Origin of the sequence: Streptomyces sp. NPDC059649 (assembly GCF_042734445.1) — a bacterium.
Taxonomy (GTDB): Bacteria; Actinomycetota; Actinomycetes; order Streptomycetales; family Streptomycetaceae; genus Streptomyces.
Genome location: NZ_JBHWDV010000003.1, coordinates 111,564 through 169,234, shown reverse-complemented (window position 1 = coordinate 169,234; position 57,671 = coordinate 111,564). Strand labels below are relative to the sequence as shown.

General features: G+C 69.7%; 46 protein-coding genes, 3 tRNA genes and 4 pseudogenes (1 of these 53 only partly in view). 27 read left to right on the top strand and 26 right to left on the bottom strand.

Going from position 1 to position 57,671, the window contains the following annotated elements; translation table 11 throughout:
• The 3 genes from ACFV1J_RS06605 to ACFV1J_RS06595 all read right to left on the bottom strand — a co-directional run.
• Positions 1-99, bottom strand: the beginning of a protein-coding gene (locus ACFV1J_RS06605; protein ID WP_385856135.1) for a DUF5926 family protein. 870 nt of this gene lie to the left of the window's left edge; 99 of the gene's 969 nt are visible here — the first part of the coding sequence; the start codon lies at positions 97-99; its stop codon lies beyond the left edge, outside the window.
• Between the two features lie 478 nt (positions 100-577).
• On the bottom strand, positions 578-1,198 hold the full coding sequence (locus ACFV1J_RS06600; RefSeq protein WP_385856134.1) for an ATP-binding protein: 621 nt from the start codon (positions 1,196-1,198) through the stop codon (positions 578-580).
• Between the two features lie 140 nt (positions 1,199-1,338).
• Entirely contained in the window at positions 1,339-2,235 is an 897-nt protein-coding gene (locus tag ACFV1J_RS06595) for a glycerophosphodiester phosphodiesterase (protein WP_385856133.1), read from the bottom strand.
• An 886-nt stretch (positions 2,236-3,121) separates the two neighbouring features.
• Between ACFV1J_RS06595 and ACFV1J_RS06590 the strand changes: the two genes are divergently transcribed.
• Together ACFV1J_RS06590 and ACFV1J_RS06585 are read left to right on the top strand one after the other, a co-directional pair.
• Positions 3,122-4,684, top strand: a complete 1,563-nt coding sequence (locus ACFV1J_RS06590; RefSeq protein WP_385856132.1) for a S1C family serine protease — start codon at positions 3,122-3,124, stop codon at positions 4,682-4,684.
• A 50-nt stretch (positions 4,685-4,734) separates the two neighbouring features.
• Positions 4,735-4,821, top strand: a tRNA-Ser gene (locus tag ACFV1J_RS06585).
• A gap of 157 nt (positions 4,822-4,978) precedes the next feature.
• Here ACFV1J_RS06585 and ACFV1J_RS06580 read toward each other — a convergent pair.
• The 13 genes from ACFV1J_RS06580 to ACFV1J_RS06520 form a co-directional block, all read right to left on the bottom strand.
• Entirely contained in the window at positions 4,979-6,361 is a 1,383-nt protein-coding gene (locus ACFV1J_RS06580) for a tyrosine-type recombinase/integrase (RefSeq protein ID WP_385856131.1), read from the bottom strand.
• A gap of 66 nt (positions 6,362-6,427) precedes the next feature.
• Positions 6,428-6,616, bottom strand: coding sequence for a helix-turn-helix transcriptional regulator (locus tag ACFV1J_RS06575; RefSeq protein WP_385856130.1), 189 nt, complete (start codon positions 6,614-6,616; stop codon positions 6,428-6,430).
• Between the two features lie 76 nt (positions 6,617-6,692).
• Positions 6,693-6,872, bottom strand: a complete 180-nt coding sequence (locus ACFV1J_RS06570; protein ID WP_385856129.1) for a hypothetical protein — start codon at positions 6,870-6,872, stop codon at positions 6,693-6,695.
• 18 nt (positions 6,873-6,890) lie between these two features.
• The gene (locus ACFV1J_RS06565) at positions 6,891-8,888 is read right to left on the bottom strand and encodes a DUF3987 domain-containing protein (RefSeq protein ID WP_385856128.1); all 1,998 of its coding nucleotides are present in this window, start codon (positions 8,886-8,888) and stop codon (positions 6,891-6,893) included.
• 220 nt (positions 8,889-9,108) lie between these two features.
• On the bottom strand, positions 9,109-9,252 hold the full coding sequence (locus ACFV1J_RS06560) for a hypothetical protein (protein WP_385856127.1): 144 nt from the start codon (positions 9,250-9,252) through the stop codon (positions 9,109-9,111).
• A 134-nt stretch (positions 9,253-9,386) separates the two neighbouring features.
• On the bottom strand, positions 9,387-10,301 hold the full coding sequence (locus tag ACFV1J_RS06555) for a hypothetical protein (protein WP_385856126.1): 915 nt from the start codon (positions 10,299-10,301) through the stop codon (positions 9,387-9,389).
• On the bottom strand, positions 10,298-10,804 hold the full coding sequence (locus ACFV1J_RS06550) for a hypothetical protein (RefSeq protein WP_385856125.1): 507 nt from the start codon (positions 10,802-10,804) through the stop codon (positions 10,298-10,300). Before ACFV1J_RS06550 ends, ACFV1J_RS06555 begins: the two co-directional genes overlap by 4 nt.
• Positions 10,801-11,526, bottom strand: a complete 726-nt coding sequence (locus ACFV1J_RS06545) for a hypothetical protein (RefSeq protein ID WP_385856124.1) — start codon at positions 11,524-11,526, stop codon at positions 10,801-10,803. Before ACFV1J_RS06545 ends, ACFV1J_RS06550 begins: the two co-directional genes overlap by 4 nt.
• Complete coding sequence (locus tag ACFV1J_RS06540) at positions 11,523-11,867, bottom strand: hypothetical protein (protein ID WP_385856123.1); 345 nt, start codon at positions 11,865-11,867, stop codon at positions 11,523-11,525. The genes ACFV1J_RS06545 and ACFV1J_RS06540 overlap by 4 nt, the downstream gene beginning before the upstream one ends.
• Before the next feature lie 234 nt (positions 11,868-12,101).
• A complete protein-coding gene (locus ACFV1J_RS06535; RefSeq protein ID WP_385856122.1) occupies positions 12,102-13,838 on the bottom strand; it encodes a hypothetical protein in 1,737 nt (578 codons plus the stop codon).
• The gene (locus ACFV1J_RS06530; protein WP_385856121.1) at positions 13,835-14,338 is read right to left on the bottom strand and encodes a hypothetical protein; all 504 of its coding nucleotides are present in this window, start codon (positions 14,336-14,338) and stop codon (positions 13,835-13,837) included. Before ACFV1J_RS06530 ends, ACFV1J_RS06535 begins: the two co-directional genes overlap by 4 nt.
• Complete coding sequence (locus tag ACFV1J_RS06525; protein WP_385856120.1) at positions 14,335-14,718, bottom strand: hypothetical protein; 384 nt, start codon at positions 14,716-14,718, stop codon at positions 14,335-14,337. Before ACFV1J_RS06525 ends, ACFV1J_RS06530 begins: the two co-directional genes overlap by 4 nt.
• The gene (locus ACFV1J_RS06520; protein WP_385856119.1) at positions 14,715-14,972 is read right to left on the bottom strand and encodes a DUF6284 family protein; all 258 of its coding nucleotides are present in this window, start codon (positions 14,970-14,972) and stop codon (positions 14,715-14,717) included. The genes ACFV1J_RS06525 and ACFV1J_RS06520 overlap by 4 nt, the downstream gene beginning before the upstream one ends.
• Before the next feature lie 773 nt (positions 14,973-15,745).
• Between ACFV1J_RS06520 and ACFV1J_RS06515 the strand changes: the two genes are divergently transcribed.
• From ACFV1J_RS06515 to ACFV1J_RS06495, 5 genes and pseudogenes are all read left to right on the top strand, one after another.
• Complete coding sequence (locus ACFV1J_RS06515) at positions 15,746-16,540, top strand: GntR family transcriptional regulator (RefSeq protein WP_385856118.1); 795 nt, start codon at positions 15,746-15,748, stop codon at positions 16,538-16,540.
• Positions 16,537-17,205, top strand: a complete 669-nt coding sequence (locus ACFV1J_RS06510; protein WP_385856117.1) for a YdcF family protein — start codon at positions 16,537-16,539, stop codon at positions 17,203-17,205. The genes ACFV1J_RS06515 and ACFV1J_RS06510 overlap by 4 nt, the downstream gene beginning before the upstream one ends.
• Positions 17,206-17,537: 332 nt before the next feature.
• Positions 17,538-18,026 carry a TIR domain-containing protein gene (locus ACFV1J_RS06505; RefSeq protein WP_385856116.1) on the top strand — a complete coding sequence of 163 codons (489 nt, stop codon included), beginning with the start codon at positions 17,538-17,540 and terminating at the stop codon, positions 18,024-18,026.
• Positions 17,972-18,334, top strand: a pseudogene (locus ACFV1J_RS06500) (HIT family protein); the annotation flags it as partial. The gene ACFV1J_RS06505 and the pseudogene ACFV1J_RS06500, both read left to right, overlap by 55 nt.
• A gap of 27 nt (positions 18,335-18,361) precedes the next feature.
• Positions 18,362-18,883: a hypothetical protein gene (locus tag ACFV1J_RS06495; protein WP_385856441.1), complete on the top strand. Its 522-nt coding sequence runs from the start codon at positions 18,362-18,364 to the stop codon at positions 18,881-18,883.
• Between the two features lie 351 nt (positions 18,884-19,234).
• Here the strand turns inward: ACFV1J_RS06495 and ACFV1J_RS06490 are convergent, their stop codons facing one another.
• Complete coding sequence (locus tag ACFV1J_RS06490; RefSeq protein WP_385856115.1) at positions 19,235-20,149, bottom strand: TIR domain-containing protein; 915 nt, start codon at positions 20,147-20,149, stop codon at positions 19,235-19,237.
• Positions 20,150-20,272: 123 nt separating this feature from the next.
• On the opposite strand from ACFV1J_RS06490, the pseudogene ACFV1J_RS06485 reads away from it, so the two are divergent.
• A pseudogene (locus ACFV1J_RS06485) lies at positions 20,273-20,429 on the top strand (transposase); the annotation flags it as partial.
• A 571-nt stretch (positions 20,430-21,000) separates the two neighbouring features.
• On the top strand, positions 21,001-21,174 hold the full coding sequence (locus ACFV1J_RS06480) for a hypothetical protein (protein WP_385856114.1): 174 nt from the start codon (positions 21,001-21,003) through the stop codon (positions 21,172-21,174).
• Between the two features lie 143 nt (positions 21,175-21,317).
• On the opposite strand, the pseudogene ACFV1J_RS06475 reads toward ACFV1J_RS06480, so the two are convergent.
• Positions 21,318-22,016, bottom strand: a pseudogene (locus ACFV1J_RS06475) (DUF6928 family protein).
• A gap of 1,191 nt (positions 22,017-23,207) precedes the next feature.
• Between ACFV1J_RS06475 and ACFV1J_RS06470 the strand changes: the two are divergent.
• From ACFV1J_RS06470 to ACFV1J_RS06455, 4 genes are all read left to right on the top strand, one after another.
• A complete protein-coding gene (locus ACFV1J_RS06470) occupies positions 23,208-23,591 on the top strand; it encodes a hypothetical protein (protein WP_385856113.1) in 384 nt (127 codons plus the stop codon).
• Positions 23,592-24,550: 959 nt separating this feature from the next.
• The gene (locus tag ACFV1J_RS06465) at positions 24,551-25,144 is read left to right on the top strand and encodes a hypothetical protein (RefSeq protein ID WP_385856112.1); all 594 of its coding nucleotides are present in this window, start codon (positions 24,551-24,553) and stop codon (positions 25,142-25,144) included.
• Complete coding sequence (locus ACFV1J_RS06460; RefSeq protein WP_385856111.1) at positions 25,144-25,962, top strand: hypothetical protein; 819 nt, start codon at positions 25,144-25,146, stop codon at positions 25,960-25,962. The genes ACFV1J_RS06465 and ACFV1J_RS06460 overlap by 1 nt, the downstream gene beginning before the upstream one ends.
• Before the next feature lie 570 nt (positions 25,963-26,532).
• On the top strand, positions 26,533-27,318 hold the full coding sequence (locus tag ACFV1J_RS06455; protein ID WP_385856110.1) for a class I SAM-dependent methyltransferase: 786 nt from the start codon (positions 26,533-26,535) through the stop codon (positions 27,316-27,318).
• Between the two features lie 131 nt (positions 27,319-27,449).
• Here ACFV1J_RS06455 and ACFV1J_RS06450 read toward each other — a convergent pair whose 3' ends face one another.
• Entirely contained in the window at positions 27,450-28,385 is a 936-nt protein-coding gene (locus ACFV1J_RS06450) for a bifunctional DNA primase/polymerase (RefSeq protein ID WP_385856425.1), read from the bottom strand.
• 842 nt (positions 28,386-29,227) lie between these two features.
• On the opposite strand from ACFV1J_RS06450, the gene ACFV1J_RS06445 reads away from it, so the two are divergent.
• The 7 genes and pseudogenes from ACFV1J_RS06445 (at position 29,228) to ACFV1J_RS06415 (ending at position 36,516) form a co-directional block, all read left to right on the top strand.
• Positions 29,228-29,536, top strand: a complete 309-nt coding sequence (locus ACFV1J_RS06445) for a hypothetical protein (RefSeq protein ID WP_385856109.1) — start codon at positions 29,228-29,230, stop codon at positions 29,534-29,536.
• A gap of 363 nt (positions 29,537-29,899) precedes the next feature.
• Entirely contained in the window at positions 29,900-31,246 is a 1,347-nt protein-coding gene (locus ACFV1J_RS06440; RefSeq protein ID WP_385856108.1) for an acyl-CoA dehydrogenase family protein, read from the top strand.
• Positions 31,247-31,389: 143 nt separating this feature from the next.
• Positions 31,390-32,586: a bifunctional MaoC family dehydratase N-terminal/OB-fold nucleic acid binding domain-containing protein gene (locus tag ACFV1J_RS06435; RefSeq protein ID WP_385856107.1), complete on the top strand. Its 1,197-nt coding sequence runs from the start codon at positions 31,390-31,392 to the stop codon at positions 32,584-32,586.
• On the top strand, positions 32,586-33,962 hold the full coding sequence (locus ACFV1J_RS06430) for an acyl-CoA dehydrogenase family protein (RefSeq protein WP_385856106.1): 1,377 nt from the start codon (positions 32,586-32,588) through the stop codon (positions 33,960-33,962). The genes ACFV1J_RS06435 and ACFV1J_RS06430 overlap by 1 nt, the downstream gene beginning before the upstream one ends.
• Positions 33,959-34,288, top strand: a pseudogene (locus tag ACFV1J_RS06425) (MaoC family dehydratase); the annotation flags it as partial. The gene ACFV1J_RS06430 and the pseudogene ACFV1J_RS06425, both read left to right, overlap by 4 nt.
• 248 nt (positions 34,289-34,536) lie before the next feature.
• Positions 34,537-35,856, top strand: coding sequence for a lipid-transfer protein (locus tag ACFV1J_RS06420; protein ID WP_385856105.1), 1,320 nt, complete (start codon positions 34,537-34,539; stop codon positions 35,854-35,856).
• 126 nt (positions 35,857-35,982) lie between these two features.
• Positions 35,983-36,516 carry a SigE family RNA polymerase sigma factor gene (locus ACFV1J_RS06415; RefSeq protein WP_385856104.1) on the top strand — a complete coding sequence of 178 codons (534 nt, stop codon included), beginning with the start codon at positions 35,983-35,985 and terminating at the stop codon, positions 36,514-36,516.
• A gap of 118 nt (positions 36,517-36,634) precedes the next feature.
• On the opposite strand, the gene ACFV1J_RS06410 is transcribed toward ACFV1J_RS06415, so the two are convergent.
• Both ACFV1J_RS06410 and ACFV1J_RS06405 read right to left on the bottom strand, forming a co-directional pair.
• Positions 36,635-37,477, bottom strand: coding sequence for a two-component system response regulator (locus tag ACFV1J_RS06410; RefSeq protein ID WP_385856103.1), 843 nt, complete (start codon positions 37,475-37,477; stop codon positions 36,635-36,637).
• Entirely contained in the window at positions 37,474-42,042 is a 4,569-nt protein-coding gene (locus ACFV1J_RS06405) for a HAMP domain-containing protein (protein ID WP_385856102.1), read from the bottom strand. Before ACFV1J_RS06405 ends, ACFV1J_RS06410 begins: the two co-directional genes overlap by 4 nt.
• Positions 42,043-42,167: 125 nt before the next feature.
• On the opposite strand from ACFV1J_RS06405, the gene ACFV1J_RS06400 reads away from it, so the two are divergent.
• Positions 42,168-44,027, top strand: a complete 1,860-nt coding sequence (locus ACFV1J_RS06400) for a SpoIIE family protein phosphatase (protein WP_385856101.1) — start codon at positions 42,168-42,170, stop codon at positions 44,025-44,027.
• Positions 44,028-44,276: 249 nt separating this feature from the next.
• Positions 44,277-45,926, top strand: coding sequence for a long-chain fatty acid--CoA ligase (locus tag ACFV1J_RS06395; protein WP_385856100.1), 1,650 nt, complete (start codon positions 44,277-44,279; stop codon positions 45,924-45,926).
• A gap of 73 nt (positions 45,927-45,999) precedes the next feature.
• Here the strand turns inward: ACFV1J_RS06395 and ACFV1J_RS06390 are convergent, their stop codons facing one another.
• Together ACFV1J_RS06390 and ACFV1J_RS06385 are read right to left on the bottom strand one after the other, a co-directional pair.
• Positions 46,000-50,094 carry a PAS domain-containing protein gene (locus ACFV1J_RS06390; protein WP_385856099.1) on the bottom strand — a complete coding sequence of 1,365 codons (4,095 nt, stop codon included), beginning with the start codon at positions 50,092-50,094 and terminating at the stop codon, positions 46,000-46,002.
• A 192-nt stretch (positions 50,095-50,286) separates the two neighbouring features.
• Positions 50,287-50,733, bottom strand: a complete 447-nt coding sequence (locus tag ACFV1J_RS06385; RefSeq protein WP_385856424.1) for an SSI family serine proteinase inhibitor — start codon at positions 50,731-50,733, stop codon at positions 50,287-50,289.
• 561 nt (positions 50,734-51,294) lie between these two features.
• Here ACFV1J_RS06385 and ACFV1J_RS06380 point away from each other — a divergent pair.
• Positions 51,295-51,385: transfer RNA gene (locus ACFV1J_RS06380), tRNA-Ser, on the top strand.
• 601 nt (positions 51,386-51,986) lie between these two features.
• Positions 51,987-52,059: transfer RNA gene (locus ACFV1J_RS06375), tRNA-Arg, on the top strand.
• A gap of 102 nt (positions 52,060-52,161) precedes the next feature.
• On the opposite strand, the gene ACFV1J_RS06370 is transcribed toward ACFV1J_RS06375, so the two are convergent.
• Both ACFV1J_RS06370 and ACFV1J_RS06365 read right to left on the bottom strand, forming a co-directional pair.
• Positions 52,162-52,545 carry a tyrosine-type recombinase/integrase gene (locus tag ACFV1J_RS06370; RefSeq protein ID WP_385856423.1) on the bottom strand — a complete coding sequence of 128 codons (384 nt, stop codon included), beginning with the start codon at positions 52,543-52,545 and terminating at the stop codon, positions 52,162-52,164.
• A 78-nt stretch (positions 52,546-52,623) separates the two neighbouring features.
• On the bottom strand, positions 52,624-53,970 hold the full coding sequence (locus ACFV1J_RS06365) for a transcriptional regulator (protein ID WP_385856098.1): 1,347 nt from the start codon (positions 53,968-53,970) through the stop codon (positions 52,624-52,626).
• A gap of 185 nt (positions 53,971-54,155) precedes the next feature.
• On the opposite strand from ACFV1J_RS06365, the gene ACFV1J_RS06360 reads away from it, so the two are divergent.
• From ACFV1J_RS06360 to ACFV1J_RS06350, 3 genes are all read left to right on the top strand, one after another.
• On the top strand, positions 54,156-54,647 hold the full coding sequence (locus tag ACFV1J_RS06360) for an ATP-binding protein (RefSeq protein WP_385856097.1): 492 nt from the start codon (positions 54,156-54,158) through the stop codon (positions 54,645-54,647).
• Between the two features lie 449 nt (positions 54,648-55,096).
• Positions 55,097-56,191: a radical SAM protein gene (locus ACFV1J_RS06355; RefSeq protein ID WP_385856096.1), complete on the top strand. Its 1,095-nt coding sequence runs from the start codon at positions 55,097-55,099 to the stop codon at positions 56,189-56,191.
• Between the two features lie 22 nt (positions 56,192-56,213).
• Entirely contained in the window at positions 56,214-56,759 is a 546-nt protein-coding gene (locus ACFV1J_RS06350) for a class IV adenylate cyclase (RefSeq protein WP_385856095.1), read from the top strand.
• Between the two features lie 557 nt (positions 56,760-57,316).
• Here the strand turns inward: ACFV1J_RS06350 and ACFV1J_RS06345 are convergent.
• Positions 57,317-57,631, bottom strand: a complete 315-nt coding sequence (locus ACFV1J_RS06345; protein ID WP_385856422.1) for a tetratricopeptide repeat protein — start codon at positions 57,629-57,631, stop codon at positions 57,317-57,319.
• Positions 57,632-57,671 lie beyond the last annotated feature (40 nt).

The following is a 57,671-nucleotide window of genomic DNA, read 5'->3' as shown; positions in this document are numbered from 1 at the left end:
ACCACACGGGCAGGGCTCACGAGCGCCGACGACCGGCACCTTCCCGTCCTTGATCTGCGGTGCTGCGGACTGGGGCTGGGGGCGGCGCTTCTTGGCCATGCGGCGGCTTCTCCTGGTCGATCCGGGTCGTACGGACCGGTCGTACGTACGGGACGCACGCCTGGTCGTACGGGCTGGACGTACGGACGCGTTTCGGCGCGAGCCTAGAGGATCGCGTACCGGGCCGCCCTGACCGTGGGTTGGGCTGTCGCGGGTGTCTCGTCGACGGTCGGCGGGGGTCGGCGGGGGTCGGCGACGGTCGGCTGGGGTCGGCGGGGGTTGGCGGGGGTCGGCGAGGGTTGGTGGACGCCGAGCGGCTGCCGTGTGGTTGCCGACTGCTGGTGCGGGTGCCGGGCGACTGCCGTGGTTGCCGGCCGATTGCCGTGGCTGCCGGGTGCTGGTGTGGCCGGAGCATGGCTGCGCTCAATGAGGGCTGGTGACAATTGCGCGGCTTGCGCCCATTGCGCCGCCCATGCCGCCTGTGCCAACTCCTCGGCGTCCATGTTGCCTACGCCAAGTCCTCGGGGCGATGAGCCGACTACGCCAAGTCCTCGATGTCCAGGAAGGCGGCCGGGTTGAGCGGGCCGCCGGTGGGCGCGAGGGAGGACGGCAGCCCGGCAATCGGGTCGGTCACCGCGTCGGCCGTCGGACCGGGCAGCAGATCCACGCGCGTAGCGAATCCGCCCTGAAGAGAGAGCATCGCCCAGACCGTGACCTCCCCCGGGGCGCTGTCGCGTACGCCCCAGTCCTTGGCCAGCGAGCGGATGATCGCCAGTCCGCGACCGCCGTGCGCGGTGACGGAAGGAGTGGCCGGACGCGGACGGGTCGGTCCGCCGCCGTCCGTGACCGCAACGGTCAACCGGCCCTGCCCGTCGATCTGCCAGGACGCCCGCACGGAAGCCGCGGCCCCCACCCGAGAGCCGTTCCGGGCCGACACCGGGCCCGCCGGGCCGGGTTCGTCGATCGGCCGGGCATGCCGGCAGGAATTGCTCAGCAACTCCGAAAGGACCAGGACTGCGTCGTCCACGACCGTGTCCTGAACTCCGCTTGCCAACAGCTCTTCACGCATGCGTCGCCTGGCCATGCCCACGCCCACTGGACCATGGGGTACGGCCATGATCGACGACGTCGGCACCTCTTGTGCCACCACCAACGCCACCCCCGAGACCTCCTTTGCCCCACGCCACGGGATGAATGCCCCAATGGACTGGACCGGAAACCGGCCACTCGGCACACAGTGACGCACAAACCGACATCGGACACCGGCCGAATGCGCCGGTGCACACCCTGTGATGAGCTTTAGCCAAGGCCGAGTTGCATTCGTACCTGCTTGGGGCGGTTTGTAATCACCGCATCCACGCCCAATTCCTGGCACAGCACGACATCGTCGGGCTCATTGACCGTCCACACATGTACCTGATTGCCCGCTCGATGCGCTTTGGCGACGTATTCGGGGTGTGCCCGGAGGATCCGGATGCCGGGTCCCGCGATGCCCACGCCCGCCGGCAGCCGGCCGTCGCGGTAGCGGGGGGTGAGGAATTGCATCAGGTAGACGACGGGGATGGCGGGCGCGGCGGCCCGGACGCGGTGCAGCGAACGCGCGGAGAAACTCATCACCCGGACCGGAGCGGGCAGGTCGGTGCTCATGGCCGGTTTCGTGTACCCGAACCGGCCCAACAACTCGACCAGCCGCTCCTCCACCTGCCCGGCCCAGCGCGTCGGATGTTTCGTCTCGATGGCCAACTCGACCCGGCGGTCCGCGTCGGCGACCAGCTCCAGCAGCCGTTCCAGGGTCAGTACGGACGTCCGCTCCGGATCCTCGTTCTGCCGGTCCGGCGCCTCGCCGCCGTACACCCCGCTCCGGCGGCCCGGCGCCTCGGCCCCGAACGTCTCGTTGCCGAGCGCCTCCTCCTTCCAGGAGCCGAAGTCGAGGGAGGCGAGATCGGCGAGTTCGAGGGCGGAGACCGCGCCGCGCCCGTTGGAGGTGCGGTTCACCCGCCGGTCGTGCACGCAGACCAGATGGCCGTCCGCGGTCAGCCGGACATCGCACTCCAGGGCGTCCGCGCCGTCCTCGATCGCCTTGCGGTAGGCGGCCAGGGTGTGCTCCGGGGCGTCCTCCGAGGCACCCCGGTGGGCCACTACGGACATGGCGGGACGATCCGGGTGGCGGTCCTGGGCGGGGCGTGCATAGCTCACCGCGTTATCGTGCCACTCGCCGACGCCGGGCCGCCGGGGTGCTGGGGTGTACGGGGTGAGGTTTACGGGGGGGGGCGGGCCGGACGCTGCTTCGGAACTCGTGGTGGGCCCTGTCGTGGTCCCGCCGTGCGTCCTGTCGTGGTCCTGCCGTGCACCCTGCCGTGGCCCGTCGTGGTCCTGTCGGGCTGCCTGCCGCGGGCCCTGCCGCCTGGGGTGGCCGTCCCCCAACGCGCCGAACAGCGGATGCGTCCGTTTTGTCCGGCGTAAAGGATGGGAGCACAGTCACAGCCTTGGCTTACGGCGCTCTGACGCGCGGTGGGAAAAGCTGGGACGGAGCTTCGCCCGTATCGCCCGGCCCGTACCGCCGGCCCGGGGCCCGCGGACCCACCGCGCGGCCCGGACCGACGGTCGGTCCGGCGGCCCGGGACTCGCCGAGACCGCCGGGATCCTGAATCCTGGGGTATCGGAGTGCCGGAGCACTGGAGTACTGGAGCACCGGAGTAACTGGGGCACTGGAATGACCGGAGTACTGGAGCATGGAAGGGCGCGCCGGGAGTACTGCTGAGCCGTGAAGTGGGTAGCCGAGCCAACCGGAGGCAGACTCGGTCCACCTGGCCAAGGTGGTCCACCTGACCCACCTGGCCCACCAGGCGCGACCGGTCTCCCGGCAGGGACGCCCTCCCGGACGCCTCGGGAGCCCGGGAAACGCCTCGGAAGCCCCGGGGACACCTCGGGACGCCCCTGGGGAGGCACTCGGGTGTCACCTCCATGGGTGTCACCGTCATCACACCCGGTCGGACCGTGAGGTCCGGCCGGACCGTAAGACCCCCGTACGGGCCGCCGGGCCCGGGCGGGACCGTAAGGCCGTGAAGCTGAGGAGAGAGCTGTGAGCACCGAGAACGAGGGAGCCGTCCCGTCGGAGGCCAAGCCGCCGACCGGGGCGCAGCCGGACAGCGCTGCCGCGTCCGCCTCCGGCGCCCAGGCTCCCGACGCCCCGCCCGCGCCCGCGACTCCCCCCGCGGCACCCCCGCCGCCGGACTTCGCTCCGACCGTCGCCTCGACCGGCGGCCCCGAGCAGCCACACCAGCCGCAGCAGCCGTACCAGCCGCCCCAGGCGGCGTACCCGGGCGGCGAGCCCACCTCACCCGGTTACCCGGGTGGTGAGCCCACCTCGTCCGGCTACCCGGGTGGCGAGCCCACCGCGCAGCTCCCCCCGTACACGGCGGCCGGGCACGGCTCCTCCGGTGGCGGCTGGGGCGGCCCCCCGTACGGCGGTGGCGGCGACCCGTGGGCAGCGGCAGGGGCAGCGGCCGGCCCCTCGGCTCCCAAGCGGCGCACCGGCGGGCTGATCGCCGCCGTCCTGGTGGCCGCGCTGGTCGCCGGCGGAGTCGGCGGCGGCATCGGCTACTGGGCCGCGGGCCACGACGACACCGCCTCGACGACGGTCTCCGCGCCCGGTGATCCCGGCGCGCTGAACCGCAAGCCCACCTCGGTCTCCGGGATAGCGCAGCGCGCGCTGCCGAGCGTCGTGACGATCGAGGCGCAGGGCGCCACCGGCGAGGGCGGCACCGGCACCGGCTTCGTCTACGACAAGCAGGGCCACATCCTCACCAACAACCACGTGGTCGCCAGCGCGGCCGACGGCGGCAAGCTCACCGCGACGTTCTCCAACGGCAAGAAGTACGCCGCCGAGGTCGTCGGCCACGCCCAGGGCTACGACGTCGCCGTGATCAAGCTCAAGAACGCGGGCGACGCCACCCTCAACCCGCTCCCGCTGGGCAAGTCGTCCAATGTGCAGGTCGGCGACGCCACGATCGCGATCGGCGCGCCGTTCGGCCTGTCCGGCACGGTCACCACCGGCATCATCAGCGCCAAGGACCGGCCGGTGGCGTCCAGCGACGGCGGCGGCAGCCAGGCGTCGTACATGAGCGCCCTGCAGACGGACGCGTCGATAAACCCGGGTAACTCCGGCGGGCCGCTGATGGACGCCGGCGGCAACGTCATCGGCATCAACTCCGCGATCCAGTCGGCGGGTAACGGCGGCGGCCTGGGCGAGTCCGGCCAGTCCGGCAGCATCGGGCTGGGCTTCGCGATCCCCATCGACCAGGCCAAGCGGGTCGCCCAGGACCTGATCAAGACCGGCAAGCCGGTCTACCCGCAGATCGGCGTCCAGGTCGGCATGCGGGAAACCGGCGACGGCGCGACCATCGCCCAGACGGGCAACAACGGCTCCGACGCGGTCACCCCGAACGGCCCGGCCGACAAGGCCGGCCTGCAGCCCGGCGACACGATCACCAAGCTCGACGACACGGTCATCGACAGCGGCCCCACCCTCATCAGCGAAATCTGGCAGCACAAGCCCGGCGACCAGGTCACCCTGACCTACAAGCGCGCCGGCAAGGAGCACACCGCCAAAGTCACCCTGGGGCAGCGCACGGGCGACAAGTGACGCGCTAATCTGATCCCGCGGCACCCACGCACCACGCACCGGCGCCGCGGGGAGGCTTGCCCGAGCGGCCTAAGGGAACAGTCTTGAAAACTGTCGTGGCGGCAACGTCACCGTGGGTTCAAATCCCACAGCCTCCGCCGAGGTCAGCTAAGTAGCTGGTCAGAAGGGGTGCCCCGCTTCCGCGGGGCACCACTTCTGCGTCCGTCCTGTCTCACCCCGGTTCGCCTGTATCCCGGTGCTGACCAGGGCGTACGGGCCAGCTGCGGGCCAGGATTTCGAGGTAGGCAGGCGCCCTTACCCGTCCAGCTCCTGCTCGATCAAGGCGTTCGCTCGCGTCTGGGTTCCGTGCAGCACCTTGGCGTAGAAGCGGTAGAGCACGGCCACGCTGTGGCCGGCCCGCCGGGCGACCTCCACCGGGTCCACGCCCGCCTTGATCCACAGCGAGACGATCGCGTGCCTGAGGGAGTAAGGAACCGCGGCGAGCGGAGAGGCCAGCTCCGCCGGAGTGAGCGCCTTCTCGCGTGCTCGTTGCCAGACGGCTGTGTACTCCGTGGACCGGACACGGCCACCCTGTGACGCACGGAAGAGACGACCGTCCTCCGCCGTTCCGAACTGCTCCAGGTGGTGCCTGAGCGCTCTCACCAGCTCGGGCGGGATGGGGATGGAGCGAGTGGTGTTGCGGGCCCGCCGCTTCAGCCCACGCGCCTCGTAAGGCTTCCCGTCGTTCGTCCACCCGGAGCCGACCTCTGGCCGACTGTTCGCCAGCACCAGCTCGCCCCAGCCTTCTGACGGGAGCGTGCACGCTTTCTCGTCCAGTGCGGCGACTTCGGACGGTCGCATGCCGGCGTAGTACACGCACCCGAAGAAGCCGGCGAGGTGCTCCCCGCGGTCACCTTGACCGCGAACTGCCTCAAGGAGTGCACGGGCGAGCCGGGCGTCAGGTACGAAGCGGAAGTCGACTTCGTCGTCGTTCGGAGGGGCGGCCCAGTCGACTCGTTGCAAGGGATTGGCGGGGAGCTTGCCCCTCTCAACGGCGAAGCGCAGCGCGTTGTTCAGAACCGTGCGCTTGCGTCGAATCGTGGTCTGAGCGGCAGTGTGGCCGTCGAGCCGGAGTGAGAGCGCATCGAGCGCCTTCCGGAGCTGGTCGGGCTTCGCGGCCGCGTTCAACTTCAGTGAGTTCTTCGCCAACCAAGCGAGCGCGGCTCGGACTTCGTCAGGTGGCATTTCGCCCCGAGCCCTGGGTGCCAGCTGGCCGTCGGGTGTGCGGATGGCGCGGTAGGCCCATTGGTGGAGTGCCGTACGCAACACGGCCGGGGCAGGGGCTCCGCGCGAGGTGGACACGAAGACGGGAGTGACCGTAGCGAGAGACTCGGCGATGTTCGCTCGCTGCTTCGCTGCGGCCTGAGGCCACTTCATGAGCGCGTACGCGACGCTGTGGTCGTACCAGGTCGGGCTGTTGAGGGCATCCAGTTCGCTGGCCGGCAGGCCGCTCTCCTCGTCGAACTGCTGCCGGTCCCGGAGGGCTGACAGCAGCTCGGACCGGCGGCCGTCGGCCTGCGCCTTGGTCTTGTAGCTCTTCGAGTGCGGTCGAGTGCCGACGCGCCACCGCAGCTCGAACGGTTTGGGCCTGTTCTTGCGGGAGCGGATGGACCAGATTTCGACTTCATAGGTGAGCACGGTTCTCCACAAGGCAATGAAGAAGGGGCCCGCCGAGTGGCGGGCCCCTTCAAGGTGGTCATCGGATCAGGCGGCGGACTGCTCGCACTTCGCCCACCAGGCGTCGAGATCCGCCCGCCGGACGCGCAGCTGGCCGTTGGGGAGCTTGATGAGCTTGGGTGCCTTGCCGCGGGCACGCATGCGGTAGAAGGCGGCGCGGCTCATGCCGATCTCGTCGAGGACTTCGGGGAGCTTGAGCATCTGGGTGCGGGGCACAGCTGCATCTCCTTCGAGGCTGAATACGCCCTACTACGTGTTCACGGAGCGTTATCGGGGTGTGGTCTGGACGCCGTCACGGCGCGAAAAGTGTCAGCAATGTCAGCAAAAATCGCTGACCTGCGAAAACGGTGTTGGCGCAGGCGTCAGCAGTTGTCAGCACTGTCAGCAAAAAGGCGCTTTTTGCTGACAGTGCTGACACGTGCTGACAGGCGTCAGCAGGGTAAAAGGCCAGGTCAACGATTTTTGCTGACATTGCTGACGTTCTGGGGGCCTACGGAGCGTCCTGCGAGTCCTTCAGAGCAGGGTGAACACGGAACGTGATGGTCGCGGCTCGGCCTCGTCCACCGGGGGAAGCCGGCCTATCGGCGCGGAGGTAGCCGTGTTCTTCCAGGAGGCTGAGGGCGGGGTCGATGGTGTCGGTGCGACCGCGGAAGCGGCGTAGGGAGGCGACGACGTCGCGGCGTTTGACGGTGGTCCGGTGCGTGCCGTTCTGCTTGGGGCGCTGGAGCCAGGTGAGGATGTGGCGGGCGTCTTCGGTGGCGGGGTCGGCGGCGATGAGGTCGAAGACGGCCAGGGCGTGGGCGGTGTAGTACGCGGCGATGACGGCGGCGCGTTCGACGCAGTCGGCGCTGACGGGGTCGCCCCAGCCGGTGGTGATGCGGTCGGCGAGGTGGAGAAGGCAGGCGATGCGGACCGTGGCGCCGACGAGCTTTCCGGCCCAGTCGGTGACGTGGGACAGCGGCTGGTCGGGACGCAGCTTCTCCTCGACTTCCTCCTGGAGGCGTTCGACGACGGCGTCGGCCTGTGCGGACAGGGGCACGGTGACGGGGGCGGGCAGGTCGGTGAACGTGCGCACCATCGCTTCGAGCCGGGCGTCGTAAGTGCTGCTGACCGCCTCGGGGATCGGGTGGGTGCGGATCTTGCGGTAGCCGAGGTTGGAGGGCGGCAGGGCGAAGAGGAAGCGGGCCAGGAGTCCGCGGTCGCGGGCGCCAGGGGTGGCGGCCAGGTCCTGGAGGACGGCGGGTTGGGGCGTGACGCCGATGGTCAGGGCGGGGCGGTCGATGGTTGGCTGGTCGCGGGTGATGCGGTCGGTCTGGAGTCGTTCGCCCTTGTGGGCCTGGAGGAACACCCCGAGGTTGGGCCGGGCGCTGTAGCGGCCGGCGATGATGTCGAAGAGGTCGCCTTCGGGGGAGAGAGCGGCCAGGCACCGGTGAGTGGCCAGCAGGTGAGTGAGCGGTTCGGGGGTGATGTCTCCGGAGACCGTCAGCCGCGGGGCGGGTGGCACGTGGATCTCGTCGGCGAGCATGCGGGCCGCGGAGGCTTCGGCGACGAGCTGCTGGCGGTCGATCGTGTCGCTCTTCCTGGCTTTCGCCAGCAGGGCGTCGACCTCGGCTTCGGCGGCTTCCTTGGCGGTCTGGGCCTCGACGATGGCGGGCTTGGCCTGCTGGGCGAGTTCGTCTTCGATCCGGTAGATCGGGGCAGTCATCGCGGAGAAGACGTCCGACTTGCGGGAGGCGGGCGGCATCGCGCAGACGAGGTAGAGGTTGGACTGCTCGGTCCAGCCGGGGCGGATCTGGACGTGGACCCTGCCGCCGGCGGCGGTGGACAGGGCCGCCAGACCCATAGTGGCGGCCATGTCCGGCGGGGTCTGGGTGAACTCCGCCAGGGCTACCACCTGTTCGCACAGCCAGCCGGGCAGCGCATCGACGGGAAAGCGGGGCAGCAGCGCGTTCTCTCCCAGGGGGGTCGGCTCGCTCCAGGTCCGCTGCTCGGCGGCCTCCAGGGCGGCCAGGGCTTCGGCGCGGGTGGCGTCGGCGGTCAGTTCGCCGGCGCGGGCGCGCTGGCTCAGGCGGAGGCCGGTGGCCTCCAGGCGCCGGTTGTCGGCCGCGTCGCGGGCGATGGCGGCGTAGTACTCGCCGTTGCTGGCGGTGGGCACCTGCTGGACCAGGGCGTGGAGGTAGGCGGCCCCGCCGACCCGGTTCAGGTCACCGGTCGTGCCGAGGTAGGCGGTCACGGTGATGGGGTCCACGGGTTCGTCGCGCTCATGCATGGTGGTGATGGCGCGATGGATCGTTTCGTGCGCGGGACGGTAGTAGTCGCCCGCGTCGAGAACTGCCGTGATCTCCGGGATCACGGCCGGGGAGAGCAGCATCGCTCCGAGTGCTGCCTGTTCGGCTTCGATCGCGTGATCGTGGGGCCCCTCCCTCAGCGGGTGGACGCTGGCGAACCCACCACCAGAGTGGTGCGGTTCGGGGGTCGGTTGGGTCATGCTGAGTGTCTCCAGTTCTGTTGAGAGTGCTGGGAGATCAGGGCGGGCCGCTTCTCGCCAAAGACCGCGGCCCGCCCTAGCTCTGCCTATGGGCGGGAAGAGTCGAGGCTGGCGCCCTACTGGGCGTGCAGCCTCGGGTTCTTGCCTGACTTGTTGTTGCTGGACTTGTTGTTCCGGTCGCGCAGGTCGCGCTCCAGCCGCTCGCGCTGGTCCTGGTCCATCACCGGGCTCCCTTCGGGGTGCCGGGGACGGGGCGGGTGGAGGGGTCGCGGGTCCAGCCGCCGTCGCGCTGGCTGTACTCGCGCACGTCCTGGGGGCGGGCCTTTTCGGGGTCGCGTGTCGGCATGCCTCGCTTGAGTGCCATGCTGGGGCCTCCTGTTCGCAGGAAGCGGGCCGGTCGGACTTCTTCGCGGGATGACGACCGGTCCGCGTTGTTGTGGAGCGCCGTCCGGCGGCTCCCCACCCGCCCCGGCCGGGGCCGGGGCGGACAGGCAGCCGTCAGCCGGCCTGCTGCACGACATGCCAGCGGGCGGGGTTGGCCTCGTCCTGGACGATCCGCACCGCCCCTTCCCCGCTGTTGCTGACCCCGGCGTTGCTGTTGTTGTTGCTGGCCTGTTGCTCGTTCTGACCTGCGCAAACAACAGCAACAGCGGTACCTGGGGCGGCGGTTGGAGAGGGGCCAGGGGAGGGGAGCGACGGGCGCTCGGGGAGGTCCTGAGTACGGACCCCGGTGGAGACCCCGGGGCGGGCCCCCTGGCCGCGGGCCCGGGTGCCCCTGGAGACGGGCACCGCGGCGGCCTCACACAGGGCCCGGCAGTCGGCCGCGGACCACCCCCCGGCCGACCCCCCGCCGGGGTAGCGGGAGGAGAGGCCGGCGGCCACCTGGGGCCAGTGCAGACCGGGGGTCTTCTTCGCCCCCTCGGAGTGCTCGTCCACCAGGTCGTGGAGGAGATGGATGAACTCGGCCGGGGAGGGGCCCGGCGGGCGGTCGCCGGCACCCTCCGGACCGACCTCCGGCGCCTCCTTCTTGGCCTTGGCCTTGTCGGCGGCGACCTTGGTGCGGAGGGCCGCGAACGACCACCCAGCGGCCAGTGGCCACATCAGGGCGTGGTGCCAGTAGACCAGCCAGCACAGGCCGGCCCCTGCACCGAGGAGCACGGTGCCGCGCACGTAGATCCCGAGGTCCGCCGAGAGCCCCTTGAGGTCCGGGCGGTGGGCCTGCAGGCACCAGCCCTTGAGGCGGGCTGCGAGGGACTTGCCCAGGAGGGTGGTCCCCTCCCCCAGGGCTGACATCAGCCGTACCGCCCAGGCGCTGGCCTCCTTGGCTTTCGCCTCGGCCTGCTCCGCCTTGGCCTTCAGCTCGTCGGCGCGGTCGGCGAGGGTGCCGGCATTCTCCGGAGCCGTGGCCGTCACAGAGCCACCGCCCCGTTGAGGACGTTCACGGCGCCGTCGCCGAGCGCGTTGTACAGGTCCGGGACCCACTGCATGATCTGGGCGAATCCGGCAGTCGCGCAGAGCGTGAGGCCGGAGAGGACGCCGCCGAGCATGCGCTTCTTGTCGGTCTTGCCCGCCGCCTTCCAGGCGATGCCGCCGATCACGGCCGCGATCAGGACCGCGCAGGCGCCCGGGTAGGTGAGCGCACCCATGGATCCGTGGGCCAGGGTGCCGCCGCCGGTCGCGCCGGTTGCGCCGGTGACGGCCTTGCCGCCGACCTTGTTGCCGGCCTCGACAGCCTGGAGCGCGACCCAGCCGAACAGCCCGCCCAAGCACAGCGTCCATGAGGCCCCGGTCACCAGACCGCCGCCGAACGGGATCGCCGCCTTCAGTTCGCGGTTGCCCTTCCACCACGACCTGACGTTGATGATCAGCACGGCGACGGAGACAGCGGCTCCGCCGAGGGTGAGTGCGGTGTTCATGAGCGGACTCCTGTCATCGCGGCGACCACGTCCGGCCAGAGCACTCCGGTGGTGGCGCCGATGCTGGCAACAGCGAAGAAGAAGAAACGGGTGGCGGTGGGCCTGCCGACCAGGCCGCGGAAGGTCAGGGCGAGCGCGCCCAGGCCGAGGACGTTGGGCACCGCGTAGTGCGTCCACGTGCCGGTCTCGAAGAGGACGGAGCCCCAGATCCGGCCGAGGCCGGAGCCGACGTAGGGGATCGGGAGTATCGCGGCGGCGAGCGCGCCCCAGGCCGCGTACGGGCTCAGGCCGAAGGTGATCAACCGCCACAGGCGCTTCCAGAAGCCGACCTTCGGCGGCTCGGGCTGCACCAGCTCGATGCGGATGGCGATCGGCGGCTGCTCGCCGAAGGGTGCCGGCATCCCGGCCGGACCTCCCCAGGGGGAGGGGGCGGGAGCCGGATGCCAGGGCGTCATGCCTCCGCCGCCGGGCGGCACGGGTGGGGCGGCCACCGGCCGCGCCCACCAATCCCCGGACCCGCCAGCAGCGGTGGCCACCGCGGGGGCGGGCGGCGCGGCCGGTGCGTCCACCGGCTCCGCAGCGGGGGACGGGGTGGACGGCAGGCCCGGACGGACCGGCCATGCCTCCCCCGGGATCACCCGGCCCGGGGCGACCGGCGGCTCGGCCTGGGCAGGCAGGTGGACAGTCGGCGACGAGGTCGGCTTCGGGGGGACGGCGGTCATCCGACACCCCCGATCCGGCGGCGCAGCCACGCGCGCACCCGCAGCTCGTCACCGTCGGGACCGGCAATCACCGGGCGCCGGGCGGCGAGGTAGCCGGGCGGCAGGGAGGCCGGGGCAGGCTCAACGGCTCGCCACCAACCCTGCAGCGGCAGGATCGTGCGAGTCAGCACCAGCGGCTCGCCCGTGCCATCTCCCCCAGAGGCGTCCATCTGACCGGAGAGGTACGGACCTTCGGGGACGGCGAACGGCTGGGCGGTGGACTGCCCGCGGCGCTGCCGCGGGATACGGAAGGAGCGGGCCCCAGCAGCTACCTGCGCGCCGGGGCGGGAACGGCGGGTCACAGCGAATCTCTCCTTCGAGGGCGGGCCGTCAGGCGGCGCGCTCTTCGTTGTCGGGGAAGGCGCCGTCACGCGGACGGCGAATGAGCGCGGGATGCAGTGGCCGTCATCCGTACGGCAGTTGGGGCACGTGCGGTGGGCGGCTATGCCCGGGCCAAGGCCGCCCACCGGCCGACCGTCCTCGGACGAACCGGCTGGGCCTGGTCGATGCGGTTGCGGTAGGCGGCGTGGCCGGTCTCAGGCGATGCCGGCCGGGGCCGTGCCGTTAACGGCGTGGTGCGCGGCTGCGCGCGGCGGGTGCGCGGCGAGCTGCGCGGCGCGCGCGGCACGGAAGTCCCGCAGCCAGTTCCGCGCGTTGCCGCCGTCCACGCCGAACCGCTCGGCCAGTTCGGCCGCCGTCGGCTCGGCCCGGCCCTCGGAGGCGGTCAGGGTGTGGAGGTAGTGCTGCCACCCCTGCTCCTTGGCTGGCGACTTGTACACCGGCCCCTCCCCGCCGATCGCGGCCTCGGGGGCCTGGGGGCGCAGGCTCGCCAGCTCACCGCAGAGTCGGTCGCGGAGGAGGGTGGCCTCCTGGACCTGCCGGTTGACCTCCTCCAATGCCCGTTGCGCGTTCTGCGCCTGGCCCTGAGAGTCCTGGGCCCGGGTGGTCAACGCGTCGAGGCGCTGCCGCTGCTCGTCGGCGGCCCTACGCAGATCCCTCAGGGCCGTCTCGGCTTCCTGCCGCAGGCTTGCGGCCTGGGTGTTGGCGTCCTGGAGGATGGCTTCCGCGCGCTGCCGCGCGGCCTGCTCGGCCCGCCGCGCGTCCTCCGCGCGGCGCCGCGCACCCTCCACCTCGGCCGCCGCACCGCCCTGATCCTTACGGGCGGAGTCGCGGGCGGCTTCGGCGCGGGCCAGCTCCTCCCGCGCGGCGGTCAGCTTTTTCTCCGCGAGCAGCCGCGCGCTTTCGGCCTCCCGCCGCGCGGCCTCGGCGTCGAGCCGCGCGGCTTCCGCGCGCCGCCGCTCCTCCTCGGCCTGCTCGGCCAGAACGGAGGACTCGATGCGCTGCACCCCCGGTGTCACAGCGAGGTCCTCGATCAGGGCCAACACAGCGGGTGTGTCCGCGTAGTTGAGCCGTGCGACCTCTTCCGCACGGGTGAGGGCCGCCAGCCGCCGGACCAGGGCGAGGGACTGACCCGGGTCGGTGGCCACGTCCGCGCGGTCGAGCGCCTTCTGCGCCCGGCCCCGCAGCCGCTTCCTGCGGCGCTGCGCCCGCCGTGCCGCCCGCGGCCCGCCAGTCGGAGCGGCGGTTTCGAGGGCGAGGCGCAGGCGGTAGACGCGCAGGGCGGCGCGCTGTGCGAGCGCGGCGCGGGCGATGGCGGAGGAGGAGGTGCGGGCGTCCAGGCCCAGCAGGGCGAAGATGCCCGACCAGGCGTGCTGCCACAGCAGCGCCACCAACCTGGCCGGGCCCGGCCGTGCGTCGTCGTCCTCGTCGGGCTTGGGCGCGTGGAGCTTGCTGCGCAGTTGCAGTTCGATCAGCCACGCGGCCAGCGCCGGGACCGCGGCGAGCACCGGCCGGGCCCACCAGTTCGGGGCGTGGACGGCGTTCATGGCGCCGGAGAAGCCCACCAGAGTCCAGGCGGTGCGGTGCATCAGATGCAGCTCCCGCGTCCACCCCACGGTGGGGTCGGCGGTGCGGTAGAGCATCACCAGCAGCGTCATCTCCGCCGCGTCAAAGACGGAGATGAACGCGACAGCCAGCAGGCGGGGCAGGTGCACGGTCTCGGTGGCAAAGCCCCACAGGCCGTAGACGCTGACGGCCACACCGCCGAGTGCCACGACGGCCTGGGGGCCGATGCCGGACAGCCACGACGAACCGCGCAGCCGTCGTGCGCCCCACAGCGCTACGGCCAGCGCGATCAGCACGGTGGCCAGCGGCGCGGCCCAGGAAAGCCAGCCGGGCCCGTCGGGCAGCAGCCGGGAAAGGGTAGGGATCATCCGGCATCACCGCCGTCCGCGACCGCCCACTTGCGGAGCGGTGAGATGACCCAGGCCGACTCCTCCACCGGTCGGTCAGCGACCGGGGTCCAGCCACCGGGGCCGACGCCGAAGGAAGCCGCGTGACGCTCGGCCGCCGGCCGGTCGGGGTGGACGCTGTGCAGCTTGCCGTAGTGCAGCAGCACCACAGCCTCCGCCATCGCGTCCAGGTCACCGCTCAGCGCCTCGATCCGGGCGGCCTGCTCGATGACCGAGGCGCGGATAGCGGCCAGGTCGAGGTTGGCTTGGTCCAGGGCCCGGCGCAGCTCGTGTGCGCGGGCGTCAGCCTCGGCGGCCTTGCCGTCGGCGGCCTCCGCCTCGGCCGTCAGGTCATGGACGGCACGGACGCGTCGGGCGTAGGCGGCATCCGCGGACGCCTGAACCTTCCGCTTGTGCTCGCGGGCCTGAGCGGCGTCCTGCCGGATTGCTGCCAGGCGGGTGCGGGTGATGATGCGGATCACGCGTCAGCCTCCCCGGGCTCGTAGACCATGCCCAGGTGCCACAGGTGACCGCTGGCCTCCTGGAGGTAGCCGAGCAGGGCGGACAGGGCGACGCCCGCATCCAGCAGCGCCAGGTCCGCGCCGCCGGCGTGTTCCTCGGGCGGGGTCCCGTCATCGGGGGCGAGGGTTCCGGCGGCCAGATCGCGGCGCACCCGGTCGCCCATGTGGTCGATCGCCTGCTGTGTCCGCGCGAACATCTCCACCATGGCGACGGCGGAGCGGCTGACCTCGGGTGTGCTGTCGTACCCGTCGTTCAAGGCAGCGTGGTTGTGCTGGCGCACCGCCTCGGATGCGGTCTGCAGGAAGGTGGCCGGAGTGCTGGTCTCGTCCATGCGGATCACGCCGCCTCCCCGGAGGTGACGCGGTTGGCCAGCGCCGCCCGCTCGGTGAGCACCCGGGTCTGGGCCCGGCGCAGCCGTCGACGGTCCAGCTCCGACGGCAACCGGTCCAACAGGGCGATACGGACGTCCAGCAGTTCCACCTCTGCCTCAATGAGAGGCGTCTCGGTGGCGATGGCGTCCAGCTCCGCGGCCGACGGCTCACGGTTGAACTCAGCGGTGGTAACACCCGTCTGAACAGCAGCGATGAAACTCATCGGGTCGTGCTCCCTTCCAAGGTGAACGGCCCAAAACAGCGGCCCCGGGATGCCCCCCGGGGCCGCGCGCCGTTGCGGAACCAGCCCATTCCGGCTCCCCTCAGCCCCGCCCGTGCGAGCCGCCCCGTGAAGGGGCGCCCGGACGGGCGGAGGAGGCAACCGGCCGCAGCGTCGCCGCGCTGCGGGGCGAGATAGGGGTGGACCGGAGTAGTGCGGGCGCCGCCGAGCGGTCCATCACGGCGGCGCCTAGGTATGCCGTCGGTTCACACCGACCTCCCACAAGCGCAGGGACACGGCTTCACCTGTGCGCCGCTGCCACGGAGCACTGGTCCCGAGCCGAGGATTCGGGCGCGTCATCGTTGCTGCTCTGACGCCAGCAGGGCGGCGCATGTCAGGTGGCAGCCTGGAGGCTGACCGCCGACAAGGGCGGGATGACCTCCAGGCTGTTCTCCAGAGCTGGCACGCGGACAGGACAGGCTCGCCTGCCACTAAGTGGCCGCCGGCGGCCATCACCCGGGCCGTTGCGGGGACGGGGAGTTCCACCCCGTCGACTTGGCACGCTGTTCAGTTCTGAAGGAACGAACGCTTCCTTCAGGCCCCTGCAAGAGGCCCTCCGGGCGACGCTGATTGCGCATTTGTGCAGGCCAAAAGAAGGCCCTTAGCGCACGCTGTCCTGGGACTGCGGTTCGCCGAGTAAGACCATGGCGCACAGTCCTAGGACTGTCAACAGTCCTGGGACTGTGTTTCACTGGCCTTGTCGAGAGGAGTTCCGGATGGCGCCCAAGTGGAGAGAGCTGGCCGACCGGCTGGCCGAACGCATCAAGGCCGGGGCGTACGCCCCGGGCGAGCAGCTCCCGCAGATCCGGGATCTTGTCGACGCGGGCGAGGGCTCTAAGTCGACCGTTCACCAGGCATACAAGGCGCTGGAGGCCGAGGGGCTCGTTACGTCGTCACGCGGACACGGCACGATCGTGCGCCCACAGACGCCACTCAAGCGCTTGGGGATCGAGCGATACGACAAGGCCAAGTGGCGCGACGGGGACGAGGTCGCGTTCATCGCCGACCGTGTGGCTTCGGGGCGTGCGTTTCGCCGTGGTGAGCAGACGCAGACCGTTAGCCGCGTGGAGGCCCCTCCCGCAGTGGCTGCTGCCCATGGCCTTCGAGAAGGGGCCGAGGTCTATGCGCGGGCACGACTCGTGAAGGAAGGCGAGCAGCCCACGCACACGCTGACCAGCTATTACAGGCCGGAACACGTGGAAGGTACGCGACTTGTGGACCCGACCCCGGGACCGGCCGGCCGCGGGGGCGGCTTTCGCGTGCTGTACGACAACGGCTACGAGATCGATCACATGCGGGAGGACCTGTTCGCACGGGTCCCCACGCCGGACGAGGTCAAGCTCCTTCGGCTTCCGGCGGGAGAACCTGTGGTGGAGCTGCACCGGACGACGTACACAGCTGACGGCACCGTGGTCGAGTTCGCGATCGGCGTGCACGCGGCTTCACGCTTCGCGTGGTCCTATGACTTCAAGGTTCCGGACTCAGCGCGGGGCGAGGAGGATGGCGGATGATCTCGACGCAGGCACGGGAAGACGCCCAACTGCTCTGGGACTTCCAGCAGATGCACCACGAGTTGCGGCCCTGCTCGGTCGCAGTTGGCCTGGGCAGTCACGACCTTGGGGTGGCCGACACCGCCGTGGAGCTCTATTGGCGCGGCCTGATGCCGATCGTCGTCTTCACCGGCGCCACAAGCCCCACGACGCGGGAGCGAATGCCGCGGGGGGAGGCTGTCCACTACAGAGAACGCGCAGTGGAGCTGGGCGTTCCTGACTCAGCGATCCTCGTCGAACCTCGCGCCCGTAACACGGGGGAGAACATCCGCTTCTCACGGGCGTTGATCGAAGGGGCTGGTATCGACGCCTCGTCGGTGCTGCTGATCAGCAAGCCTTACGAGGAACGGCGCGCGTACGCCACGGCCCGAAAGCTCTGGCCGGAAGTGGAGATCGTCAGCGCTTCCACCCCCATGACCTTCGACGACTATGTGGAGTCGATCGGGGATGCTCGCAAGGTGATCGACATGCTGGTTGGTTCTTTGCAGCGGTTGCTGATCTACCCGCGGCAGGGCTTCATGATCAGCCTGCCCGTACCGGACGTCGTGAGGGCAGCTTTCGATCGGCTGCGCGATGAAGGCTTCACGAGCCGGCTCGCGCCTGACAAGGCTGGCCCTTGCCCCTGAAAGCCGGGTATGAACCGGGTCTGGCGGCTCCGACTGCGTCGCCAGCACCTTGAGTTACAAACTTCTTCACTAGCTCAAGTGCGGCTCGCTCCGCTCCCCGCGCGCGGCCCGGCCCCCGGCCGGGCCTGCGCTCCTGTCTCCGCCCCGCTCCAGCCCGGCCAGCGCCCGTGCCGCGCGCACAGCAATCAGCCGCGTGATACCAGAGTTGCGGAGACGACGGCCGTCAAGTCCTCGTATCCTCCGCCCGAGCCATTTGACGTTGTCGCCCAAGACGTCCGAGACCACAGCTAGAGTCACAGCCAGCTACTCGGCACTCTCAGACCGGAGGTCCCATGGCCAAGTCAGTCTTCTATAGCTTCCACTATGAACAAGACGTTCATCGCGTCCAGTTGATCCGCAACATCAACGCCCTCGCGGGCCAACCCTTGCTGAATCCACAGGAGTGGGAGCAGGTACGCCGAAGGGGCGACCAGGCGATCAAGAACTGGATCCACGACGAGATGGCTTACAAGAAGGCTGTCATCGTCTTGATCGGCAAATACACGGCCACCCGACCCTGGGTGATCTACGAAATCGAGAAGGCGTGGACTGACAAGAAACCACTGCTGGGAATCCGCATCCATGGGCTTTCGTCCCTGGGAACCGTCGATAGCGCTGGCTCCGACCCATTCGCAAAGGCCGACGGTGTGGGCTCGGTACCGATCTTCGACCCCACCACCCGGGACTGGTCCGGGAAAATTGACAGCAAGGCAACCTACAAGAGACTGTGCGACAACCTGGAGACCTGGTCGAGCCAAGGAGTGACCAAGCGATCGTGGTAGGTTCAGCCGCTTGTCCGTTCTGTGCGATCGTCGCCGGAGATGACTCCAGCGCCAGGGTGGTGTACCGCAGCTCAGAGATCACTGCCTTCTTCCCATTGGAACCTGCCACCCAGGGCCACACCCTGGTTGTGCCCAACCGTCATGTTTCTGACCTCACTGACCTGACCCCTGCTGAGAGTAGCGACTTGGGTAGAGCTGTCCTACGGACAGCGCGCGCGATACGAGCTGGCCTATCGCCTGATGGGTTGAATGTGATCCAGTCAACCGGAGCGGCCGCCACCCAAACCGTTCCCCACGTTCACTTCCACCTGGTGCCTCGCTGGTCCGATGACCGCATGACCCTACGCTGGCCGACAGGTGCGGCCGAAGATGACCAGGCTCAAAACCAGACCCTTGCCACAATCCAGGGCGCACTCCTCGGCGAGACAGATGCCCTCTCGGCCGAGGACCGTCGTCAGCATCTATCATTCATCCAAGCGGTGATCACCCGCATGTCGCAGGCGTCATCATCCTCCAAGTCATGGCTGCTTCCGATCGTAACCGCGACCTACGGATATGCGGTCACCGGTAAATCAATCCTGGTGGCACTGCTCGGCTGCCTAGCTGTCCTTGTCTTCGGTGTTCTCGATGCCAACTACCTCAAGCAAGAGCGCGCCTTTCGCAAGCTTTATGACGAGGTGGCATCAGGCCGCCCCATCCCAGTGTTTTCTATGAATCCGACTTTGGCTTCACCAGCGGGCACCGGCGCCAACTACTGGCCCGATTGGCCGGATGTGCGCTCGTGGGCGGTCGCTCCCGTTTATGGGCCCTTGCTACTGTCCGGTCTGGGCCTAGTTGTCTGGCTACTCTGCCGCTGAGATGTCGTTAACTGGGTGAGCTTGCCGTATCCGATGAAAGCTGTGAACAGGCCGACTGAGGCGAGGAGGGTTTCAGCTTGAGTCCTCCTCTAACGGCCCGACGAGGGGCGGCAGCAGGCGGTGACTGCAGGGCTAGACGACCTGGTGCGCGGCGAGCAGAAGCGCCACAAGTGCAACCCCGCGCACTGCATCGGGAGACTACCGAAGGCCACTGCTGCGGTCACGGCGCGCGACCGACCACTGGTTCATCAGCTCGGGGAGCATTGAGCCTCCCACAGGGCTGATCGCGTGTGCTGCTGATAGATCAATGCGGTCTTCTCGGAGGCCTGCCCGGCGATCCACAAACCGGGCTCACTCCTGCTGCAATTCAACCTTGAACCGCTCGACAAGGTCCTCTTCCAGCGGGCGCGAATCGATGTACTCCAAATAATTCCAACCCCGAACATCAACGTGGGCTTTCGAGCCTTCTTTGATCAGAGTAACGACTGTCTTTCCTTTCCCCCTTGCGTAACCCAACTCGAAATACACATTGGGTCGCTCAAGAGTGAGGTCAGCTACCACCAGTCGGGCAGATTCGATCTTTTCGAGAATTGTTTCGGTGACGCGGAAATCGCGCTTCAGGTCTTTTACCCTCTCGGCGGTCATTCCCACGCGCCGCGCCGCCGATTCGATCGCGGAAAAGGTCGGCTCCATAGCCGGATCAAAACTGATCACCACGAAAACATAGTTCCCTTCCATTTTAGTCGCAAGGGGTGGCCGACGTGTATCGAACCCCAACCTCTCCAGAGTTCGACTCAGAGTATCCTCAATGATTTCCTGAACATTGAGCTCCTGCGCAGGTAGAGGTTCAGCAGAACCACTCCATCTCTCAATATCTGTGGCTAGTTGGCTAACGGCCGCAGGGGTATCGAAGTTAAGATCGACTGCCTGAATTTCCGCAAGGGCCGGAGGGAGATCAGCGAAAGTCGCGCCATTCACCAACACCGGAATTACCCTCTTGGAGCGCATAAGCGCTACTTGCCATTCGCGCGTTACCCACTCTGAAGCAAGCGAGGAAGGCGAGATCAGCACCAGAATAACTTCAGCGCTTTCGAGAGCTTCAGTGATCACCTGCGTCCACTGGTCACCGGCTTTCAGCTTCCTGTCGGACCAGACGTCGATCCCCGTCAAGGCGAGTTCTTGTTCCAGTCTCCGAGCTTCTGTTGCATCTTGCGCGGCGTAACTCAGAAAAACGGAGGGATTTTCACTATTTCGCCCGCCACTCATTTATGCGGCCTCCTTAGCTGTATAGAGCCGCCACTTTAGCACTCTCGGGTGCTCCGAATAGAGACTTCCCTTATTTACCCACGGAGGCGTTGGCGCGGCGCCATGAGCTGATGTTCGTGGGCAGTGATCGAGCCGTTGATCGCTCCGCCATGTATGGGTAAGCCTGTGCGGGACCAGCGCCAGATGGTCAACTGGGCTTGTGGGAGCTGTCCACGGTTCCGCCTGGCGGGACCTGCCAGAGCAGCATGGGCCGTGGAAGAAGGTCTACGAACACTTCCGCGGAGCAGGCTCGCGATGCCCTTAGCTGCCCAAGCTGAGGGCTCTGGCATCGTCGTCGCGGGTCGGTCGTCACGACTTGCTCTGGTCGACGGCGTCAGGAGCGTGGCTGAGGCCGGCCGGGGGTGCAGCGAGGCATACGCGCGCTTGGTCGGTCGGCGTCCTCGCCGTCGTGGCTGACTGTCGTCGGCTGAGGTTCGGACGGGCCGCATCGAAGCTGCCGCCGTCAGTCGAGCGCGGACCTGTAACCCGTAAAGCTGGGCCGTCCCTGGGCCGTCCGAGGCCGCTCGACAGTGGCCAATAACGACCAACGACGACCACCAGACGCACGATCCCACCACCCCTGACCAGCAGAAACCCAGCTCATCAAGATCCCCGGCAAGACCCAGGGCAAGAAGAAGTAACACGACGCCATTGAGCCCCCGATCTGCAAGTTCTTCGCGCGGCGGGGGCTTTTTGGTGGACAGGTGAACACACCGCCACGATGACCACCGCCCCACCAACAGACGTGGGAAGCGCGGTCCGCCGACGCCCACGCGGGAAGAGGTGCGCGGCCAGCGCTAGCAGGTCACCTCATGGCCATCGACGAAGCCCGACCGTCGGTTAGGTCCCGGACGATTCTCGGGGCCGCCCCCAGACAGGCCGGAATTGCAACCATGCCCTTCAGAGCTGGAACCCCCGAAGCCGACCGCGCGCTTGAGACCATAGACGCCAGCACTGACACCGACTCGCCAGCGATCGACCGTTGAGCGGTGAGTGTCTAACTGCGTGACAATGCCGACGAATAACGGCGGACGGGCGCGAACGTCAGCGGACCATCAGCGCAGGTGAGAGCCGCACCAGCCAAGGCAGCACCGGCGCCCAAGTTGCTTCGGGACGAAGAGGTCGTGAGCTATACGCCGTCGTTCTCGACCAGCAAGCCGTCAGGCCCAAAGGTGTAAAAAAAGCGCGGCGGTCCTATGGCTTCCCCAGCGCCTTGCAACGCGGCTTCCTTCTTCGCGGGACCAGAGCCGTATGGATCGCGTACCCGGAAGTCGTGGAGTCGGATGTGGTCCGCGTTGACGTCGTCCTCCTCGGGGCGGCCCTCCTGGACGAAGCCGCAGAGGGCTCGCAGTGCGTCTTCTCCCAGTTCCAGGGGGTGGAAGGCAAGCGGATAGGGCTCTTCGTCTTCGTCTGGCCAGGGGATGACGTCGGCTGAGCGGTCTCCGGCCTAATAGGGCAGTTCGAATGGGAACGGTTCGCCGATGTTCTCCATGACGCCGTCGTCCGGGGACAGACTGAGGGAGCGGACGAGCCGGCCGTCTTCCCACACGGCGAACGCAAGCCAGTCGACGACGCTGTGCATGTTGTGCAGGACGAGCCGTCGGCCGGCACTTGCCGCCACAAGGTGCTCCGGGAGCTGTGTGGGAAGGTCGATCATCATCCCCCGATCACCGACGACCTCCACACCCGGCCAGGAGCCCGCATACACCGTCCCTTCCGGGGGGTACACACCGTCCGACGGAACTGAGCCCTCGCACTCCTCGATTCCCCTGCCCGGGTAGAGCCGCCGCATCATCGTGGCAGTCCGATTACGGTCCGCCGCCCCCACTCGTCGCAACAACTCCGGTACGTCGCTGTCGGCGTACACCAGCAGTCCCGTCTTAGCTCCCAAAGCCCCTCCCAGAGCAATCCCCTTGATGGCAGACGCACCATAGCCACCCGCACTGACAACGGAGGCGCACCACAAGCGCACCAGACCCAGCGGGGAGCAGCGGGGAATCACGGTGAAAGCAGCCGAGGCCGACAGGGCAGCGGCCAAGATGTTCGCCCAGGTCAGCACCCGGACCAGGCGCGAATGAACGCAGCTTCCCAAGCTGAGGGTTCCCGCCGTCGTCACGGCCGGCCATGGCCGCTTGCTCTGGTCGACGACAAACCCCGGTAGCGCGGTTGAGGCCGGTGGGGGTACAGCGAGGCACACGCGTGCGTGGTCGTTCGGCGCGCTCGCCGTCGTGGCTGACTGTCGTCGGCTGAGGTTCGTGCCACTGCCGCGCCAGATGCAGGGGTCAGCCACGGTCAACGCCGGTGACTCTCGGTCGAGTTCTCGGCAGCCTGACCAGGTATCGAAGCGCCAGGTCAGCGCCCCCACTCCCCGCCCTCTCTCCTGAAGCGGTGCTTGTGACGGGCAGATATGGGTGAGGCTTAGCTACGTCGCCCTATCACAACGGCGTCCGTGGCGTCGAGCGATTCGCATCTCTCACCCACCGAGCGCTAGCGTCTCTGTGAGCCACCGCCGAGGAACGCCCGCAAGGGTCCCGCCAGCCGGACACGAGTAGGACCGCCACCTGCTCCGCCGCCCCTCGTCCTCGGGAGGGGCGGCCCATGGTCCACCTATGTCAGCTCGCGCGGTCAACCAGTTCCGGCAACAGAGTTGGTCACTCCTGCCTCTAGGCCGGCCGTCAGGTGCCTGAGCCTCCTATCCGCAGGCAGCGCGCTACCCCCGGGGGCTCGATTACTACGAAGGCCTCCGTCCAGGCGGCGGCCCACGCGATGTCGAAACCGATCAGCGGTCACCTCCTTACGTTGAGGGTTGCACCGCCAAAGCGCCCTCAATTCCTGTCGCGTCAGTCATTTCCTCGGATACCGTCCTCGTATGGATCAGGGTGTAGCGGGTCTTGTTGGGGCCGCCGTTGGTGGCGCAGTTGGCGTAGTGGGCTCAATCGGTGCGGCGTGGCTGACGGGACGGGGACAGCGACGGAGTCAGCACGAACAGTGGCTGAGACAGGTACGCAGAGATGCTTACGTGCACTTCGTTGGCTGCCTGCATCGAGTGGATCGGGATGTCCGACTGGCAGAAGCGACGCTCTTCTCTGACCATGAGCAGGCAGGAGATTTTTGGCCTGAGTCGATGAACGAGGCTGGCGATGCGATTACCGCCGTCATGCTTGAGGGCCCGGACGAAATTAACGAGTTGGCCCTCAACGTCTTCTACCTAGTGCAGGAGTGGTTGCTGGCGATACGACTCACCCGCATTGAGCCGCCAGAGGCCCGGCAAGACGCCTGGAACCCGCCCAGTACGGACATCGGGTACGCGATTGACCAATTCACTCTGGCAGCCTCCCGCATCCTCCGGGACCCCAACCAAGGCTTGAAATCTGCCTCAGCTCGGGAAGTCTCGCCCCTGTAGCCGTCCCAGCCCAAGAGGTTCGACTCCGTGCAGCCGCATGCGCCGAAGTCGGATTGCAAAGACCCCGGCATGCTGCGCTGCGGAATACGCCGTAGCCCACACGTGGTAGGTGGAACGGCTGCGGAGGGCGGCCAGAGCAGCCACGGACGCCTCGTCTTCACCGGCCAACAGATGCTCCAGCACATGCCGTTCCGGCCGTCTCTGGCCGACCGGCAAGAGCTACGGATCAGAACGCTTCTGACATCCACGGCTGACATCAACAACGCCGGACGAGGGCGTACGCCAGCGACTCCGTCCGGCCGTCCCACCAATCGCCTGCCGCAGCCGAGGCGGGCCCTGATCGAACTCCTAAAGCGAGTGTCCGCGAGCTCTGCAGGTACGCAGCTGGCCAATGCCCGCATAGAGCAGGCGCCATGGGCCATGCGCGGGCCAAGGACGCGAATTGAGGAGTACTGACGGGCGTCCGTACAGGCCAGAGCTGCATCGTCGCGTGCCAAGGCAACGCTCTTGAAAACTGTCGTGGCGGCAACGTCACCGTGGGTTCAAATCCCACAGCCTCCGCCGAGGTAGATGGCCCCTGACCAGGGAATTCCCGGTTGGGGGCCGCTTCCTTTCCCGATGGTCGATGGTCCGTGGGTGACCGCTCTTGGCCTCTCTTGGCCGCGTTTGGCCGTCCTGTCTGGCACGGGGCTGGCACGCATGCAGAAGGCATGGCTTGGTTCCGCTTGGACGTGGTGGGCCGGTCGGGTGTTGGTGGTGGGCGCTCGGTAGGGGGAAACCTGCAAGCTTCTGAGCCGTGGCTTTGGGCAGGGGTCGCCCCTCCCTACGCACCCCACGCAACCCAACCCGGGGCGGGGCCTGCAAGTACTTGGCGAAGCCGGCCAACTTGGTGCTCGGGCTCATGCTTTGCTCTGTATGAAGGCTGCCCTCCGCCTGGCTACACCCCGTACCCTCTTGTCATGGGATGGTTAACGGCCGCCTTTTGGGGAGCATTTGGTGGCTTCGCGATGGAGGCGCTCGACTTCATCCGAGCGGTCCGGTGGCATCGCAAATGTCCATGGCACATCCAGTCGGCTTCTTCGGACCTGGGCCAGCCACCTGCCGATAGGCATGTACGGCCTGGAGAGGAGAACCTGCCCGCTACGGGCTTCGGCGCCTACCTGGCTGCCGCGGTCTTTCGGATCGTGGTCTCCGGGGGTATCGCGGGCGCAATCGCGGCGAGCGCCCCCGCAGGATCGCTCACGCCGTGGCTGTCGCTCATCTCGGGTGTGGGTTCGCTGATGATCTTGGAGCGGGTCCTTACGTTGATCCCCTTGCTGGTCAGATATGGCAAGGATGCCGTGGTGGGAATGGTGGAGGCTCACCAGGCCCAACAAGCACAGCAAGCACAGCAAGCACAGCAAGCACAGCAAGCACAGCAGCAGTCGCAGGCTCCGCCGCCCCACGGACCACCAGCCCCCGGACCGGAAATTTCGGGCGGTCCTTCCACAGGCCGTGCAAGCACCGCGTCTCCAGCTCAGCGGGATCCGGGCCCGGGGGAAGTGGTTCAGTGATGGCGATCGCAGCAGAGTCCTTTGCCGGTCGTTTCTTGGCCGCCGTCTCCCGGCGTGGACCGGCGTTCCACCCTCCGCGGTCTACCGGACCGCACAGCGGACAGCCTCCTCGCACGTTCATCCGGCGCTTACACCTCATTGCAGCCAGCGGCGCCCGCCTGCGCATGTGCGCGAAGCGGCTGCGTGCGGAGTTGGTCGAGCTGCCGGCTGAGACCCGAATCAAGACCAGGGATGCCCTGCACGAGCTGGGCTACGGCATCGCTCGGTTTCAGGCGTTGATCCAGCGGCTGAGCCTGCACGTGGATTTGCAGTTCGACGGCGTGGTCAGCAACCCGAATTTTGCTCAGGGGTGCAGAGCTCTGAGCGACGATGTGCGTGCACATTGGGACGACCTGCAGGAGCAGATGCGCGGGCGCTTTACTGAGCTAGGGGCGAGTGGCGTCGAGGACGGGCTAATGGTACTTCTCTCCGAGGTGGGAGATGAGGTGCGCATGGGCCTGGCTATGCTCCGCCGGGAGCGGTACGTGCGTCTGGTCGGGTTTTCCGAGGCCCTATCGCGATTGCGCGCCATCGACGAGGTGCTGGCTTCCGTGCAGCACTTCATCGAGTCTGCTGCTAATGACTTCTCCGGTGCCGACTTGACGGGAGTCGACCCCGGCATTGCTTATCTGGCTTGGCTGGAGTGGGATGAGGCGACGCGCTGGCGGCCGGGCTGGGAGGACAGAATCCGGCGGATGTCGGTGGAGCGTGCACCGGGAAAGTTCGTGATCCAGCCGATGGATGTGGAGGAGAGGTCGGGCCGGCTGGCGGACGCGTAGCCGCTCAAACTCTTTGCTCTCATCGACATATCCATCTGCCTGGGGCTGTCCTGTCTCAACGAAGTTGATCGTCCTCGCGCCGCAGACCTTGCTGGACGTGATTCGGTGAGGCGCATGTACGGGGTTCGTTGAGACAGGGCAGGAGCCGTATGTTCTGGTGAGCGTTCCCCCGCCGAGCACCGAGACCTTTTACGGCTGGTGACGCCGCAAGCGCAGCCACGCTTGCCGGGTGAAGTCCGTGGCCTCGTCGTATGCCTGCTGCGGAGATGTGATGTCCCGGCCCGGCCCGAGGTCGCTCCTTCATGCCGGTGATTCACGGCATTCAGGGCTCTATTGGCTGCGCGGTTTCGTGCGGATGCTCCGGTTCGGATTGATCCTGAGCCTGTATGCGGGTCGCTTCCGCTGCTTTGTCAGCGCTGAGTTGAGCCCATGTGGGGCTGCGTAGCACCTCACCTGATCTCACCCCGTTCCGCTGCGCTCGTAGGGGGGCGTATTGGCGGCTGAGGGGTGGTGTGGGGGCGGGGGATAAATGGGTGGCACTGGGGCGGCACCTGGGGGAAGTGTGGAGGTATGGATTCTATGCGTGGGTTTGAGGAACTGGTTGCCGAGGCGGAGGCCGTTTCGGTGGCGGGGTGGGATTTTTCGTGGTTGGAGGGGAGGGCTACTGAGGAGCGGCCCTCTTGGGGATATCAGCGGGCGATGGGGGAGCGGTTGGCGCGGGTCGGGGCGGCGCTGGATATCCAGACGGGCGGTGGGGAGGTGCTTGCCGGGGTTCCGAGATTGCCGCCGGTGATGGTGGCCACGGAATCTTGGCCGCCGAATATCGCCAAGGCCACCGCGTTGCTGCATCCGCTCGGTGCGGTCGTGGTGGCCGATGAGGACGAGCCGCCGCTGCCGTTCGGTGATGCGGCGTTCGATCTTGTGACGAGCCGTCATCCGGTGACCGTGTGGTGGGAGGAGATCGCGCGGGTGCTGCGGCCCGGTGGCACGTACTTCTCTCAACAGGTGGGGCCGGCAAGCGTTTTCGAGCTGGTGGAGTACTTCCTTGGGCCGCAGCCTGAGGAAGTACGTCGGGCGCGGCATCCCGAGGACGCACGGCGGGCGGCGGAGGCGGCTGGGCTGGAGGTGGTCGATCTGCGGGCCGAGTCGTTGCGGACCGAGTTCTTCGATATCGGGGCGGTTATTTATTTTCTGCGGAAGGTGGTGTGGATGGTGCCCGGGTTCAGTGTGGAGCAATACCGCGACCGGTTGCGGGAGTTGGATGAGGAGATTCGTCGGGAGGGGGCGTTCGTGGCGCATACGACGCGGTTTTTGATTGAGGCGCGGAAGGCAGTTTCTGGGGCTTGTGGGGAGTGAGTTGGGGGTGAGTTGCAGGCGAGTTGGGGGGAGGGGCCTTTCGTGCGTTGCCGCGCCTCCCGGGTCGGGTGGGTGCTGTCGGGTGGCGGCAGAGGATCGGCGGTGACACCTGGTAGAGGGGGTGGCGCCGGCTAGCGCTGGCGGGAGGCTGAGGCGATGGTTGCGCGGGCCTCGTGTTCGGAGAGGCCGGTGTGGCAGGCGGCCTCGGTCAGTCGGGCGGCGAGCTCCGGGCCGAGGCCGTCCTCGTAGGCGCGGCAGGCGGCCCAGAAGAGACGGGCGTTGCGCTGGCCGACCGGGGAGGAGCGTACGAAGCGTACGAGCGCTGCGGCGGGCTGGGGCGGGACGTCGGGTGGAGGCTCGTGGCCGTGGCTGTGGCCGTGGCTGTGACCGGCACCGGCACCGGCATCGGCACTGGCGCCGGCGTGAGGCGGGGAGGGGTGGTGTCGGGTGGGCGTGGGCGGGGGCGGGGCCGTTAGCAGGGTGAGTAGGGCGTCCGGGACGGGGGTCGGGCGGTCCGGGGCGTTCGGTGCGAGGACGTATCGGCCGTGGGCGGTGAGCGAGCCGGGGCCGACCAGATAGCCGCCCGTTCCGCGGACGTCGATACCGGGGGCGAGGCGGCCGACCGAATTCGGGACGGGTGGGGTCGGTGGGGACGTCGGGGACGGTGGGGACGTCGGGCCGGAGAACCAGAGGTGCAGGCCGCCGCTGGGGGTGCGGACCGTGATCGTCGGCGGGACCGGGAAGTCGTGCGCCTCGGCGAGGAACAGCAGGGCGGTGAGGCCGTCGGCGCCGTTTTTGGTGTCGAGGTCGAGGCCTATGAGGTGGTGCGGCGGCAGCCCGCAGGCGATGCCGTAGCCGGTGGCCCAGGGGGCGGCGGCGAACATGCGGCGGATGGTGAACGGGTCGGTGCTCGCGTCGTGCACACCGTGCCCGAGGCGGCCGCAGTCGCCGTGGCAGGGCGGCACCTCGGGATGCCCGCGGTGCGGGGAACGGAGGGCGGGCAGTTTGGCGCGGGTGAGCGGGATGACGGGATAGCCGCGCTCGGCGGCGATCAGTGCCTCGGCCAGGGCGGCGGTGTGGGCGTCGGGGGGTGGGGAGAGGGCGGGGGACGCAGCTGAGGCGTGGGCGTGGCCTTGGGCGTGGGTGGGGGAACTGCCGGTGGCGGGCGGGGGCGAGGGGGCGGCGGTGGGTGCGGCTTGCCTTCGTGCGTCGGTGGGTGGGTGTGGGCGGGCGTCGGCCGGTGGGTGTGGGCGTCCGTCGGTCGGGGTCGGGGCCGGGGCCGGGGGCGAGGAACGCCTGTCGGTCGGTGGGTGCGGGCGTCCGTCGGCCGGTGGGTGCTGTTGAGCGTCGGCCGGGGCTGGGGCCGGGGGCGAGGAACGCCTGTCGGTCGGTGGGTGCGGGCGTCCGTCGGCCGGTGGAGGCAGTCGCCCGGCGGATGGTGGCTGTGTTCGGCTGGCGGGCGGGGGGTCGGTATGGCGTAGGTGCAGGGGTGCCATGGAGTTATTTTCGTACGAATGTTCGATGAAGGGAAGGGGGGCGTGCGGGAGGCGGTTCGTGCGCCGGGTGGCTGGGTTGGATGGGTGGGGTGGATGGGTGGGGTGTGCGCCCCGGCGGGGGAGGGGTGTCGGCGGGCTGCGCCCTTGTCGCGGCGTGGAGAGGGGGGTGAGGTGATGCAGCGAGGGTTTACCTGGGGGTCCTCATGCTTGCGAGGGAATCGGGCCTTCGTGGCGGATTCGCGGGGAATTCGTGGGCAATCCTGAGGTCGCGACGTCGCGGCAAGCATCGTGGTGGCCGGCCAACTACCCGATGGACCAACGGAGTTCCCGCAATTGACCAGCCGTGGATCAAGCCTTATGGGCCCGGTCCGGCAGGTCGGATCCAGAAGTTGTGTTCCGTAGGAGGAATTCACATGGCAAGCACCCGTACTGCCCGCGTCCTCGCGCTGGCCGCCGCACTGCCCTTCGCGGCGGCGCTCCTTTCCGGCGTGGCGCAGGCTGACAACGGCGGCTTTGCGAGCAACGGGTCGAATGCGGCGTCGACGAGCCAGGGGGGCGTACTGATCGGCGACGACAACCACGGCAATGCGACCAACGGCCAGCAGGTCGCCAACGGTGCCGGCGCCTCCAACCAGAACAACACCGCGAGCGTCAACGGTTCCGGTTTCACGACCATCGACCAGGACAACGCCACCGTCAGCTTCGGGAACAACATCGGCTGACCCGGGGCCGCCGTATGGGGAGAGGCGGCTTACCGAGGGGTGATACGTCGAGGTCGGCGCCGAGGGCATGGGCTGCTCTGGGGTTCACCGCACTGGCCTTGACAGTGAGCGGGTTTCTGACGGACAGTCAGGAACCCGCTCACTTGTGTGTGCGGGTGGGGCGGCCGGGTTGCCTGGCCGCTGGGCCGCTGGGCAGCTGAGCCGCCGGGTCGTTGTGTCCAACGGGGGCACGGGCTACCGGGTCACCGGGCTCCAGGGTCACGGGGCCGCCGGACTGCCCGACGGGCCGCCGGACCGGGGGAGTGCGGGCCGGCGGCGTGCCCGACCGCCGGACCGCGGGCTACTGAAGGGGAGGCCGTCGACGTGTACCTCGCCCCCACCGCGTGCCAGGAACGCCTGCGTGCCGAACTCCGCACGTACTTCCGGGACTTGATGCCGAACGGGGCGCCGGAGCGTGCCGACGCGCAGCGTGCGGTGCTGCGTCGGATCGGCGCCGACGGCATGCTCGGCCTCGGTTGGCCGACGGAGTACGGCGGGCAGGGGCGCGGACCCGACGAGCAGTTCGTCTTCTTCGACGAGGCGTACCGTGCCGGCGCCCCGGTCTCCATGGTCACCCTCAACACCGTCGGTCCGACCCTGATGAAATACGGCACGCGGCGGCAGAAGGAGTTCTTCCTGCCGCGGATCCTCCGGGGGGAGCTCGTCTTCGCGATCGGCTATACGGAGCCGGAGGCCGGCACCGACCTCGCGGCGCTCCGTACGCGGGCGGTGCGCCGGCCGGGCGCTGGTTCCGTGCGCCGGCCGGGCACCGGTGGTGTGCGCCAGCCGGGGGTCGTAGATGTGCGCGGGCCGGGCGGCGGTACGGAGGGGCGGCGGGGGCCGGGGGGCGAAAGCGGTGGTGGGGCAAGGAGTGGAGCCGGTAGCGGGGCCAGTGGCGGGGCCAGTGGCGGGGCCGGTGGCGGGGACGGTGGGCACTGGGTGATCGATGGCGCCAAGGTTTTCACCAGTAATGCGCACCAGGCGGACTGGATCTGGCTGGCCTGCCGTACCGACCCCGAGGCGCCCAAGCACAAAGGCATTTCGATCATCCTCGTGCCGACCGATGCGCCGGGCTTCTCCTGGACGCCGATCGAGACGGTCGGCGGGCTGCGGACCACCGCCACGTACTACGACGACGTACGCGTCCCGGCCGGCAACCTCGTCGGTGAGGAGAACGCCGGTTGGCAGCTGATCACCAACCAACTCAACCACGAGCGAGTGGCGTTGGCCGCGATCGGGATGCAGGCCGAGGATGCGTACCGCGCGGCGCTGGAGTACGCCCGGACGGCCGACCCGGAGACCGGCGAGCGGCCGGCGGACCGTCCGTGGGTCCGGGCCCGGCTGGCCGAGGCGCATGCCCGGCTGGCCGCGACCCGGCTGCTGAACTGGCGGCTGGTCGGTGAGGTGGGCGCCGGGACGCTCGGACCGGGCGATGCCAGCGGGGTCAAGTTCGCCGGGACGGAGAGTGCCGTTGAGGTCTACCGGATGTGCCAGGAGGTGGTCGGCGAGGCCGCCCTGGTGCGGGCCGGTTCGCCGGGCGCGTACGGGGACGGCGAACTGGAGCGGATGAACCGGGCGGCGCAGATCAACACGTTCGGGGGCGGCGTGAGCGAGGTCCAGCGGGAGATCGTCGCGACGATGCGGCTGGGGATGCGGAGGGGACGGCGATGACCTACGGGCGAAGGGCCTCCGGGCGAAGGGCCTCTGGGCGAAGGGCCTCCGGGGATGCCCATGGGCGGGGAGCCGCCGGGGATCCTTACGAGGGGACGGCCACCAAGGGCACCGGCACGCCAACGGCCAGTAAGGGCACCGGCATGTCGGCGGCGACTACTAGGGGCGCCGGTGCATCGGCGCCCACCGGTGGCACCGGCACGCCAACGGCCACCGGTGGCACCGTCGTGTCGGCGGCGACCACCGGTGGCACCGGCACGCCAACGGCCACCGGTGGCACCGGCACGCCGGCGGCGACTACCGGGGCCGCCGGGGACCTGTACGAGCGGCTGAAGGCGTACGAGGGGCGGTCCGCGGCCACCGCCGGTGTCGGGAAGGACCCGGTCAACGCGGCGATGATCCGGCACTGGTGCGAGGCGATGGGAGACGCCAACCCGGCGTACGAGGGGCCGGACGCGATCGCCCCGCCGACCATGCTCCAGGCGTGGACGATGGGCGGGCTCTCCGGTCATCAGGGTCGTTCGGGGGCGCACGACGAACTGTTCGCGCTGCTCGACGGTGCCGGCTACACGGCCGTAGTGGCGACCGACTGCGAGCAGGAGTACCTGCGGCCGCTGCGGCCGGGTGACCGGATCACCTTCGACGCGGTGATCGAGTCCGTATCGGAACGCAAAACCACCAAGCTGGGGGCCGGCCACTTCGTCACGACGCGGATGGACGTCCGGGCGGGCGGGGAACTGGCGGGGACGCACCGCTTCCGGATCCTCAAGTACGCCCCGGCCCGGACGCCGGCGCGGGGGAAGGGGCCGGCACCGGCACCGTTGGCCCAGCCCCAGCCCCAGCCCCAGCCCCAGGCGCAGGCGCAGGCGGAGGCTCCAGCGCAGCCCCAGGCCCAGGCGCAGGCGCGGCCGCGGCCGGTGATCAATCGGGACAACGCGGGGTTCTGGGAGGGCGTGCGCCGGCACACGCTGCTGATACAGCGCTGCGGAGGGTGCCGGACGCTGCGCTTCCCCTGGCTTCCCGGATGCCAGGCGTGCGGCTCCCCCGAGTGGGACACGGTCGAGGCGAGCGGTAACGGCACCGTCTACTCGTACGTGGTGATGCACCACCCACCCTTCCCGGCCTTCGACCCGCCCTACGCGGTGGGGCTCATCGAGCTCGCCGAGGGTGTGCGGATGGTCAGCAACGTGATCGGCGTGCCCCACGACAAGGTGCGGATCGGGATGCCGGTACGGCTGGAATTCCTGCGGGTGGACGAGGAGTTGGAGCTGCCGGTGTTCCGCGGGGATGAGGAGTTCGTGCTGCCGGGCGCGCGTCGGGCGGGGAGGGCGGAGGGCTGATGGACTTCACGCCCACCGAGGGGCAGTCCGCCGCCCAGCAGCTCGCGGCGCGGATCTTCGGCGACCTCGCCACGCACGAGCGGCTCGCGGCGGCCGGTACCGCGTCGGACGCCGCGCTCTGGAAGGCGTTGTGCGCGGCCGGACTGCCGGCGGCCGTCGAGGAGATCGGGCTGCTGGGGCTGGCGCTGGTCCTGGAGGAGCAGGGCCGCACCACCGCGCAGGTACCGTTCGCGGCGACCTGCACCTACGGCGTGCTGGCCGTCGCCCGGCACGGTACGGCGGAACAGCGGGCACGGCTGCTGCCCGCGCTGCGGGACGGCACCGCGGTGGCAACGGGAGCGTTCCCGGCGCGCGGCGCCACCACGGCGACCACCGGTGTCGCCACGGCGGCCACCGGTGCCACCACAGCGGCTACCGGTGTCGCCACGGCGGTCACTGCTGTCGCCACGGCGGCTCCCGGTGTCATCACGGCGGGTGCCTCCCGGCAGGCGACCGTGGACGGTACCGGGCGGCTGACCGGAGTCGTCCCCGTCGTTCCCTGGTTGCGCGACGCCACCCACGTACTGGTCCCGGACGCGGAGCGGGCGCTCTGGCTGGTGCGCGTCGCGGATGCCCGGGTCGAGCCCGTGGAGACCACCGCGCCCTGGTCAGCGGGACGGCTCACACTCGACGGGACGCGCGCCGAGCGGTTGGGCAGGACGCGCGCCGAGCGGCTGGACGGGACGCGGGCCGAGCGGTTGGCCGGGACGCGCGCCGAGCGACTGGGCCGCCCGCGAGGGGACGGCTCCACGGCCTCCACCGATTCCCCCAACTCCACCGACTCCACCGACTCCACCGACACCACGGCCTCCCCCGACTTCCCCGCCTCCCCCGCCTCCACCGCCTCCACCGACTCCGCGGACCGGCGGCCGTCCCCGTACGACGACGTGCTGGCGTGCGCACGCGTCGCCTTCGCCGCCCTGCAAGCCGGGGTCTGTGCCGGGGCGCTGGCGCGTACGGTGGCCCACACCACCACCCGCGAACAGTTCGGCCGCCCGCTCTCCACCAACCAGGCCGTCCTGCTGCGCGCGGCCGACGCGTACATGGATACCGAGGCCATCCGCGTCACCACCTACGAGGCGGCCTGGCGCCATGACGAGGGGCTGCCGTACGACGGGCAGGCGCTGACCGCCGCCTGGTGGGCGTCCGAGGCGGGCCGGCGCGTGGTGCACACCGGCCAGCATCTGCACGGCGGCGTCGGCGCGGACCTCGACCACCCCGTCCACCGGCACTTCCTCTGGGGCCGCCAACTCGACGCCCACCTCGGCTGCGGCGCCGAACTCCTGGAAGAACTCGGCACCTTGCTGACCGATCCGCCGACCGAGGAGGCCGCATGACGCGGGAAGAGCGAAGCGGAAGTGTCCGGGCCGGTGACGTACTCCCCGCCCTGGAGATCCCGATCACCCGGACGCTGATCGTCGCCGGCGCCCTCGCCTCCCGCGACTACCAGGACGTGCACCACGACGTCGAGCTCGCCAAGGAGAAGGGCTCCCCCGACATCTTCATGAACATCCTCACCACCAACGGGCTGGTGGGCCGCTACCTCACCGACCACTTCGGCCCCACCGCCGTACTGCAGAAGCTCGCGATACGGCTCGGCGCCCCCAACTATCCGGGCGACACCATGACGTTGACCGGAACGGTCACCGAGGTCGACCCCGACCCCAACCCCGTCACCTGTACCAACGGCGACTGCGACGGCGACTGCGACTGCGACTGCGGCGGCGGCAGCGACGGCCACGGCCACGGCCACAGCCACAGCCACAGCCAAGGAATCACCGCTCACGTCCGCCTCACCGGCACCAACGCGCTCGGCAACCACGTCACCGGCACGGCGACCGTCCGTCTGCCTCCGAGCGGGGCCGCCGCCTCCCGGGCATGCTCGTCCCGCCTCTCCCCGGAGGGCGCCGTATGAGCCTGCACCGTCCCGACGCGCTCTCCGGGCGCGCCGCCATCGCCGGGATCGGCGCGACGGAGTTCTCCAAGGATTCCGGTCGCAGCGAGCTCAAGCTCGCCGTGGAGGCAGTGCACACCGCGCTCGACGACGCGGGGCTGTCCCCGGGCGACGTCGACGGTCTGGTCACCTTCACCATGGACACCACCCCGGAGATCACCCTCGCGCAAGCAGCGGGCATCGGGGAGCTGTCCTTCTTCTCGCGCGTCCACTACGGCGGTGGCGCGGCCTGTGCCACCGTTCAGCAGGCGGCCCTCGCCGTCGCCACCGGAACCGCCGAAGTCGTCGTCTGCTACCGGGCGTTCAACGAACGCTCGGGCCGCCGCTTCGGTACCGGTGTCCAGGAACGGCAACCCTCCGCCGAGGGCGTGGCGCTCGGCTGGAACCTCCCCTTCGGTCTGCTCACCCCCGCCTCCTGGGTCGCGATGGCGGCGCAGCGCTATCTCCACACCTACGGCCTCACCCCCGAAGCCTTCGGTCATGTCGCCGTCACCGACCGCCGGCACGCCGCCCGCAACCCGGCCGCGTACTTCCACGGCAAGCCGATCACCCTCGCCGATCACGCGGCCTCCCGTTGGATCGTCGAGCCGCTGCGGCTGCTGGACTGCTGTCAGGAGACCGACGGCGGTCAGGCCCTCGTCGTCACGACCCCCGAGCGGGCCCGTGACCTGCGCCGCCCGCCCGCCCTGATCACGGCCGCGGCCCAGGGCGCCGGCCGCGCCCAGGAGCAGATGACGAGCTTCTACCGGGACGACCTGACCGGCCTGCCCGAGATGAACGTGGTCGCCCGCCAGCTCTGGCGCACCTCCGGGCTGACCCCCGCCGACATCGACGTCGCCATCCTCTACGACCACTTCACCCCCTTCGTCCTCATGCAACTGGAAGAGTTCGGCTTCTGCGCACCCGGTGAGGCGGCCGACTTCGTCGCCGCGGACGCCCTTCCGCTGAACACCCACGGCGGCCAACTCGGCGAGGCGTACCTGCACGGCATGAACGGCATCGCCGAAGCCGTCCGGCAGCTCCGCGGCACCTCCCCCAACCAGGCCCCGGACGCCACCCACGTCCTGGTCACGGCGGGAACCGGCGTACCGACCTCCGGACTGATCCTCAGCCGTGACGGCGCCGGCGCCCCAGACAGTCCCCCAACCCATCCCTCGGCCAGTCCCCCAGACAGTCCCCCGGCCCATCCCTCGGCCAGTCCCCCAGACAGTTCCCCGGCCCATCCCTCGGCCAGTCCCGTAGCCAGTTCCCCGGCCCGACCCCCGGACGGTCCCTAGGGGACCGCCGTGCCCCCTCCCCCCAGAGGAGGTGAGTGCCGCCCGCTCCGTACAACTTGAGGGGGAGACCGCTTCGGCACCTGGGACCGATCCGCCCACACCCCCCTCGCTCCTAGCGTGGGAGCCATGACCACGCCTGTGTGTACCAGCGCTTCGACCGCCGCTGTGTTCCCCAGCTTCTCGTCCTACGTACGGGCCCGGGGGCCGGTCCTGCTGCGCGCCGCGCGGTCGCTGTCCGCCAACCCGAACGACGCCGAGGACCTCCTCCAGACCGCCCTGGCCAAGACCTATGTGGCCTGGGAGCGGATCGAGGACCACCGTGCGCTGGACGGCTATGTCCGCCGCGCGCTGATCAACACCCGTACCTCGCAGTGGCGCAAGCGCAGGGTGGAGGAGTTCGCCGTCGACGAGCTCCCCGAGCCCGACCCGCTGCCGTGCCCCGACCCGGCCGAGTTGCAGGGACTGCGGGACGCGATGTGGCGCGCGGTGATGCGACTGCCCGCGCGCCAGCGGGCCATGGTCGTCCTCAGGTATTACGAGGACCTGAGCGAGGCCCAGACCGCCGAGGTCATGGAGGTCTCCATCGGCACGGTCAAGAGCGCCGTCTCCCGCGCCCTGGCCAAACTCCGCCAGGACCCCGAACTCGCCATGATCGCCTGACGGAACGGCGGAGAAGAGGGAAGACGGCCGGGGGAGGCCGGAAAACGGCCGAGGGGGAAGCAAGTCCTACGTCGCGCGGTTCACCGCAAGCCTTACGCCGCGCGGTTCACCGCAAGCCCTACGTCGCGCGGTTCACCAGGAGTCTGCCGACCGCCTTTTCCAGTTCGGCGACGCGGTCGGCGAGGTGGGTCCGGTCGACCGTCGAGGCGTCGCGCAGGAGGAGTTCGAGGTCTGCCAACTGGCCTGCGATGTCTGCCAGTTGGGCCGCTTCGTCGGGTGCCGGTGCCCGTGCGGCGGCGGTGGTGGTCGCCGGGTGGGTGACGGGGCCCTCAGGGGGACCGCCGGCTGCCTCGGGCGCCCTGGGTTCCCCGGACGTCGCGGATGCCGCCGCGCTCTCCGCCGCTTCAGCAGGCTCACACACCCCCTCCGCCCCGTGGGTCTCCGTAGACGTGGCCGTGGAAGCGGACGTGTCGGTCGCCGCCGGTTCCGTTTCCGTAGCGCCCGGGCGGTTCTCGGTCGTCAGGAGGCGTTTCAATTGTTCGGCCTGGGCGGCGAGTTGGCGGTTCTTGCGGTGGAGGTCCAGGAAGACGTTCACCTTGGTGCGCAGGAGCCACGGGTCGAAGGGCTTGATGAGGAAGTCGGCGGCGCCGACCGTGTAGCCGCGGTAGGCGTAATTGGGGTCGACCGAGGCGCCGGTGAGCAGAATGATGGGTACGTCCTTCGTCTGGTCCAATCCCTTGATATTGGCCGCGGTCTCGAAACCGTTCATGCCGGGCATCAGGACGTCGATGAGGACCACCGCGAATTCCTCGCGGAGCATGGCCTTGAGGGCCTCTTCGCCGGAGCGTGCGCGGACGACCTTCTGCGTGAGGGAGCCCAGCACGGCCTCCAGTGCGACGAGGTTTTCCTCCATGTCGTCGACGATCAGGATGCTCGATGTGGTGTCCGGTGTCGTCGTCATGACCGCCGTCCTGACTCCGGTCCCGCCGTTCCCCGGTCCTCAGCAGTGCGTGGCGTGCCCGTGTCGTCGGGCGTACGGGCCGCCGTCCCCTTCCCCGTGTCGTCGGGCGTCCGGGCCGCCGTCCCCCTCCCCCTGCCGTCCCGCCGGTCGGCCTCCCCGGCCCCGGCACTAACCCCTTCCGCTGCCCCGTCCCCATCCCCTCCCGCTTGTCCGTCCCCATCCCCTCCCGCTCGTCCGTCCCCGCTCCCGCCCCCGGCGTACGGCTCGCAGCTTCCGGTATCCGGGGCCGGATTCGGGTCCAGCAGGTGGCAGATCACCGAAAGCAGACGGTCCACGTCCACCGGTTTCGGGATGTAATCGTTGGCGCCGCTTTCGATCGCCTTTTCGCGGTCGCCGGGCATGGCCTTCGCGGTGAGCGCGATGATCGGCAGCTCCGCGAATCGGGGGGTCTGTCGGATCGCCTTGATCATCTCGTACCCATCCATTTCCGGCATCATGATGTCCATCAGCACCAGGGAGACATCCGGTGTCCGGTCGAGAACTTCCAGGCCCTCGCGGCCGTTCTCGGCGTATTTCACCTTGATGCCGACCCGGCCCAGTACATGGGTGAGCGCGAAGACGTTGCGGATGTCGTCGTCGACGATGAGGATCCGGCGGTTCGCCAGGATCTGGCCGGGGCGCCCGCTCAGCCAGTCCTTGAGGCGGGTGGTCTCGGGCCAGGTCACGTCGCCGCCGTCGCCGGAGCGGGGGCCCGTACGGGGCACGGCCGACTCGGGCCGGGTGGGGAAGAGGTCATCCCTCGACGGGCCCTGGCCGCCCTGCGCGGGGGCGGACGGGCTGGACCGTACGGACGGCGCGTCCACGGAGCCCCGTGCGCCCGTGGCGCCGGAGGCGAGCCCGGCCCCGCTGTCGGTCCCGCGGGTGGCCCCGCCGCCGGGACGGCGCTCCGCCACGCCACGGGGACGGACCTCGGGCCCGCCGTCCGGCCGGGGCTCGGTGCCGTCGACGGGCCGGGGTGACGTGGTCGGGCCGGGGGACGGGAGCGGTGTGGTGTAGCGGGCCGGGACGTAGAGGGTGAAGGTCGAGCCGACGTCGGGTTCGCTCTCGGCGGTGATCCGGCCGCCGAGCAGCGCCGCCATGTCGCGGCTGATGGACAGACCCAGGCCGGTGCCGCCGTATTTGCGGTTGGTGGTGCCCTCGGACTGCTGGAACGCCTCGAAGATCCCGCCGAGTTTCTCCGGCGGAATGCCGATACCGGTGTCCTTGACGGAGAACGCGACGACGTCGTCGGCGGTGCGCAGCGATTCCTCCTCGAAATGCCGTCCGGAAACGCGGGCCACGAGGAGTTCCACGCCGCCGGTGGAGGTGAATTTCACCGCGTTGGAGAGGAGATTGCGGAGGATCTGCTGGAGGCGCTGTTCGTCGGAGAACAGTTCCTCGGGGACGTCGTCGGCGACCCTGATGTCGAAGGTGAGGCCGCGGTCGACGGTGAGCGGCCGGAAGGTCGCGCGGACGTAGTCGACGAGTTTGGTGAGCGGCAGCGGTTTGGGATGGACGTCCATCCGGCCGGCCTCGATCTTCGACAGGTCGAGGATGTCGTTGATCAACTGGAGCAGGTCGGAACCGGCCCGGTGGATGGTGACCGCGAATTCCACCTCCTGCGGCGAGAGCCGCCCGTCGGGGTTGTCGGCGAGGAGCCGGGAGAGCACCAGCAGGGAATTCAGCGGGGTGCGCAGCTCGTGCGACATGTTCGCCAGGAATTCGGACTTGTACTGGGAGGAGGTGGCGAGGAGTGCGGCCTTCTCCTCCAGTTCGGCGTTGGTGAGCTGCAACTCGTCGGAACGCTGGCGGAGTTCGGCGGTGAGCCGCTGCGATTCCGAAAGCAGCGATTCGGTACGGGAGTTGGCGATGATGGTGTTGATGGACACCCCGATGGTGTTCACGAACTGGTCGATGAAGGCGAGGTGGACGTCGCTGAAGCGGCTGAAGGACGCCAGCTCGATCACGCCGAGCACCTGGTCCTCGAAGAGCACCGGCAGGATGACGATGCTGGCCGGGGCGGCGGCGCCCAGGCCGGAGCTGATGGTGATGTAGTCGGGCGGTGCGGAGTCGACCACGATCCGCTTCTTCTCCATGGCGGCCTGGGTGATCAGCCCCCAGCCGGGGGTGCCCAGGCGCAGCCGCGGCAGGGAGCGCCGGCCCTCGGGCTGGCCGGTGCCGTAACCGGCGATCAGCTCCAGGCCCTCGCCCGGCTCGGCGCCCGCCTCGGCCAGGAAGAACGCGCCGAACTGCGCGTTCACCAGCGGGGTCAGCTCGCGCAGGATCAGGTCGGCGACCTCGACCAGGTCGCGGTGGCCCTGCATGAGGCTGGCGATACGGGCGAGGTTGGACTCCAGCCAGTCCTTGGCGCGGGTGGTCTCGCGGAGGTTGGCGACCATCAGGTTGATGTTGTTCTTCAGCGCGGCGACCTCGCCCTGGGCGTCCACCGTGATCGAGCCGGACATGTCGCCCTGGGTGACCGCGCTGGCCACCTCGGCGATCGCGCGGACCTGCGTCGTGAGGTTCAGTGCCAGGTCGTTGACGCTGGTGGTCAGCCGCTTCCAGGTGCCGTAGACGCCCTCGACCCGGGCCTGGCCGCCCAGCTGTCCCTCGCTGCCGACCTCGCGGGCGACCCGGGTCACCTCGGAGGAGAACGAGGAGAGGGTGTCGACCATGGTGTTGATCGTCGTCTTGAGTTCGAGGATCTCGCCGCGGGCGTCGACGTCGATCTTCTTGGACAGGTCGCCCTTGGCGACGGCGGTGGCGACCTGGGCGATGTTGCGGACCTGGGACGTCAGGTTGTCCGCCATCGAGTTGACGTTGTCGGTGAGGTTCTTCCAGACGCCGGACACGCCGTGGACCTGGGCGCGGCCGCCCAGCCGGCCTTCGGTGCCGACCTCGCGGGCGACCCTGGTGACCTCGTCCGCGAACGCCCGCAGCTGCTTGACCATGGTGTTGACGGTGTCCTTGAGTTCGAGGATCTCGCCGCGGGCGTCGACGTCGATCTTCTTGGACAGGTCACCGTTGGCGACGGCCGTGGTCACCTGGGCGATGTTGCGGACCTGGGACGTCAGGTTGAGCGCCATCGAGTTGACGTTGTCGGTGAGGTCCTTCCAGACCCCGGACGCGCCCCTGACCTGTGCCTGACCGCCCAGGTTGCCCTCGGTGCCGACCTCGCGGGCGACCCGGGTGACCTCGTCGGCGAAGGCGGAGAGCTGGTCGACCATGGTGTTGATCGTCGACTTCAGTTCGAGGATCTCGCCCTTCGCCTCGACGGTGATCTTCTTGCCGAGGTCGCCCTCGGCGACGGCCGTGGCGACCTGGGCGATGTTGCGGACCTGGGACGTCAGGTTGTCCGCCATGAAATTGACGCTCTCCGTGAGGTCCTTCCAGACCCCGGATACGCCCCTGACCTGGGCGCGGCCGCCGAGCCGGCCCTCGGTGCCGACCTCGCGGGCGACCCGGGTGACCTCGTCGGCGAACGCGGAGAGCTGGTCGACCATGGTGTTGATCGTCGACTTCAGTTCGAGGATCTCGCCGCGGGCGTCCACGGTGATCTTCTGGCTCAGGTCACCGTTGGCGACGGCCGTGGTCACCTGCGCGATGTTGCGGACCTGCCAGGTCAGGTTGGACGCCATGAAGTTGACGTTGTCGGTGAGGTCCTTCCAGACCCCGGATACGCCCCTGACCTGGGCGCGGCCGCCCAGCTGGCCCTCGGTGCCGACCTCGCGGGCCACCCGGGTGACCTCGTCGGCGAAGGCCCGCAGCTGGTCCACCATCTTGTTGACGGTCAGCTTCAGCTCCAGCAGCTCACCGGTGGCCTCCACCGTCACCTGCTGGGTGAGGTCGCCGCGTGCCACGGCCGTGGTGACCACCGCGATGTCCCGGACCTGGGCGGTCAGCCGCGACGCCATGGTGTTGACCGCCTCGGTCACATGCAGCCAGTCGCCGGACAGCCCCTGGACCTTGGCCCGGCCGCCCAGCCGGCCCTCGGTGCCGACCTCACGGGCGACCCGGGTGACCTCGCCGGTGAACAGGGACAGCTGGTCGACCATGCGGTTGACCCCGCTGCCCAGGCGGCGCAGATCGCCGCGCAGCTCCCGGCTGCCGTCGTGCAGCTCGACGTGCTGGGTCAGGTCGCCGTCGGCCACCGCGTCCAGCACCCGGGTGGCCTTGGCCAGCGGCACCACCAGTGCGTCCAGCACGGTGTTGGCCGCCTCGATGCTGGTGGTCCACGCGCCCTGGCCGGGGCTGGCGGAGATCCGCTCGTCCAGCCGGCCCTGCCGGATGATTTCTCCGCGCACCCGCTGGAGCTCGGACGACAGATGGGCGTTGCGGGCCACGATCTGGTTCAGGACGCCGGCCATGTCCGCCAGGACACCGTCCGCGGTGGGGCCGTTGGGGACCGCCACCCGGCTGGTGAAGTCCCCGTCGCGCAATGCGTTCATCGCCGCGAGCAGCGGCCGCAGCTCACTCGTGCGTACCCACTGCCCGTGGCCGTCCGGCTGGGGCGGGTCAGAAGCCATGACGCACCATCCCCCCAATGATCGTTGTGGAGAGATACATTCCCGCGGAGAGATCCTTTTGGTGCAGGTATGACATAGTATAAAGCGCTTGTAATTACTTTCTCCCGGTATATCGAGGGTCCGTAGTGGCAGCGCTGTCCAGCCCGTACGCGACGGAAACCGTGTCCCGGAAGGGTCTGCCGGCCAACCAGCTCGCGGCTTCCGGTGCGCGCAAATTCGTCCGCGCGCTGCTCACCGAACGGGCCGCCGCGCCCTCCGCCACCGTCGGCCCGGGGGCCCCGGCGATCAGCTCCGAACTCATCAACACCGCGGTACTGCTCACCAGCGAGCTGGTCACCAACGCCGTGATGTACGCCGGCACCGACATCGACGTGACCTGCCGCCTGGAACACGGCCCGCCACCCGACCCCGCCACCGGGACCGGCCGGGCGACCGTGGGCGTCGTCCTGGAGGTCTCCGACCGCCACCCCGCCCGGGGTGTACGCGGCGGCGTGGACGCCCGTACGGGAGAGCCCGGATACGGCCTCCAGTTGGTCAGCGCGCTCTCGGAGTCCTGGGGCGTCACCTACCGCAGATCGGTCAAGACGGTCTGGTTCCGGCTGGAGGCCACCGAGGGCGAACCGGTCGGCCCGCAATCCCAGCCGCGGCCCCCGGCCGAGGAGTACCGCGTCGAGCCCCCGACCCGGGATGCCCACCCGGTGGCCGGGCCGCCCGCCGCGCACGCGGCCGAATGGGCCGACCGCGGCGGCTCGTCCTTCCTCGCCGAGACCAGCGAGCTGCTGGCCGGCCAGCTCGACCAGGACATGGTCACCGCGCTCGCCGCCCAGCTGCTGGTCCCCCGGCTCGCCGACTGGTGCGCGATCTGGCTGAGCACCGAGGGCGGCGGACGGCAGCTGTCCCGCGTCTGGCACGTCGACGAGCGGCGCATCCCCCCGCTCCGCGCCGACCTGGAGCGCGACCCGCCCCGCGAGATGTTCCGGACCGGCGGCACCCCCTGGCCCTGGCCGGAACACGCCGGGGCGTCCCCCGCGGGCGGCTCCGCGCTCGCCTTCCCGCTCATCGCCCGCGACACCGACCAGGGAGTCCTGCTGCTCGGCCGGGCCGGACAGCTGCGGATGACCGACACCGTGGTGCGGATGGTCGAGGACGTCGCGCGACGGGTCGCCCAGGCCGTCCACACCGCCCGCCAGTACACCCGGCAGACCACCATCAGCCTGGCCCTCCAGCGCCGCCAGCTGCCCGCCTCACTGGCCAGCATCAAGGGCGTGGACACCGCGATCGTCTACGAGCCGCACGGCGAGGGACAGACCGTCGGCGGCGACTTCTACGACGTCTTCCCCATGGGCGGCCGCCGCTGGTGCTTCCTGCTCGGCGACGTCCAGGGCAAGGACCCCGAGGCGATGTCCGTCACCGGCCTGGCCCGGCACCTCGTCCGGCTGCTGGCCCGCGAGGGGCACGGCGTGGAGTCCGTCCTCGGCCGGCTGAACCTCGCCATGGCCGAGGAGACCGCCGAGGCCATGGAGCTGGGCGGCGAGCAGGCCGGCGCCCGCTTCCTGAGCCTGCTCTACGGCGAGCTGGAGGTCGACCCCGGCGTGCCGGGCGCCCGCTGTACGGTCGCCAGCGCCGGGCATCCGCCGCCGCTGCACATGTTCGTCGACGGCGCCGTCGAGCCGGCCTCCGAACCGCAGATGCTGCTCGGCATCGACGAGGGCACCGAATACCACGCCAGCTCCTTCGCCCTGCGGCCCGGCGAGACGCTGCTCTGCGTCACCGACGGCGTCACCGAACGCCGTTGCGGCAACTGGCAGTTGGACGACAACGACGGTCTGATCGAGGTGCTGCGGGACGGCCTGGGGCTGGGCGCGAAGGCGCTGGCCGAGCACGTACGGCGCGCGGCGCACGACTTCGGCACCGGCCCGGTGGAGGACGATCTGTCGGTGCTGGTCCTCCAGGCGCTGCTGCCGACGGTCGAACCACGGGCCTGACCCGGGGGAACGGCGGCGGACCGGGGAGCACGGCGGCAGAGTGTCCGGGCGCCGCGCCACCGTCGGCCGGCCGCGGGACTTCGGTGGTCCGTGGGGCCGGAGGTAGCTGACCGAACACCGCACGTAGCTGTCCGAACAGAAGGAAAGAAACAGTCTCGTGTCCGCCGGCTAGTGACATACCGAGTGGTATGCCAGCACAATCACCAGGAAATTACCCTCGCGTAACGCCGCTGTCTTGGGAGGCCCCTGGTGTACAGCACGATGCAGGACGTACCGCTGCTGATCTCACGGATTCTGACCCACGGATCCACGGTCCACGGTCGGTCCCAGGTCACCACCTGGACGGGCGGCGAGCCGCACCGCCGCAGCTTCGCCGAGATCGGCCACCGGGCCGCCCAACTCGCCCACGCGCTGCGCGACGAGCTGTCCGTGGCCGCCGAGGACCGGGTCGGCACGCTGATGTGGAACAACGCCGAACACATGGAGGCGTACCTCGGCATCCCCTCCATGGGGGCGGTGCTGCACACCCTCAACCTGCGGCTGCCCGCCGAGCAGCTGGTGTGGATCATCAACCACGCCGAGGACCGGGTCGTCCTCGTCAACGGCAGTCTGCTGCCGCTGCTCGCCCCGCTGCTGCCCCAGCTGGAGAACCTCCGGCACATCGTGGTCGTCGGCCCCGGCGACCGGTCCGTCCTGGACGGCGCGCGGGCCCGGGTGCACGACTACGAGGAGCTGATCGCCGGCCGCCCGGAGACGTACGACTGGCCGGAACTCGACGAACGGGACGCCGCGGCCCTCTGTTACACCTCCGGCACCACCGGCGACCCCAAGGGCGTGCTCTACAGCCACCGTTCGCTCTACCTGCACTCGCTGCAGGTCAACACCGCCGAGGCGTTCGCGCTGTCGACGCGCGACATCACGCTGCCGGTCGTGCCGATGTTCCACGTCAATGCCTGGGGCCTGCCGCACGCCGCCTTCATGGCCGGCGCCTCGCTGCTGATGCCGGACCGCTTCCTGCAGCCCGCCCCGCTCGCCGAGATGATCGAGACCGTACGGCCCACCATCGGCGCCGCCGTTCCCACCATCTGGCAGGGCCTGCTCGCCGAACTGGACGCGAACAAGCATGACGTCGCCTGCCTGCGGACCGTCGTCATCGGCGGCTCCGCCTGCCCGCCCGCCCTGATGCGCGGGTTCGAGGAACGGCACGGCATCCGCGTCGTGCACGCCTGGGGCATGACCGAGACCTCGCCGCTGGGCTCCGTCTCGCACCCGCCGGCCGGGGTGAGCGGCGAGGCGGAGTGGGGCTACCGCGCCACCCAGGGCCGCTTCGCCGCCTCCGTCGAGGCCCGGCTGATCGGCCCGGACGGCGCCCGGCTGCCGCACGACGGCACCGCGGCGGGCGAGCTGGAGGTCCGCGGCCCGTGGATCGCCGGCGCCTACTACGGCGGCGCACAGGGCGAACCGCTGCGCCCCGACGACAAGTTCAGCCCCGACGGCTGGCTGCGCACCGGCGACGTCGGCACGATCACCCCGGACGGCTATCTGACCCTGACCGACCGCGCCAAGGACGTCATCAAGTCCGGCGGCGAGTGGATCTCCTCGGTCGAGCTGGAGAACCACCTGATGGCGCACCCGGACGTCACGGAGGCCGCGGTGGTCGCCGTACCGGACGACAAGTGGGGCGAGCGGCCGCTGGCGACCGTCGTCCTGAACCAGGGCGCGACCATCGGCTACGAGGAGCTCAAGGCGTTCCTCGGCGAGCGGATCGCCCGCTGGCAGCTGCCGGAGCGCTGGGCGGTGATCCCGGCGGTGCCCAAGACCAGCGTGGGCAAGTTCGACAAGAAGGTGCTGCGACGGCAGTACGCGGACGGCGAGTTGGACGTCACGCTGCTGGCCTGAACCGGCCCCACCGGGCGCCCGACGACCGGGCGCCCGGTACCGCCGCGGGGATCTCTCCCTCGTTCGTACCGATCTAGTTAGTACCGATCTTGGCCAGCAGATCGACGATCCGGGACTGCACCTCGGCACTCGTCGAACGCTCCGCCAGGAACAGCACCGTCTCGCCGGCCGCCAGCCGCGGCAGCTGCGCCGGATCCATGTCGGCGGAGGTGTAGACGACCAGCGGGGTGTGGTCGAGCAGCCCGTTCGCGCGCAGCCAGTCGACGATGCCGGCCCGCCGGCGGCGTACCTGCATCAGGTCCATCACGACGAGGTTCGGGCGCATCTGCGTCGCCAGGGTCACCGCGTCGGCGTCCGCGTGGGCCCGCGCGACCTGCATCCCGCGCCGCTCCAGCGACGTGATCATCGCCCCCGCGATGGCGTCGTGCTGCTCGATCAGCAGCACCCGCGGCGGGTGGTTCTCGCTGTCCCGGGGCGCCAGCGCCTTGAGCAGCACCGCCGGGTCCGCCCCGTAGGCGGCCTCCCGCGTCGCCTGCCCCAGACCGGCCGTCACCAGCACCGGGACCTCGGCCGCGCCCGCCGCCTGGCGCAGCGACTGCAGCGCGGTACGGGTGATCGGCCCGGTCAGCGGGTCGACGAAGAGCGCCGCGGGGTACGCCGCGATCTGCGCGTCGACCTCCTCACGGGAGTTGACGATCACCGGGCGGTAGCCGCGGTCGCTGAGCGCCTGCTGGGTGGCGACGTCCGGCGCCGGCCAGACCAGCAGCCGACGCGGATTGTCCAGCGGCTCCGGCGGCAACTCGTCGTCCATCGGCATCGGTTGACGGGTCATCACCTCTATGGCGCCGTTCGGCCCGTCCAGCGGCTCGGGACCCTCACTGCCCTCGTCGGGCGCGGAGATCGCGAAGGCCCGCCCCTCACTGGCGTCCATCAGATGCGGCTGCGGCTGCGGTTGGGGCTGCGGTTGGGGCTGTGCCGCGGGCGCCGGCCCGGGCTGACCGGCCGCCGGCGCACGGTCCTGCGGCGCGGCCGGCTGCGGACCGGGACGCGGCCCGGCCCCGTCGGCCACCGCACGCTCACCGTCCTGTGGCGGCGCGGCGAGCTTACGGCGCCGGCCCGAACCCGCGGACGTACCACCGGGCGGGGTGCTGCCGGGCGGCAACGGCCGCTGCTGCCCGGCGATCTGCTGGGCGAACGGCACGCCCTGCCCGAGCGTGCGCACGCTGAACGCCCGCCCCTGGGCCGCGGCCTCGTCCTCGGCGCCCGGCGGGAGCGGCTGACGGTGCGGATGGCCACCCGGGCCGCCCTGCGCGGGTACGGGCGCCGCGGGCGCCTCCTCGGCGGGGCTGGGGCGGCCACGACGGCGGCCGGTCGGTGCGGGCGGCACCTCGGGCCCGGCGGGCGCGTCCGCGCCCGGCACCGGCGCGATGCCGGGCGCCGGACCCGTCCCGGCCCCGGTCGCACTGGCCGGCCCGACCGGCTCCGGGGACCCGTCGGGCGCGGCGGGCTGGGCCACCAGCCCCTCCGGCCCGGCCACGAACGTCCCGGACGACTCGGAGTCGGCCATCGCGGCCGCCGCGCGCTCCTCGGCGGCCGCCCGGCGGGCCCGGCGGCGGCCGGTCGGCTCGTCCCAATCGGCTTGCGTCCCAGCGGAGTTGGCGGGCCCGGCGGCAGCCTCCAGGGCATAGCCGGGCTGCCCGGCGGGCGGGGTGGCCTCCGGACCACCGGCCACCGGCCGACGCGCCCGGCGCCGGCCCGTACCCACGGCCTCCTGCGGACCGGCCGCCTGCGCGGGCACCTGATCGGCGACCGCCGGCAGCGCGGGCAGCCCCGAGGGCGCCGGCTGGGGGGCCCGGTCCGCCGCGGCCGGCGGCAGCGCGAACGCCGTCCGCGGCCCGGCCTGCTGCCCGGCACCCGTGGCGGCGGGCGCCCGGTCCCGCTCACCCTGCGCGCCGCGCTCCGGCGCCTCGGCCAGCGCCCGGCGGGCCCGTCGGCCGGCCGGCTGGACGGGGCCAAGCCCCTGCGGCTGGACGGGCGCCGGGGCCTGGCCCGGAATCTGCGGACGCGCGGGGACGGGACCACCGCCGGACGCGGCGCCCGACCCGGGAGCGGTCCCGGCCCGGTCCGGTCCGGCGGCCGGTGCCTGCCCCGGCTGCTGGCCGGCGGCCGGGCCCGCACCCGAGGGCAACGCGGGCAGCCCGGCGCCCTCCGTGGCGCCCTGCCGGGCCCGCCGCCGCCCCGTAGGAGGCACCGCCTCGGCACCCGCCATACCCGGCGGCAGCCCCGGGCCCTCGCCGTCGGCAGCCGTCGCGCCCGGCTTGCCCTGCGCACCCTCGGGCGCGCCCTGCTCGCCACCGGGGCGCCGGGCCCGCCGGCGTCCGGTCGGCTGCGCGCCACCGGCCTGCGCCGGCACCACCGCACCCTGCTCCACACCGGCACCGAGGGACTCACCGGCCCCACCGGTACCGCCGTTACCGGCCGCGGGCCCCTGCCCCGTACCGTCCTCGTCCGCCGCGTCGCCCTGCGTACCCCGGGCCCGCGCGGTCGGAATCGGCATCACCGTCGTCTCGTTGCCGCCCGGCACCTCTCCCGTACCGGCCTCCGCGGCACCGTCCGCCGACCCGGCGTCGTCCGCGCCGTCGACGCCCACCGGCAGCTCCAGCACGTAGGCGCTGCCGCCCCCGCCGGGCCCGCTGCCCGGCGCTCCCGGCATCTCGTGCGTCTGCAGCAGACCGCCGTGCTGCCGCACGATCCCGCGGACCAGCGGCTCGTGGACCGGGTCACCGCCGCCGAACGGCCCGCGCACCTCGATCCGTACGACCTCGCCGCGCTTGGCCGCCGCCACCACGATCGTCGAGTCCCCGGGGATCGCGGTACGCCCGCCGGGCCCCACGGCGCCGTCCCCGACCGACATCCGCCCCGTCGAGTCCACGCCCGCGACATCCGCGATCAGATGCGCCAGCGCCTGCGCGACCCGCTCCGCGTCGACCACCGCCTCTATCGGCGGGGCGTGCACCGCGAACTGCGCCCGGCCCGGCCCGATCAGCTCGATCGCGCCCTCCACGCCCGCGGCGACCACACCGTCCAGCGACACCTTCGCGCGGTTCAGCTTCTCCTTGCCGGCGTCCAGCCGCTGGTAGCTCAGGACGTTGTCCACCAGGGTCGTCATCCGGGCGTGGCCGGCCGCGAGATGGTGCAGGATCTGGTTCGCCTCCGGCCACAGCTGGCCGGCCGGATCCGACGCCAGCGTGCCCAGCTCGCCCTTCAGCTCCTCCAGCGGGCCGCGCAGCGCCTGCTCCAGTACGGCCAGCAGCTGCGCGTGCCGCGCCGCCAGCGCATCGAACGACCGCCGGTCGGTGAAGGTCATCACCGCGCCCACCAGCTGATCGCCGTCCCGCACCGGCGCCGTGGTCAGGTCCACGGCCACCGCACGCCCGTCCTTCGCCCACAGCACCTGCCCGCGGACCCGGTGCTTGCGCCCGGACTTGAGCGTGTCGGCCAGCGGCGTGTCCTCCCAGGGCAGCGCCGACCCGTCCGCCCGCGAGTGGTGGATGAGCGGATGAAGTTCCTTCCCGCCCAGCTCACTCGCCCGGTATCCGAGGATCTGCGCCGCGGACGGGTTGACCAGGACGACCTTGCCCTCGGCATCGACCCCGACCACACCCTCGGCCGCGGCCCGCAGGATCATCTCGGTCTGCCGCTGCTGGCGGGCCAGCTCGGCCTCGGTGTCCAGCGTGCCGCTCAGGTCCCGTACGACGAGCATCAGCAGCTCGTCGCCGGTGAAGCCGTTGCGGTGATCGGCGTAGGCGGCCTCGAAGGCGGACTCGTACGGGGTCCGGCCGTCCTCCAGATTCGCGCTGGTCACCTCGACCAGCATCTCGGTGCCGTCCGTCCGCCGCGCAACCATCCGCGTCGGCTTCGTCCGCTGCCCCGAGACCTCCTCGTCCCGGCGCCGCATCGAGCCCGGGATCCGCTTGGAGTCGAAGTCCGGCAGCAGGTCCAGCAGACCGCGGCCGACCAGGGCCGTGCCCGGCGCCTCGAAGGTCTCCAGGGCGATGGTGTTGGCGTTGACGACCGTGCCGTTGCAGTTGACGAGCAACAGCGCGTCGGGGAGGGCGTCGAGTATGGCTGCGAGGCGAGCAGCGCCTCGGGATGGCCTGCTGCTCACGAGACGCTTCCCTCCTGTTACCGCACCGTGCCGGGCCCGCCGCGGCGGACCGCTGGGATGGAGTCTACGGGCACTCGCGCGCGACGCGGAGGCGGATGACGGGGAGGTTATGCCGCGGCGTCGTCCGACTCGCCGCACGCCCGACATGTGCCCCTCGTCCTGACCTGGGACGCTACTGCGGCACGAATCGGGTCACGAACGGGTCGCCGGGAGCAGAGGTTCGAAGCGGCTCCAGCGTTCGATCTCACACCCGTTGGTGCGTCGGAAGTCCGCGTTGACGGGCCGCCCCGCCCACGTCCCGGTGACATGCGCGGTCGCCGGACCGCCGTAGATCATCGTGCACTGCGCATGCTGCGGCACCGGCGCGAACGGGTCCTTCCCCCAGCGCGTCATCGAGTCGAGCTTGGCGCACGCCCGCCGCACATGGTGGTGCGTCCCGTGACCGGGGTGGCAGTACAGCTCGAAGGTCCCGTCCGTATGCGCCGACCCGGACCGGTGGACGGTAACGGTGAGGTGATCACGCGGCGCCCCCTCTGCCGCCGGGGCAACATGACGCCCGTGACGGGGAGCCGAGGGCTGCCGACGACCCTGCGCTCCCGCCCCGTCCGCCCCGTCCGCCTCGCCATAGGGGGTGGCCAGCCGCCCCCGATGCGCATCCCGCCCGACCAGCAGATCCGGCCCGACGAGCACCTTCCGTTCGCGCTCCCCCCGGCTACGCCCCTGCCCCTTCCCGCCCCCATGGCCTTTCCCGATTCCCTCAGGGGCGTGGTGACCCTCAGGGGCGTGGTGACCGGCAGGGGCGTGGTGACCGGCGCCCGTCACGCCGTTGCCGGACCGGTAGTGGGGAAGCGGGATCGGGGCGGCCGACGCGACGGGCGCCACCAGGGCCAGCACGGCGGTGGCTGCGGTGACGGCGGTGGCAGCGGCGACGAAACGGGACGACGTCCGGCGGTGCGACATCACAGGCTCCAGAGAGGCGAGTGCGGGGCGGTACGCGGTACGTACACGCCGGGGGCGCACGACACGGAGGTCGTCACGGCCCCACACTCCTAACGCGCCGCCGCCCCCGACGTTGCGCCGCAGGAACGTCTTTGCCGGGTGGGCCGCGCGCCTAGTACCGTAGGGGGCGATTGGTGACAGACCTCGGAGCTGTGCCATCATCGACACACACCACAGCGCGCCTGCGCGCGTGGGGTGCGTGGAGGCGTCGCCTAGTCCGGTCTATGGCGCCGCACTGCTAATGCGGTTTCGGGTTTACCCCCGATCGAGGGTTCAAATCCCTCCGCCTCCGCACTTCTCCCCCCAGGCCCCGGTCATCTCGACCGGGGCCTGGGGGCTTTTCGCGGACCTGAGGGCTCATCGGGGACCTGGGCGCCCATCGAGGACTCCGGGGCGAGGAGACCCGCCGAGCCCGACGGGAACCTCCCCGTGAACCTCTCCGGAAGACCCTTCCGGAAGACCCTTCCGGAAGACCCTTCCGGAAGATCTCCGGAAGACCTCTCTGGACGCCTCCCTGGGATCTTGCCCGACCTTCGCCGATCTCCCCGGTCGTCGATCTTCCCCGGGCCTCTGAGCCCTCCCCGCGCCTTCCGTGGATCTTCCTTGGTCTTTCTCGGCTCTGCCTCAGGGGCGCCCTTGGTGGCCCCCGTCACACCCGAGCGCCGGCCCTATCCGACCGGATCCGTCCGGCCCGCCCCGAAGAGGGCTCCACCCGCCCGAACTTCGCTCGAACCATCGACCGGCGACCTCGCACCGGATCACCCCCCACCCCGCCCACAAACACATTTCCGCAGCTCAGAGGGGGTGAGGGGAATGGATTTCGCGTGACGCCGCAGGTCATGTAATGTTGTTCCCGCAACGCCGACCGGCAAGAAAAACCGCCGGAAAGCCAAGCGCTCGTAGCTTAACGGATAGAGCATCTGACTACGGATCAGAAGGTTGCAGGTTCGAATCCTGCCGAGCGCACAGCAGGCCGGAGGCCCCGTTCGAATTCGAACGGGGCCTCTGGCGTTCCTGTTGACGGCAGTGATTGACGGCAACCGCCTCTCAGGGCTGGTGCGGGGTGGATCAGATGGCCACGGGGACGCCGGCCGCACCGTCGTCATCGTCCCTTGGGTTGCCGTCACCCCTCAGCGCGTTCCCGACGCGGTCGAAGGCGGAGCGCTGGGAGTCGAGCCGGACGAAGGTGTAGATGTCCATGGTCACGCGGATCGAGCTATGACCCAGGACTTCCATGATCATGCGGGCGTCGGCGCCCTGTTCGTGAAGCAGTGATGCGCATGTGTGACGCAGGTCATGAAAGCGGACTCTGCGGACCTCGGCACGGGCGCACAGAGCCTCGAAGGACCGGTTCAGGTTCCGCGGCTCGATGGGCGTTCCGTTCTTCGTGGTGAAGACCAGGTCGTGGCCGTTCCCCTTCCAGGCTTCGCCGGCAGCCTTCCTGTCGGCGATCTGCTGGGCGCGCTGAGCGCGGAGCGCCGTGACGCACTCGGACGGCAGGACAGGCCAGCGGCGAGGCTGGAGCGATGACTACGCGGCCAGAGCAGCGATTCGTTCGGAGACCTCTCGGACCTTCGGTTCGCTCTTGACGGGTCGGAAGGCTCGACGGACGTCTTCCAGGCGTTCCACGCCCCGCCGCGAGTGGATGCCGTCTTCGATGAGATCGGCTGCCTTGTGCGTGGCGTCGAGCGCGCCGTCCAAGTCGCCGGCCTTCTGATAAGCCAGAGCCAAGGTGCCGTAACGGACCGCCTTGTCTCGCGGGGCAGCCTCGGTGACGGAGCGTTCCAGCGCAGCGGTGGCCTTCTCTGCCTGCCCTGTGGTGAGGAAGAAACGGCCCTCCGTGGACCGGAGCTGCGCCTCGCCAAACCAGGCCAGGTAGGAAGGAGTGTCCGAGGCATCGACGCGGCCAAGGGCGTCAAATGCACGGTTGAGCGCTGCTGCTGCCTTCCGCTTGTCGCCGGCCTTGTTGTAGACGGTGGTCTGGTGGGCGGCGAGCGAGGCCCGCATGATGGCGGGCACCCGGCCTCGGACGGCTTCTGCGGTATCCATCAGCCCAACAGCAGCGAGCTGTTCCTGGTGATTGGCCGCCTGGGTGGCCATGAAGCACATGGTGTGCGCCCCGAGGGTGTCATCACCCGCAGTCTTGGCCGAACGGAGAGCCGCGGCGTAGTGCTGCTGAGCGGCACTGTGGAGGCTGGCGTCGTAGCTCATCCAGCCCAGGAGGCAACACACTTCGGCGGCCAGCACGTAGAGCTGCTTCGCCGTCTCCTCCGTGTACCGGCCGTTCTCCAACATGCGCATGATCAGACGGAGATCGGTCCGGGCGGACTCCAGGAATTCACCACCGCCCGTCACCTGCTCCATGCTGCGCAGGGACTCCACCCTGCCGCGCATGTGATCCACGGTGGCGGAGGTGACCCTGTCGCCGGTCGCGGCTGCGGCGATGGCTGGATCGGCCGTTGCCCACTGGGCGCCGATGCCCACGAGTGCCATGCCACCGATACCGAGAAAAGCCCTCCGGTCCATTGGTCCACTCCCAGCAAGTGAGGTCAGGGACTTCAGCGTAGCCTCCTGCGTCCAAGGCGCAGCAAGGTCGAATGTGTTGTCCCCCGCGAGCAACCAGCGCGGCCATGGCGCTGACATGCGCGCTGCGTCAGAGATACGAAGCACCCTTCCGATGACCATCTGGGTGATGTCGTCAGGCGCATGGTCGCCGCGTTCCCACTTGAAGACGGTCGAACGGGTGGTTCCCAGGTTGTATCCCAGGGCCCGCCCCTCAAGGCGTATCAACTGGGCGAACTTGGTCTTGCCCAGGCCGGCTTCGACCCGCGCGTAGGACAGTGGGTGGTGTAACAACTCAGTTGGGTGCCCGGTCATCAGGTCCTCCCGTCGGCCTGGATGCACACTCAACATAGCGCCGTCGATGCTTGCCGGAGCAGGTGTGAAGCGCCCCCTGAAACCCCCTGAAACCTTACGAGTTGAGGCACCGCAGGTGGATGTTCTTGTCCTGTCCGGAGTTCCCCGGGCACCGACGGACAAGGCAGGCGGAGGCGTGATCCACCATGCCCGGACGACTCTCCTCACCGGCGTCATACGGCTTCCGCGTGACGCCTGCCAGAAGGTCGGTCAGCGAAGCCCGGCGAAGGATCGCAGAACGTGTCCGTCGCTGGCGTACGGGTATGCCCGCTGACCAAGTCGCAGAGCTCTTGCTGTTGAGCAGCGAAGTGATCACCAACGCCGTGACCCATACGGGCGTGACGTGCGCGGTGTGCGTGCGATGGACCGGTGCAGAAGTGCGGGTCGAAGTGACCGACACCGGGCCGCAGCTCCCGCACGTCGTCAGCCCCGCACCGGCATCGGAAAGCGGCAGAGGTCTGTGGCTCGTCGCCGCTTTGGCGACTGCTTGGGGGACCAAGCAGGGCCCGGCGGGAAAAGTGGTCTGGTTCGAAATCGCGGTTGCTGATCCATCGACCGGATCAAGCCCTGTGCTCGCCGTCGCGGAAGCGGCTGGGCCATGCGCACGGGCCACTCGAGTGCGACGAGCCGACGCGTAAACGAGTGCGCTTCATGCCTGGCAGGGGAAATGCCGGACGCCCGTCTCAGCCACGTACGAGAAGGAAGGATCCGATGTGAAAGTGCTGTCATCCGCGGGGAGGCACGCCGTCTCGCGAGGCACATCCCCTCGCAGTGATGTGGTCGGCCGGTGCCTGGGCTGGGTGTGGGCGCTGGGGACTGCCACCGCGATGATCTTGCTCCTTCAGCTCGCGCACAACGACATCGGCAGGCATCGAGCAACGTGGGCCTCGGCAGCTCGAACGTTGCCCGACGAAGCTGCATTCCAGCGCTGACTTCGCTCAGCCCGCGCGCATCAGCCCTGCCCAGGAGGCTCCACGCCGCGCGCAGGACTGCATCGCAACTCCCCAGGCCTGCGAGCACTGAAGCCGCAGCCTCGGGACACCAATCCCCTCACTCTCGCCCTCCAACGACGAAGGAGCAGAGATACGTGATCGATCACCCCGCTTTAAGGAACGTCAGTAGTGCCGTTCCGGTCCGCGTCACAGTGGACCGGACCCTACGCGTCAAGGTCATCGACGCCTGCGGCATGACCTGCACTTTCTGCCACAACGAAGGAACGCCGGTCAGTGCGGACAACCATGAGGACCACGCGGGAGAGTTCGGGGCAGCAGGCCGCTCCGGCCGCGTCTCGATCTACCTCGCCACCAACGGTGCCCGTTTCCTCACCGCACCCATCCTCCCGGATGACACGTTCCACGCGGCGCTCACCCAGCTCCGCGAGGTGCTGGACTTCGACGAGGTTCATCTGACCGGCGGGGAGCCGACGCTACATCCCCGCCTTCCTCAGATCGTGGCCATGTGCCGATCCGTCGGCTACAAGGTCAGTGTTACGTCGAACGGGGAAAACGGCGACCGAATCCTCCCCGACTGCGCCAAGGCCGGCCTGGACCACGTGAACTTCTCCATCTTCGGGACCACCGCGGAAGAGCTGGCCCAGGTACAGAACATCCGCTACCGCTCGCACTCTTCGGCAAGCCGCAAGATCGATGCGCTGGAGAAATCAATCAGCCTGTCGCTCGACCTGGGACTTGGCGCTCGGGCGAACGTCGTCATTCCGAACCGAAACCACGTCCGTCGCGTCTACCGGCTGCTGGAGAAGTACTCACCACAGCTTTCGGTCCGCGTCCTGTCCTCCCTCGCCGACGGGGAGGAGTCGCTCGACGCCATCGACCTCCTCCTGGAGGAACTGCAAGCCACGCCGACCGAGGTGAGGCTGATCGCCGGCACGTCGGGGTTCAGGGTCGGCTACCAACTCCCCAACGGGCGACGGCTTCTGGTGAAGCACATACGATCTCTGCGGCTTCCGGAGACCTGCGTCGGCTGCCGGTTCAACAACAGCACTGACTGCCACGAGGGCTACTACGGAGTTCGGCTCTACCGTGACCCGCGCGGAAAGTTCCACGTTGGCGTATGCATCCAGCGCATGGACCTGTGCCTGCCGCTCGAAGAGTTCGTCACCAGCAGCGTGTGCAGCGAGATCAGGAAGCTGCGCGAGCAGGACTACCACGACCTCACTGCGTAGATCCCGCGACCAGAGGAGAGAGATGGCACAGCACGAGTACGAGGCGAAGTTTCTGGGCGTTGACGTGGAGGCCCTGCGCGAGCAACTGAAAGCCGCCGGCGCCGAGCAGGTCTTCCCCAAGACCATGTTCACCCGCCTGATCTTCGAGAACGACACCGTTCAAGGCGAGCAGTGGCTACGGCTGCGCGATGAGGGCGGCAAGACCACCCTGACGTTGAAGCAGGTCACCGACGCCAGCCACATCAACGGCACAACCGAAATCGAGATCGAGGTCAGCGAGCTGGAGAAGACCGCCGAACTCCTCAAGGCCCTCGGTCTTCGCCAGGTGCGCTACCAGCAGAACTATCGGGAGGAGTGGCAGCTCGACGGCGTCACGTACGACCTTGACACGTGGCCCAGCTTGCCGACGTTCCTAGAAATCGAGGGTTCCTCTGAGCAAGCGGTACGCGCAGCGGCAGCTGAACTCGGCTTCGACTATGGCGAGGCCCGCTTCGGCAGCATCGACCTGATCTACAAGAGCGAACTGAACAGGGACATCCTCGCCGAGGACACCCTCCTGTTCGTGTGAGCTTCCCGCCCATCTGCGCCCCCAACGGTTTGACCGCTGGGGGCGTTCGCGCGCCTCAGGCAGGGCTGGCCGCTGTGCGTGCCAGATAGGCCGATAGAGCACGGTCAAGGTCGGTCAACCGCGGATTCTCCTCGATCAAGGAGAGAGACGGCCAGGAAATGCCTGGTCAGGGGCCGTCTACCCGCGGAGGCTGTGGGGTTTGGGCTGGCGGTGGCGTTGCCGCCACGACTGTTTTCAAGACTGCGGAGCCTGCAGATCGGAAACCCGCTCCTAGCTGGGGCGAAGTCGCGGGCGGAGGTACATGGCAGCCGGTGTTGGCCGGAGGTTGGCCACGGGTGTCGCAGGAAGGCGGACGGTTCGGCCGGCCAGGCTGCGGCGAGCTCCCTGCGGCGAGCACCGCATTAGGAGTTCGGTCCACCTTCTAAAGCGCCAGCCTCATGGGCCAGTCCCTGTGCCGCAGAGGGCTCTCAGGACCGCTGGCATTCACAGGTGTTGATGTCAGCGATGGATGTCAGGAGCTTCTGGTCCGTAGCTCTACAGAGATCGGTCGGGGACGGTCATACCGATTGCTCAGCAGTGTCTGCGGGAGGTTGATGGTCGGGTGTGGTTGACGGAGTTGCTGTATCTCGTCGCTGTAGAGCTGCCGCAGCCTCGCGGGTGCGGGCGAGGTTGTTGCGGGCAGTGAGTACGGCGGGGTGGTCAGGGCCCAGGACCCGCTCGAAATCGGCAAGGACCCGCTCGCGCAGGTCAAGGGCCTCCTGGACCCGCCCAGCATCGCTGTAGGAGTTGGCGAGGTTGTTGCGGGCAGTGAGTGTGTCGGGGTGGTCAGGGCCCAGGACCCGCTCGAAATCGGCAAGGACCCGCTCGCGCAGGTCAAGGGCCTCCTGGACCCGCCCAGCATCGCTGTAGGAG

What these genes read in the sequence shown, in the direction of transcription:
- ACFV1J_RS06570 (WP_385856129.1), bottom strand. Translation starts at nt 6,872, where the DNA reads ATGTCAGCAAAAATCGTTGACCTGGCCTTTTACCCTGCTGACGCCTGT.
- ACFV1J_RS06565 (WP_385856128.1), bottom strand. Translation starts at nt 8,888, where the DNA reads ATGACCCAACCGACCCCCGAACCGCACCACTCTGGTGGTGGGTTCGCC.
- ACFV1J_RS06560 (WP_385856127.1), bottom strand. Translation starts at nt 9,252, where the DNA reads ATGGCACTCAAGCGAGGCATGCCGACACGCGACCCCGAAAAGGCCCGC.
- ACFV1J_RS06550 (WP_385856125.1), bottom strand. Translation starts at nt 10,804, where the DNA reads ATGAACACCGCACTCACCCTCGGCGGAGCCGCTGTCTCCGTCGCCGTG.
- ACFV1J_RS06545 (WP_385856124.1), bottom strand. Translation starts at nt 11,526, where the DNA reads ATGACCGCCGTCCCCCCGAAGCCGACCTCGTCGCCGACTGTCCACCTG.
- ACFV1J_RS06535 (WP_385856122.1), bottom strand. Translation starts at nt 13,838, where the DNA reads ATGATCCCTACCCTTTCCCGGCTGCTGCCCGACGGGCCCGGCTGGCTT.
- ACFV1J_RS06520 (WP_385856119.1), bottom strand. Translation starts at nt 14,972, where the DNA reads ATGAGTTTCATCGCTGCTGTTCAGACGGGTGTTACCACCGCTGAGTTC.
- ACFV1J_RS06515 (WP_385856118.1), top strand. Translation starts at nt 15,746, where the DNA reads ATGGCGCCCAAGTGGAGAGAGCTGGCCGACCGGCTGGCCGAACGCATC.
- ACFV1J_RS06510 (WP_385856117.1), top strand. Translation starts at nt 16,537, where the DNA reads ATGATCTCGACGCAGGCACGGGAAGACGCCCAACTGCTCTGGGACTTC.
- ACFV1J_RS06505 (WP_385856116.1), top strand. Translation starts at nt 17,538, where the DNA reads ATGGCCAAGTCAGTCTTCTATAGCTTCCACTATGAACAAGACGTTCAT.
- ACFV1J_RS06495 (WP_385856441.1), top strand. Translation starts at nt 18,362, where the DNA reads ATGACCCTACGCTGGCCGACAGGTGCGGCCGAAGATGACCAGGCTCAA.
- ACFV1J_RS06490 (WP_385856115.1), bottom strand. Translation starts at nt 20,149, where the DNA reads ATGAGTGGCGGGCGAAATAGTGAAAATCCCTCCGTTTTTCTGAGTTAC.
- ACFV1J_RS06480 (WP_385856114.1), top strand. Translation starts at nt 21,001, where the DNA reads ATGGCCATCGACGAAGCCCGACCGTCGGTTAGGTCCCGGACGATTCTC.
- ACFV1J_RS06465 (WP_385856112.1), top strand. Translation starts at nt 24,551, where the DNA reads ATGGGATGGTTAACGGCCGCCTTTTGGGGAGCATTTGGTGGCTTCGCG.
- ACFV1J_RS06460 (WP_385856111.1), top strand. Translation starts at nt 25,144, where the DNA reads ATGGCGATCGCAGCAGAGTCCTTTGCCGGTCGTTTCTTGGCCGCCGTC.
- ACFV1J_RS06455 (WP_385856110.1), top strand. Translation starts at nt 26,533, where the DNA reads ATGGATTCTATGCGTGGGTTTGAGGAACTGGTTGCCGAGGCGGAGGCC.
- ACFV1J_RS06445 (WP_385856109.1), top strand. Translation starts at nt 29,228, where the DNA reads ATGGCAAGCACCCGTACTGCCCGCGTCCTCGCGCTGGCCGCCGCACTG.
- ACFV1J_RS06435 (WP_385856107.1), top strand. Translation starts at nt 31,390, where the DNA reads ATGTCGGCGGCGACTACTAGGGGCGCCGGTGCATCGGCGCCCACCGGT.
- ACFV1J_RS06430 (WP_385856106.1), top strand. Translation starts at nt 32,586, where the DNA reads ATGGACTTCACGCCCACCGAGGGGCAGTCCGCCGCCCAGCAGCTCGCG.
- ACFV1J_RS06420 (WP_385856105.1), top strand. Translation starts at nt 34,537, where the DNA reads ATGAGCCTGCACCGTCCCGACGCGCTCTCCGGGCGCGCCGCCATCGCC.
- ACFV1J_RS06415 (WP_385856104.1), top strand. Translation starts at nt 35,983, where the DNA reads ATGACCACGCCTGTGTGTACCAGCGCTTCGACCGCCGCTGTGTTCCCC.
- ACFV1J_RS06410 (WP_385856103.1), bottom strand. Translation starts at nt 37,477, where the DNA reads ATGACGACGACACCGGACACCACATCGAGCATCCTGATCGTCGACGAC.
- ACFV1J_RS06405 (WP_385856102.1), bottom strand. Translation starts at nt 42,042, where the DNA reads ATGGCTTCTGACCCGCCCCAGCCGGACGGCCACGGGCAGTGGGTACGC.
- ACFV1J_RS06365 (WP_385856098.1), bottom strand. Translation starts at nt 53,970, where the DNA reads ATGACCGGGCACCCAACTGAGTTGTTACACCACCCACTGTCCTACGCG.
- ACFV1J_RS06360 (WP_385856097.1), top strand. Translation starts at nt 54,156, where the DNA reads ATGCCCGGACGACTCTCCTCACCGGCGTCATACGGCTTCCGCGTGACG.
- ACFV1J_RS06350 (WP_385856095.1), top strand. Translation starts at nt 56,214, where the DNA reads ATGGCACAGCACGAGTACGAGGCGAAGTTTCTGGGCGTTGACGTGGAG.